The following is a 57,671-nucleotide window of genomic DNA, read 5'->3' as shown; positions in this document are numbered from 1 at the left end:
AAAGAGGGCGTTGTAGTCTGGCTGTCTGCCATCATCGGCGGCATGGCCCTGTGGATCATGGTCAATGACCGCCTGCCACATTGGAGCTTCCTCATCGTTGCGACCGTGATGTCCGCCCTGTTCTTCTTTGGCTGGCGGCTATTTGCCCGTAAATAAATACGCCCAGCCCATGGGAAAGACGCTTTCCCTAGGGCACACATCAGTCAAATTCAATCATCAGTTTTTGGCTTTGCGCTGTCCACCTCGCCCCTTGTAGGGGTGATCGGCTCAAAATAACATTTCAACCTAATAGTACGGGAAAGCTTTTAGTGAATAATTGCCCGTATCCGAACACAGAATTTCAAAATCGGATACCGCTCAATTATCCCTACAAGAAGTTGAAAGGCTCCCGTAGTGAAAGCTGCAACCCGTAACTATCTAGCGCTTGTGGCCTCAGGGGTTCTCATCACTGCCGCTTCCCCTGTCGCCGGCGCTATCGATTCTGTCGAATCGGCTCCACCGATTGAAGAGAATTCAGACCTTCCAGAATCCTCTTTTATTGACGAGGCACTTAAAAGCTCAGGACCCGCTGAAGATTCACAAGAGGCGGCATCAATGGCCGAAGAAGCCTCCAAACTCCCTCCCCTTTCATCAGGGCTGTTGGGTTCAGGTGACCATATTGGAGACCAATACACTGCTTTCTATCATGATCCGGTAGACCTCGATTCCTCGGAGCCAGGACAGCTCTTCCGATCAGAATCTGTGCGCAACCCCAAAAATCCACTTGGCATCAGCAACGTCGGCCCCTATAAGGCAGACCGCATACTCTATTCTTCCACCAACCGTTCTGGAGAAAAGATCCAAGTAAGCGGGATGGTCATTGAGCCCAAGGCCGAGTGGGGCGGAGAAGGCCCACGCCCTGTCGTAGCATTTGCGCCGGGAACCCAAGGTTTAGCGGACCGCTGTGCCGCATCTCGTAAAATTGCAGACGGGGTAGGAGACTACGAGCAGTTCTATTTCCATCAGTACCTTAAGAAGGGCTATGCCGTAGTACTCACCGACTACGAGGGCCTTGGCACCCCTGGCATGCACACGTACATGGATCGTGCATCCCAAGGCCATACGGTCCTCGATAGCATTCGAGCTGCGCAGCAACTGGATGGCTGGGACATTAACGAATCCAACCCAGTATTCATCAATGGCTATTCCCAAGGCGGAGGAGCCGCTGCCGCTGCCGCCGAGCTATATGACGACTATGCTCCGGAGCTCAACATCAAGCTTGCGACTATTGGTGCTGCCCCAACAGATCTAACGTTGTTGCCTTCTGCCCTCGATGGATCATTGTATTTCCTCTTCGAGGCGTATGCCCTTTTGGGACTAAGCAACTCCTATGGCGAGGATCTGTACTCGCATCTCAATGACAGGGGCACACGAAAGCTACAGGATGCGACGAATACCTGCACCATGGGGCTTCTTAAAACCGCCGACACTACCGTGGAGCGGATCAGCAACGATGGCAGGAACGTGCAGGACTTTATTGACAGCGAGCCTTTCAAATCGATACTGGCAGAGCAGCATATTGGCTACGATGCACCCGCTATTCCAGTCGTCATCACGCATGGCCGCGGTGACGACGTTATTCCGTTTTCTACCGCTGAAAAGCTCGTCGATGAATGGACTGAGCGCGGCACCGATGTCACTTTCATCCCCAATAACGCCCACACTCACCCGACCGGTACCATCCCGCACATCATCGAATCAGTAAAAGCGATCGACGCCACCCTACAGCACGAGAAGGGAAGCCAGTAAATACTTGCTCTCCCCCTACACCATGTAAAAAGGCTCCGAGGCAAACAAGCCTCGAAGCCTTAAATATGTGCGAAATATTCTCAGCTTAGAACGGCACGTTGATTGGCACGCCCGCTGCGAACTGGTTGTACGCCCAGTAAGCGTAGCCAATGATCTCACCAATCAGGTCGAGAGCGTAGAGCAAATTAAACAAGGGATTCTCCTTCAGCTGTCACGAAACTCTTATTTAGGTATCGCGACGCCGTAGCACCGCGTTACATCGGCGCAATATTGTGCTTTTTGGGCAGGTCATGCGCCGACTTCGTAGCCAATTGCCGCAGCGCCTGGCGCAGGGCAATGCGCGATTGATTCGGCTGAATCATGGCATCGAGGTAGCCGCGTTCCGCCGCAACGTAGGGTGCCGTCATGGTCTCATCGTAGAAGTCCATGAACATCTTCTTGGTCATCTCGCGCTGCTCTGGGGTCTCGGCGGCCTCGAGCTGCTTGCCCGCGATCATGACCACGGCGGCGGCCGCGCCCATGACGGCGATCTGCGCGGTAGGCCACGCCAAGTTAATATCGCCGCTTAAGTTCTTCGACCCCATGACGGCATAGGCGCCACCGTAGGCCTTGCGCACGATGAGCGAGACCTTCGGCACGGTCGCTTCCACGACCGCGAAGGCAAACTTCGCGCCGCGGTGAATCAGACCCACCTTCTCCTGCTCTACGCCCGGCAGGTAGCCCGGCGTATCGACGACGAAGACGAGCGGGATATTATAGGCATCGCAGATGCGGATAAAGCGCGCGCCCTTATCTGCGGCATCGGCATCGATGCAGCCGGCCAAGTGCATCGGGTTATTGGCCACAAAGCCCGCCGTTTTGCCGTCGATGCGGCCAAAGGCGGTGATCATATTCGGCGCGAAATTTTCTTGGATTTCGATGAGCTCATCGTCATCGCCGAGCTGAGTGAGCAGATCCATCATGTCGTAGCCAGCATTGGTGTCATCCGGCATGAAGGAATTCAGATCCTCGTCCTCGGTGATTTCGGCATCAGAAGGCGCGGGGAAGGTCGGCGACTCATCAAAGCAGGTCAGCGGCAGGTGATCCAAAATATCGCGCACCATGTCAAAGGCGTCTTCCTCAGAATCCACCACGGCAGAGACGTTGCCGTTCAGCTCCTGCTGTCGGGCACCGCCGAGTTCAGCGGAGGTGACGTCTTCACCGGTAACCTCACGGATGACGTTGGGGCCGGTGACATACATTTCCGCTTCCTCATCCACAGCGATGACAAAGTCAGTGGTCACCGGCGCGTAGACCGCGCCACCGGCGGATTTACCCATCATGATGGAAATCTGCGGGCTGCGGCCAGAAAGCGGCAGCTGACGGCGGGCGATTTCGGAGTACATGGCCAGCGAGGTCACAGCGTCTTGGATGCGGGCGCCACCGGAATCTTGGATGCCGATGACCGGGCAGCCAATCTTGATGGCCATATCCATGATCTCGGTGACCTTCTTGCCAAAGGTCACGCCCACGGAACCGCCGTAGACCGTCTTATCGTGGGCATAAATGCACACAGGCCGGCCGGATACGCGGCCATAACCTGTAACCACACCATCGGAATAGATGGCCTCCGGGTCACCCGGGGTCTTGCCCAAGGAACCGGTTTCCACAAAGGAACCTTCATCCAAGAGCTCGTTGATGCGCTGGCGAGGGGTGGTACGGCCTGCCTCGTCGCGGCGTGTGCGGGAACGCTCGCTGCCTGGATCTTGCGCCTCTTCTAGGCGTTTGCGCAGGTCGGCGAGTTTCTCAGCGGTTGTTTGCTTGGCCGCCACGTATCTTCTCCTCGATCCAATCGTTCATATGCTTGCCCACGATGCCAATGGCTGGCTCGTCCGGCACTGCCAAGTGATCGCCGGGCAGCTGCACAATATCTAGATCCTTAACGATAACGCCCCAGCCGCCATCCGGATCAATCTCAGCGTAGCGCGGCTCCAGCTCGATCGCACCGTCATGCATCCGCTCGGAGCGGAAAAGCAGCACGGGAACGCTGACATCGGCCCAGCGGTGGAAATCGATCTTGGCCAAAATCTGGTTATCCACGAAGGACGCGCGCTGGTGCTCCAGGACGCCGGCGGATAGGCCGTGTTCGGAGGCATCCGTAGTGGCCAAGAATTCCGCCAGCATGGTCATCAAGGCATCCTCGCCCATGGTTTCCAGCATCTCGTACGGCGGCTCGAAGTCTAGGCCGTAGGTCTTCTTGGCAAAGGCAGCGTAGCGCTCCCACCGGGCGCGGGTTTCTTCCGGCGTATCCGGTGCCGGGTGGGAGGGCTGCGTGGTATCGAGCAAGGAAATGAAGGCGACCTCGGCGCTCTCTTCCCCGCGCTTGCTGCGCTCTTCCAGCTGGTAGGCCACCTCATAGGCCAAGGCGCCACCAAAGGACCAACCGCCCAGGACGACCTTGCGGCCGCGCGCATAGCGAACGATGTCCTCGATATAAGCAGCGGCTCGCTCCTCTAAGGAGCCTTCAATCCTTTCGACTCCGTAGACGGCGACATCCGCTGGCAGCCTGCGGGTCAGCGGCTGATAGACCACCGTGGTTCCACCGGCCGGGTGGAACATGAATACGGCTGGCCCATCGGCCTCGCGCAGGACGCGAATATTGCCTTCAACCTCGGTCTCAAGGCCCTCGCGGACTAGGTCAGACAAGGTTTCCAGCGCCTCGGCATCGAGGACCTGCTGCGCGGTGACATCGATGTGGGCGCGCTCGCGCAAACGCTCGGCAATCTGTGCTGCCACTTCCTCGGAGATTTCCGGAAGCGGCGAGGTCACGCCCGCCGGGGCCTTGCCGGTAATGCTTGCCCACGTGCCAAAGACCATGCGTTCAGAGGCATCGCGCGGGGCGACGCCCACGCCCTGCTCCGAGTCTTGGGTGGTCTCGTCTGCTGCGGGTGCCGCGGACTCGGTAGTCGACGCAGCATCGGCACTGTTCTCACTGTTATCAATGCGGCCGCCGGCAACGGCTTCCTCAACCATGGTGATGACGTCTGCCAAGGAGGCATCGCGAAGCGCCTGCACCTGCAGCGGTGGAATCTGGAAGTCATTTTCCACGCGGTTTTTAATGCGCATGCCCATCAGGGAATCGAGGCCCAGGTCAATCAGCGGCAGCTCGCGCGGCAGATCCGAGACGTCATATCCCATGGATTCGGACACGATAAGCGCCAGGCGGTCCTCGACGGTTTCTTGGCGCGGATCCCAGCGCACCGCGTCTACATTCGCGTCATCGGCAGTCGGCTCCGGGGCGGCGCTGCCCTCTGGCACCGCTGCGACCCCGGGGATCGCACCCGCGCCCAAGTCCAAGCCGGAGGCAAAACCTTCCGCCAAGAACTCCGTCCGGGTGTCCTGCACGCTGTAGACGGCGATGGACATGCCGCCGATGGACGTGGTGACCACGGTGGTTATTTCCCCGTACGGAGGGAGATCGCGGTGTTCCTCCGCGGCCACGATGTGCGCCCCAGGCTGCACCGCTTCTGCGGCGGCCTCCACGATGGCCAGCGTGGACGGGGCCTGATCCGCGTTGGTGGAAAAGGCCACCTTGCCCTCCGGCAGGTTCACGCGAGTACCGGGCAAGCCGGAAACCCCGGCCGAGGGCCGCGCGTTGGTCCAGAAGCGCTGGCGGTTGAACTGGGTATACGGCGCTTCTGCCTGCGCGCCCGAGCCCAATGCGGCGGCGAAATTCACCGGGGTTCCGGTTACGTAGAGCTTGCTCAATAGATCCAACAAGGACTCGGTGGGCTCCACCTTGCGCTTTAGGCTATACAGCAATTGCGCATCGGCCTTGCCCACGGCAAACGCGGTAGACATCAGCCCCATGAGCGCCACCGGGTTCGGCGAAATCTCCACCAACTGGGTGTGCCCTGCAGCAAAGGCCTGTTCCGTAGCGTCCTGCAGATACACCGGGTAGCGGGTCATGCGCAGCCAGTAATCCTCATCGTGGACGGTGGTGCCGGGGCGGTAGACCTCACCCTTATCCACGGAGGAAAAGAGGGTCGTATGCAGCGGGCGGGCCTCCATGCCGGCGATGGCAGCTTCGAGCTCGCCCAAGATCGGGTCGACGGCGGAGGTATGTCCCGCGGCCTTCACGTTGAGCGCGCGGGCAAATTTTCCTTCCCCGTCGAGTTTCTCCACCAGATCCAGCACCGCCTGGCGGGGACCGCCCACGGTGGTCATGCCGGGCCCGGTATAGACGGCTGGCTCGATGGCTGCATCGAGGGCGGCGATGTCCTCGGCGGATAGCTCGACGACGGCCATGGCTCCTTGCTCGGCCTCGCTTAGCGATGCCTCTCCCTCGCCCATCAAGCGCGCGCGGTGGCAGGCAATAATCATCGCATCCCGCGCGGAAATGCCACCTGCGGCATAGGCCGCGGCGATTTCACCCATGGACATGCCTATAACGCCCGCCGGGCGCACGCCGAAGGAGGCCAATAGGTCCGTCAGCGCGATCTGGATGGCGGTGATGGCAACCTGCGCCGTTTCCGTGTCATAGGTTTGGGAATCATCTTCAACGATGTCCAGGATGGACCAGCCCGACTCGAAATCCACGATGTCATCGAGTTCTTTCAGCCGCGCGCTAAACAGCGGCGACAGGGCGATCATGTCCTTCGCCATCTTGCGGTGCTGGGAACCAAAGCCGGAATACACGAAGACCGGACCTTGCACCTGCGGGGAATCCGCCGCGGCGATGCCGACAGACACCTTGCCCTCGGCCACCTGGCGCAGGCGCTTAATGGCCTCGTCAGTGGAGCTGGCCATGACAACGGCGCGCGAGCGCGAGTGGTTGCGGCGCGCGATCGTGCGCGCGACATCTGCTAGGTCTGGTTGTTCTGCCTCGAGGAAATCCGCGAGCAGGCCCGCCGCACGCGCGCGGCGGGAAGGTAAGAGGCCGGAGACCGGCAGCGCCACCGTGTCGGTGGATAGCTGCGGCTCGGTGGTACGCGGGGTGCCTTGGTAATCCGTCAAGACGACGTGGGCATTCGTGCCGCCAAAGCCAAAGCCCGATACGCCGGCCACCTTTTTCCCGGAGTATTCCGGCCACTCGCGCGGGTCTTCAACGACCTCGAGGCGCTCGGCCACGAAATCGATATAGCGGTTCGGACCAGCGTAATTGATATTCGCCGGGATAATATCGTGCCGCATGGCCTCGATGACTTTGATGAGGCCCACGACGCCCGCGGCGGATTCGGAGTGGCCAATATTGGTCTTGGCAGAGCCCAAGAGCACGGGCGATTCGATGCCGCGCCCAGCGCCCAGCACGCGGCCGAGCGCGCTGGCCTCGATGGGATCGCCCAAGATGGTGCCCGTACCGTGGGCCTCCACATAATCCACGTCCTCGGGCGCCACGCCCGCATCCGCGTAGGCGCGGCGCAGCACGTCTTCTTGCGCTTCTGGGTTAGGCGCAGTCAGGCCATTCGAGTGGCCATCAGAATTGACGGCAGAGCCCTTGAGGACGGCTAGGATTTCATCGCCATCATCCTCCGCGTCCTGTAGGCGCTTGAGCACCAGCACGCCGGCGGCATCGGCACGCACGATGCCATCGGCGTCATCAGAAAAAGCATGAATGGCGCTGGTAGGAGAGGTCACGCCGAGCTCCGAAAAGGCGGTGGAGGCGTGCGGGGCGGCCAAGATATTCACGCCACCCGCCAGCGCTACATCGGCCGCACCGGTGCGCAGATCCTTGATCGCATGATCGACTGCAACCAAGGAAGACGAGCAGGCCGTGTCCACATTGATGGACGGGCCGCGGAAATCCAGGGCATAGGAAATGCGGTTGGCAACGATTGCCGAGGAATTACCCGTGAGTGCATAAGGGTGCATCTCCGTGGGATCGGCGGTAATCAGCATGCCGTAATCATTATTGGTCGAGCCCATGTACACCCCCGTGTGCGTGCCGCGCAGCTCATTGGCGGGAAGGCCCGCGTTCTCCAGCGCGTGCCATACCAACTCAAGCAGGATGCGCTGCTGCGGATCCATGTTTGCGGCCTCCAGCGGCGATAGGCCGAAAACCTCCGCGTCAAAGGATGCAATATCGTCGATATAACCGCCGTCGGTATTGTGCTGCGCGATCTTCTCGCTCATTACCGGATCCGCGCTGTACTCAGACCACCGCCCCACCGGCAGCGGCCCAGTGCCCGCGCGCGATTCAGCGAGCATGGTCCAAAATTCCGGCACATCTTTAGCGCCTGGGAAACGTCCGGACAAGCCGATAACCGCAATATCAGTACCCTGTGCAGCGCGAGCTGTGCGCTGCACGCGCGGTGCATCGTCGTGCCGCCCCGCGGGCCCATTAAGCAAGCGATTGGCTAGAAGTTCAATCGTGGGGTACTCATACGCCACCGTCGCATCGAGCTGCGTGCCTAAAAGATTTTCTAATTCACCCGACAGCACTACGGCATCTCGAGAGGAAAGACCATAGTTTTCCAGGGGGGTGGAATCTAAAATCTCTGCGGCCGCTACGCCCGTGGCCTGGGATACCCAGTCACGCAGCCATGCACGAAGTTGCTCGATGGTCATAAACCGTCTTTCCTAGTGGGGTTAATAGAACGACAAATACCTATATCGCTCTATTTTGTCACCTTGTTAACTCAACGTCCGAATCCAGCTTTAGGCTTGGTAGTCCTTCTTTGCCACGCGGCGGGCAATCTTATGCGAGGAGGTGCGCTTAATTTCTCCTGGCGCCTTCCACACGATATCGCTCGGGGTAATGCCGTGATTCTTCGTCACGGCCGTGCGAATCGCCTCGCCGGCGGCAGCGTCGCCGGACGGATCCGCATCATCGGCGCGCTCCACCAAGAGAACCAAGGACTCTGAGTTTTCGCCCTCTACGGCAAAGGCGGCGACGGAATCTGGGCGCACGTGCGCCGATGCGTCCTGCACGGTGCCTTCAATATCTTGCGGGTAGTGATTGCGCCCGGCGATGACGATGAGATCCTTAAGCCGCCCGGTGATATACAGTTCGCCTTCGATGATGGTGGCGAGATCACCGGTGGCCATCCACCAATCATCCTCCGGCAGGCCATCCTGGATGCGCTCGTCCAGAGTATTGCGGAAGGTAGCCGCGGTTTCTTCCGGGCGGTTGAGGTAGCCCGTTGCCATATTTTGTCCATGCACCCAGATTTCACCGATGGTGCCCTCTGGGACCTCGGCCTTAGTTTCAGGATCCACGATGGCCAGGTGCTGGAACGAGACGCCCTGGCCATTCGAGGCAAAAGCAACCGTTGCAGCGGACTTTTCTTCAATAACAGCGTGCCCGTCCGCCAACTTTTCGCGGTTGAAATGGGAAATGACGGGGCGCTTTTCATCCTGTGCGGTAGCGACGATGAGGGTTGCCTCCGCCAAACCGTAGGACGGACGCAGCACCGAGCGGTCAACGCTAAAAGTGTCTAAGAACTTCTGTACCGCTGGTTCCGTCACCGGCTCAGAACCAATGAGGATGCCATCAACGTTGGAGAAATCCGCGTCCTTGCCGTAGCGCGCGGCCAATTCCAAGGCGAAATTGGGCACGGCGGTATAGGTATTCTTCTCTTTACCCGGCTGGCAGCTGATGCGCTCAACCCACCGGTTGGGGTGTTGGATGAAATCGCGCGGGGTCATCATGTCCAATTCGATGCCCAAAATAGTGGTGAATAGCGCCAAGATGATGCCCATATCGTGGTGCATCGGCAGCCACGAGACCACGCGCGGTGGGAACTGCAGGTTCACCGCCCGGAAGATCTGCAGCACATTCACCAAAATCGCGCGATTGCTCAGTTCTACACCAGCAGGGGTGCGCGTTGAACCAGAGGTGTACTGCAGGAAGGCGGTGGACTCCACGCCCGCGCCAGCGACCGGCTTCCACGACGCCGCCAAGGAATCAGGCAGCGCATTGATGGAGATGACGCGCGGGCGCTCCCGCTCGGTGGAGAAGTAGCTGCGCACCGCCGCGGCCGATACGCGATTGGTCAACACGATAGGGGGCTCGCAGTCAGCAAAGACCGCCTTGAGGTGATCCGCGTGCCCCGGCTCATTCGGATCATAGAGCGGAATCGGGGTCATTCCCGCATACATCGCACCTAAGAAACCAAAGAGGTATTCGGGAGAGTTGCCTGCCAGAATGGCCACGCGGGTTCCCGGTTCTGCAACCTGTTTTAGGCGCGCTGCCACCACTTTGATCCGGGTATTGACCTCCTGGCGGCTGAGCTCACGGGCGGTGTCTTCCTCACCGTATAGCCACTGGCGGATTACAACCTGCGAGGTATCCGTCTCTGCCTGGTAGAGGTTCTCGGCCAAGCCCGCCAAGGTGAGCTCTGCCGGGAGGGCTATATTGCCCTCGGTGTCAAAGAACTTCCCCATGAGTTGCTGTATATCCATCGATTCTCCTTTGGTAAATGGTTTTGTCTTAAAAAATATCGATGTTATAGCGCCTCACATTACACGGCGTCAATGACGCCGTGTGCCCAGTCCACAACCCACTGGTTCGCAGTAGTCCCATCAATCACGCCGTCGTTGCTGGCGTATTGCGCGTGCACCCCATTGGCCCCGATCAAATCCTTGGCGCGTTCCAAACCATTGCCCACGCCGGTGGGCGCATCACACACGGTGTCATTGGGGGCACAGATCTGGAAGGTTCTATCCGCGAGCTCTCCGAAGCCGTGCGGGCGCGCGCCGCGCATGGTAGCCCCAGGCACGATGGGCTGAACGAGGCCGGAGACGGGCTCCAAGGCAATCTCGGCACCAATTCCGCCGAGCTCGTGGCCCGGATTTTGGCCCACGCCGTTTTCACGCCGGCCATCTGCAATCAGCGCCACGCCCGCGATATTTTCTGCGGGGATTACACCTTCGCCACCGCCAATGTCATCGGCCACATCGCCGGCGATCACCGCACCTTGGGAAAAACCACTCAAAATGAACTTAGTCTGTGGGCAGCTATCATGCATGCCGCGCAGCTCTTCATTCATCTTCGCGGTGCCCTCATCACGGGAATCGTCGTAGCTCATTTCCTCCTGCGCATTGATATTTTTAAATTGCGCAGTATAAGGAAGGGTCCACACCTTTACATCATCCCCGTAAGCCTCCTGCAACGGCTGCGTAATAGACAGCATGAACGAGCGCGGATTAGCAGAAGGGTTGAGGGGATCATCGTCGGCAGCCGATTCCCAGGTACCTGGCGCGGAGATGAACTCCGCACTCGGGCACCAATCCGGCTGGGATTCCTCCGGTGGCTGCCCGGATTCTGGCCCCTCGGGGGAGCTAGGCCCCGCCGAGTCCGAGCTCGTGAGGTAATGCGCAGCCCCCGCGCCGATAACGACGAGGAGAGCGAGGACGGCAACGACGGTTATGATTTTTCGCATGAACTAGTTGTACCCGGAAAACCTCAAAGAAAGCTAGCAAAGAGCTGAACGTGCGTTGTCCTGGAGAAGCTTGGTGAGCTCCTCATAATCCATGTCAGAGCGTTGCTGTTCAATCAGTTGCCCAGCTACCGCAGGAATAGTGATGCCATTGTCACCGCAGGCCCCTTGACCGGCGCCGAGGAGCTGATCTTCTACCCCATCGACATTCACGCCGGCATCCTTCAACGAATCCAAGTACGCAGCCTCTTCCTTGGGCAGCTGCGCGGAGGGGATCTCTGAAATCTCGCGCGCACCGCGATCCTCTGGGGAGTTCGCTGAACGAGACCCATTCGTCGGCTCCGCGGATTCCTTGGATTCGGATGGCTCCTGCGAGGAGGAAGCGCTGCTGGATGCGGACTCGCTACTACTCGTGGTCGATTCTTCGGAGGTTTTTTCGCGCGACAGCGGCGCCACCGAGGTGTCATTGCCGGAGTCACTATCCACGGTGGCAGAGTCACACCCTGCCAATCCGAGGCATAAGACCGCTCCTACGAGGGCTAATTTACGCATGCTTACTTCTTTTCAGTCTGTACGCGGCCCATGACTTCACTGATCGTCCCGTGCTGGAACTCCTGCTTCAATCCACCAGCGGCGATTTCGGAGTAATCAGAAGTGGGCCAGCCAAACTCGCCTTGCTCCCAGCCCTTCTTACCCCATTCATCCATAATGGCGCCCTTCAAAATGTAGTGCGCGCCGGATTCTGGGGACCAGTAGATGGAGCCATGTTCAAACTCCTGGAAGAAGCCGCCCTCTACCTTCTTCTCACCGTCCGTGGGGAAGCCCAGTGGGGAGTCAGCGCCACCCATGTCCTTGTACTTTTTGCCAATGGCACCAAAGGAGACCTGGTTCTTGCCGTCCGGGTTGCGGGTCAGAATGCCACCTTGGAATTCCTGGACAAGGCCATCGCCCACCTTCTTTACCGGGCCGGTCGGGAACTTCAGATCGCCGCCTTCGTAGCCCTTCTCGCCCCACTTCTTGTACATGTCACCGGTAATTTCCCAGGCGCCGGTCTCTGGGCTCCAGTAAATGGAACCGTGTTCAAAACGCACGAGGCGTCCCTTGCCATCCATCGTCTTAGTTTCACCGGACTTAGGGAAGCCCAACCAGGAGGTGGGGCCACCGATTTCCGCATAGCGGGCGCCGATGCGGCCGTACAGGGCGTGCGCACCATTCTCCGGGGACCAGTACGCCGTACCGGTTTCGAAGTCTTGTGCCTTGCCCTTACCGGCAACATCATATTCGTTATTCAGGCAGGAACCGAGTATGCCTTCTTTGGTGGCCTTGGCGATATCGCCTTCGGTATTACAATCCGCACCGCGGTCAGCCTTGTCAAGGTCGAGGGCATCAGCAATGTGCGGCCATGCATTTTGCATCTCAAATTGCCAGTATTCCCAGCTGTGCACGCCGGAGGGCCGGAATTCCACTACTGGTTCCACATTGGCGCGCTTCGCGTAATCCACGAAGGTCTGGGTGGACATCCGAGAGATAACTTCCAGCCCCATGCCGGCCAGACTTGCCTGTCCCTTGGCCACCGAGTCTTCCTGGCCAAAGTCGTCCTTGCCGTTACCAGCAGAGACATAGACCTGCATGTCCTTGAGGTTTTCGATGCCCAGCTTCGGATCGTGGTCGATCCAATCCTGCGAGCCCGGCTCGCCCCACATCTTGCGGGAATCGTAGCCGCCAGCATCGCGCTGCGCAGCCATGATGGCCTGTGGCATGCCACGGGTAGTCATATCGAGGTAGCCGGAGAACGAACCCACGAAATCAAACAAGTGCGGGTTACGCTCCGCCAAGTTGACCGCTGCGGTACCGCCCATGGACAGCCCAGTCACCGCGCGCTTCTGGTTGGAGCGGTATTCATGATCCAAAATTGGGACCAATTCCTTGGTAAGGAAAGTCTCCCACTTGTAGTTCTTCCCTGCATCCGGCTGCTGCCAATCGGAGTAGAAGGAAGATTCGCCACCCACCGGCATGATGAGGTTGACGTTGCGATCCGCATACTGGTTGAGGATATTGGTCTCAATGGTCCAGCCGGACTCGTCATCGCGGGCGCGCAGGCCATCAAGTGCCCATACCTCTGGGAACTTCTTCTCCGGCTGCGAATACCAGTCGCGCGCGAGCTGGATCTGCACCTTCTGCTCGTGATCCGGCATGGCTGCGGACTGGATATAAACCATCAGGTGACGGTTGGACAGGTACTCCACACGGTTGATCTTTACGCCATCCGGCAGCCCCTCCACCTGTGGGTATTCGGTCTCCACTGGGGTACGGGCCGGCGGATCCTTAGGCGCAAAGTGATCAGACAGGCTGCTGCCGTTGCCTGGCTGAGCGGAGCTCATGTCACCAAGAGAGCTTTGGGCGGTGGCGTTGGGCAGCAGGGCAAGTCCAACGGCAATGGCGGTCGGCATGGCTGCTACCGCGAGCCCCTTACGGACCTTGCCCGGGGAAGTGTTTTTGCGCATAGGTAAACGTCCTTGAAGATTTACCGCGGCCGCATTCCGAAGGTTCCCCTCCTCCGGACTGCTACCTGCGGCGTGAGCTGTCTATTGTGCGCTTAAGTTTAAGTTGAACTTGAAGCTTTGGAAAGGCTGACACGCCGTGCAAAGTTATATCACCATTTATCTCGATGCAGAGGCTGTCCCCCGGAATCACCCAATAAGCAAATCTCCCAGCTTAACTACAGACTGGACTCTCACCAAGAAACCACTAAGATAACCACAGCATGCACAAAGGTGCACCCTGTAAACATCCCCTACCCAAGGCGAAAGATATGAAAAACATAAAGACCAAAATCACCGCCGGACTCATCGCCCTCACCACAAGCCTCACCATGGCCCAGACTGCAAATGCGGACCAAGGCAAGGAAATGGTCACCTTCGGCGATTCCTTCACCGCCAACGGCGGCGCACCAGGAGACCGAGGAGCAACCTCCCCATACAAGCGCCCCTTCCACCCCTGCTTCAACGACAAGCACAACTGGGCGCACCAAACCGCCAACAACCTCGACCACAACCTCGCCGACTACTCCTGCAACGGAACCAGCGTCTGGGTCAACCAACACGTCGACGACGCCATCAAACAAGGCAACATCGGCCACGACACCAAAGAAGTAGTATTCATGTACGGCGGCCTCCAACAAGGCACCTACTTCGACGCCCTAGCCAACGCCACCCTCCCCGACGTTCCCAAAGCCTCCACCTACCGCGGACTACTAGACTTCCAATTCAACAAAATCCGCAAAGCCGCACCCAACGCCCGCATCACCATGGTCAACTACGTCCCAATGACCGTCAACGACACCCTGTGCGTAGTCAACCACGACCAGCTGCAGCTCCCAGTAACTATCCCGGGCGCAACAACCGCAGAAGACGAATTCAACCGCGAAATCGGACGCGCAGCACACGACCTCGGAGTCAACTTCATCAACCTCCACGACCAAGCAAAGACCCACGACCCCTGCCAACCAGACACCAACCAACGATGGGCCACACTCGTGCAGACCCCAACCGCCCCATCCGTCATGCCACTACACCCAACAGACGTAGGACACGACGGAATGACCCAAATCATCACCCGAGAACTCCAAAACCACTAACCAAAGCACGAACCCGCAACACCACCGAAAGCGCCATGAACTAGTCCCCAAGAGTTGGACTGATTCGCTTCTAGGTGGCTAGGGGCGCAAGGGCCTGATTCCGATATTACATCGGGGTCAGGCCCTTAAGTCATTGTTGGGTGCGTTCGGTGTTGTACCACTGGATGTAATCTTCGATCGCCTGGGTGAACTCCTCGACGGTGTTGAAGTCTTCTCCGTGGTATATCTCGCTTTTCAGGTGACCGAAAGCGTTCTCTATTACTGCGTTGTCGTAGCAGTTGGCTGTACGCGACATCGACTGAACGCCGCCGTTGTCGTGGATCAATGTCCGCCAGGTTGAATGCTGGTATTGGAAGCCTTCATCTGTATTTTTCAGCTAGGCATTTTCGGCCGGCAACAGTTCGTTTTTGCGACGCTGTTTGTCTCCTTCAGTAAGCCCCTCCGGCTTGGTGCCCCTGCCCTGTTCGAAACGCTCCACCCTTTGCTCGCGCTGCGTTTCACTTAGCGAACTTCATAGTCCCAAAGAAAAATGCTCCCCACTAGTTGGTAGCTGATTTCTCAGTCCAACTACTGGGGAGCAGTTCAAACGGCGCGGGGATAGTCCGTTAGTGAGCCTTACCAGGCATTCAAAGCGTTGAGAACGCGTGGCTTGGAAGCATTGAGCTGGTAGTCCCATTGGTACCAGTTATGCAAGCCCTCGGCCGGGTAGCTCACCGTTGGGTTCAGACCCTGCAGTCGAGCGGCGCCTTCCCAAGCGCGGGTGGTCAGCTGAGAACCAACCTCCAGTGCGACACCCGGTGCTTGGAACTTCGGTGGGAGGGTTTCCTTATCCAATTGACCCGGCATACCGGATGCGGCTGAAATATAAACATCGGTACCACCATCGCGCAGCTGCGGAATCAGCATGAGCGGGTCATTCTGGAAACGCCTTGGGTTAAATAGGGAACCGTACATGGCGTTGACATTGAACCCGCCTACATCCAGCATGGCCAAACGAAGGACAGTCTGGGCACCTGGAACCGTCATAGTCAAGTAACCAGAGTAGGACAGTACCTGCTTGAACTGGTCAGTGTGCTTAGCAGCCAAAGTCATGGCGGAACCGGCACCCATGGAGAGGCCAGCGATCGCATTGTTGTTGCGGGCCACGCCAAAGTTCTGCTCGAGGTAGGCAGGAAGCTCCTGGGTAAGGAAGGTCTCCCACTTGTAGTTAACCGGATCGTTCGGATCATACTTGCCCGGTGCCTGCCAGTCGGCATAGAAAGAAGACTCGCCACCTGCCGGCATCACGAGGGTGAGGTTGCTGTCCGAGTAGGTCTTTGCGGCATTAACCTCGCTATGCGGGCTAACCCAGCCGCTGGTTGCGTAGGTAGCGCGCATGCCATCCAATAGGTAGAAACCAGCGTTGCCGCCATTCTTTGCGGGCTGGATCTGTACCGGGATATTACGGTTCATGGACGGGGACCAGACATCACAGCGCTGAACCCAAAATCCAACTGGGTCCCATTCACAGGTGCCAGTATTATCCGGACGCAGCCAATCGCGGTTTCCCGCGTGTGCCTGCTGCGTGCCGCCTGCCACTACGGCGAGGCCAAGCGCTACGGCCACCGCCATGATGACCGATAGGACGCGTCCCCTCAAAGATGCAGTCATCTTTCTCCTCCACAAAGTACTCAATTATTGTTCTTTGGCTTTATCGCTGGGAACCTGTGAATCGTTAACACCCCTCAGCGAAAACCTCACTGAAAGGCAGTGTAGTTCACTCACAGGCTTTTTGCCTCATTATCAACCATCATTGCAGGTAATCCCCCGGATCGGAGGAAAAGGTTAGGGTTCTTCCCTCTGTCAGGGAAAATTTAATATTTTCTAAGAATCGGCCCCAGGTTAGCGGTTGCCTATAGGTGGCAAAGAGTTTCTGGAAATTGGCATCATTAAGCGCAGTGCGTGCTTGCCACGCGGAATCTTTATCCTGCCCCAGCAATAGGGAGTCAATATCCACTGCAGAATCGGCAATCTGCCACGCCACACCAAGGCTCTTATCATGGCCAATGCGCCCGCCCTCGATGCGGGGCTGGCGCGCTGCTAGGGGATTACTGAGCCCAATTTCATCGAGCACGCGCACCTCAAGCGGGGCATTCATAGAAGTAAGACCGAGGTTAACAAAATACACAGTGGGAGGATCGGAGCGTTCCGGATCCGCGGGCACCGTCGTCCACGATGGTTGGCCCCCTTCCTTGCTATAGCGGAAGGTCATGGCATCGCCGGCTGCCAAGTCCTGCACCGCTTTTTCGTAGTCATTCATCACATCCATACCCAGGAAATCCTCGGCCCGGCGAGGTGGTTCCTGCCGGTTGGTGATATCGGTCCAATAGTCCCGCTCATCCACAACAGTAAGCTTCCCCGCGTACGCAGCGCGGTCTACCGGGTGGCCATGCACGACAATAACGAGAGCCCACACCGCAGAGAATACGGCAGCCCACCAGGTTCGTAGATTAACTACGAAGATGGGCAGGAGCGCAGCAAAAAGCGGAAGCAGCAACATGCGTCCATGCATAAAATCGCCGCCCACGTGCACAACATACAGGGCATGCAAAAGCGCAGCGCCCAGGAAGATATAAACCACAGTCTGCAGCGAGCGCAGCGCCGGCGGGCGAAAATTGGCGTTCCATAGCGCCGCCACTGCCAGCACGATGAGTGGGAGGTACAGCGCGTAGGGCGCCATAAAGTCACCCAGATACGCAAACCCTTTGCCCCACGCGGAACCGGCCGCGGATTTCGCAACGGCGGTATGAGGCGTAAGCAGGCCGTAGTAGCCCATGCGGAAGACTTGATACCCCAGGGGCAGGGGCAAGGCGGCAGCGATAACCTTCCACGAACGCGTGCTCACTATGAGTACAACGCCAACCAAGCCGCCATACAGGGCGAGCTCAGGGCGAATGAGCCAGGACAGCCCCGCCCAGAATGCCAACCCATACACGAGAGGCTCGGGCGGCAATTCTTGTCGCGGTCGCGCCCATGAAATCAGCATCCACCACAAGACGGCCAAGTAGAAAAGACACAGGCTCCATTCCAAGCCGGAGGTAAAAAAGTCCCGTGCCGGTGGCAGGGCCAGATACACCAAGGCACCAGCGGGAAGAACAATTCCCTTGTGCATGCTTGCCGATGCCCACGTGCCCACCACCATCGCCGCAACCGCCAGGATAAGCCCGAGGTAGATGGCGATCGTTTCGAGCTCAGCACCGCTTACCCACCGCGCCACAAAGATGAGGTATTGCCAGACCGTGGAGGTATTGGCCTCGACGCGCTCGCCCACATTGAACACAGGCCCGTTGCCGGCCTCTAAGTTGCGGACGGTGCGCAGGACGATGAGTCCATCATCGGCGATCCAGCGGCGGGCAAAGCCACCCCACAAAGAAAAAACACCGATAATAAGAACCGAGGCGGGTACGCTCCAACGTACGATTCTCTTGTTACCGGTGTTAACCACGTCGGGTGAGTATATCAGTTCCCTCAAGATCTTCTAGTTCAACACGTCTATGCCACCGCTGCTTAGACCAATGGCATGATGTAGACGGCCATGGCGATGCAGGCCAGCCAAGCGATGGCGAGGATCTGCAGGGTGCGGTCCCCCAACGCGATTTCTTCCGGCGCCCCGCCCTGGCCGCGGTCCACATCGGCGGCATAGCGCAGGATGGCGATGGTAAACGGCACCATGGAAATCTGGTACCAGACGCCACCAGAGGTTGCGGCATTAGCCAGCTCAAAGCCCCACAGAGAATAGAAGACCACCACGGCGGTGGCCGCTAGCGTCCAGACAAAGCGCAGGTAGGTCGGCGTATAGCCCTGCAAGGATTTGCGGATCTTCGCGCCGGTCTTTTCCACCAGCAGGATTTCGGCATAGCGCTTACCGGAGGCCATAAAGAGCGAACCAAAGGCAGCGACCAGCAAGAACCACTGCGAAAGCTCAATATCGGCGGCCACGCCGCCGGCCATGGTGCGCAGCATGAATCCGGAGGACACCAGCGCAATATCGATGACTGGTATATGCTTCCAACCAAAGCAATAGCCAAGCTGCAGGGCAATATAAACCGCCATGACGATGGCTAGCTCTGATCCCGCGGTGGCCAAGAAGGACAGCCCGATGGACAGGGCAACGAGCACCACGGCCATGACATAGGCCACCTTGATGGGCAGCACGCCCGAGGCGATTGGGCGGAAGCGCTTGGTCGGGTGCTCTTGGTCCTCGCGCCAATCCTTGGCGTCATTGATCAGATAGATGGAAGAAGCGCCGAGGCAGAAGACGATGAATGCCAGGAGGACATCGACAAGCACGCGCCCGTGAAAGAGCGAGTCCGCACCGGCCGCGGCGGGCGCGGCCAGTACGAGGATGTTTTTTACCCACTGCTTCGGGCGCAGGGCCTTGACCATGCCATCGGCCAAATTTTTCGGCGGCTTGCGCTTACGGCCGGTATCGACGCCGGACGTATGCGGCTCCGAATGGAGAAAGTGCTGGTTGCCGTCCTCACTCATGCGTCTTTCCCTTCGTCATTGCCCGCGCGGTGGCAGCGCCAATGGCTGCACCCGCGACGGTATCGGTTGGATAGTGCACCCCGAGCACCATACGCGATGCCATCATCACCGGCACTCCCACAAGCGGCGCCTTGGAACCCGTCAAGCGGGATAGGCCCACCAAGAAGGCGGTGGTGGAGGTGGCATGCGAGGACGGGAAGGATAGGCGCGAGGGAGTCTTGACCCCAACGCGCACGTAGGAATAATCGGGCCGCTTGCGCCGCACGATTCGCTTGAGAACCACGCTTGCCGCATGCGCGGTAAACGCCGCGGCACCAATCCGAATCCACTCCTCACGGCGCTGCTTGTCCAAGCCGGCCCCTAGGGCCGCGCTGCCCATCCAGCCTAGGGCGTGCTCGCCCAAGTGGCTTAAACCGCGGGCGGCGGGCAGCACTCCCGGCACGTCAAAGGCAGCGTTCTGGATGGACTCTAGGACGCGGGATTCTGCGATAGAAAGCTTATTGGGCATCAAAAACCTTCTTCCAGGAGGACCGCGCGGTCAATTCCGGCAACGCGGCGCGGTATTGCGCGCGCAAGTCATCGAAGTTTTCTTCAATTTCCTTCAGCAGGCTGCGGGTGTCGACGATGAGTTCCTTGGCCAAATCGCGGTCACGCTTGCGGAAGGCCACGCCCGTGCCACCCGCCGTGGATACGGTGGCGGAATCAAGACGGGAGAGGGTGAACCAACGCGCTTCTTCTGGGGTGAGGTTCAACTGCGGTGCCGCGTGGTGCGCTGGGTCCTCCTTGCTTAGCAGGTGCTTAAGACCCTTTGCCGCCCACGGCAGCTTCTTGACCTTGGCCAAGCGCCCGCCCACATTGCGGGTGGGAACGCCCGGCGCGCCGGTCGGCGCCGGCAACTGATCTGCAGATTCGATGATGACCGCATCCGAGTAGTTCTTGCGGATCTCCGCAATGCGCGGCAGCGAGGTATCCAAGATATCGAAGAGGTGATCCGGCCCCGCCAGGAAGTCCTTCATGGCCTCGATTTGGATGGCCATGGTGGAGTATTCCATGCACATGGTGTGCTTGAGCGTGGACTTAAAGATGGACTTGGTAATGCCGGATACCGCGCCATCGTGGTACAGCGAAGCCACAATCAAGCGGTTGCGCAGGTGGAAATAGGCCTGCCAGTCAATGGCATCGTCCTTATCCGCCCAGGCCATGTGCCAGATGGCCGCGCCCGGCCAGGTCACCGTGGGGAAGCCATTGCGGGCTGCGCGCAGGGAGTACTCGGTATCGTCCCACTTGATAAACAGCGGCAGTGGTTGACCGTTAGTCTCTGCCACCACGCGCGGGAACAGGCACATCCACCAGCCGTTATATTCCACGTCTACGCGGCGGTGCAGCGCGCGAGAATCGTACTTCTTTGGATCCACATGGGTTTCTGGCGTGCCGATGGCGCGCAGCGGGTACTTGGCAAAGTCGTGGTCGTACACGGCGTGCGGCGCGGCACCCCACATGAAATCGGAACGATTGACCTGCTCACCGGTGGTGCGCAGCTGGGAACGCTCCTGCAGGTTGAGCATCTGCCCGCCGACGATGATCGGCTTTTCCGCATAGCGCGCGGCCTGCACCGCGCGCAGCACGGAGTCCGGTTCGATGGCGATGTCATCGTCCATGTACAAGATGAAGGGCGAATCCGTGTTCTCCAGCGCCTCATACATGATGCGGGAATAGCCGCCGGAACCGCCAAGGTTGCCCTGGCGGAATTCGCGGAAGCGATCGCCAAAGTGCGCTACCGCCTCGTCGTAGCCGGGCTCATCGGCCGGGTGCTGGTTGCCTTGGTCCGGCATGAGGACGAAGTCGATGATCTCGTCTACCACCGGGTCCTCGGCCAGTGCCTTGAGCGCTGCCACGGCATCGGTCGGGCGGTTAAAGGTGGGGATGCCAACCGCCACGCGCTTGTCCTGCGCCGGCTGCTCGGTGCCGTCCGGCAAAAGCTGTGGGCCGGGGGCGTGGGGGGAGCACCAGGCGGCGTCGGCAAGCGTGGTTTCCTGCTCGGCGGTGATATCGAACCACAGCCAGCCGCCGTCCTCGAAGTTCTTAAGCGGCAGCTCGAACTCATGGTGGCCGGTGCCTACCAGGTGGTTGGCCACGGAAATGCGCTGACCATCCTGCTTGGAGCGGTAGAGGGAAATATTTGCTTGACCCTCAATGTCTAGGCTGAGGATTACGGAACGCAGCTGGGACCAGCGGCGCCAGTAGGAGGCTGGGAAGGCGTTGAAGTAGGTTTCAAAAGATGCTTCCTCGCCGGCCGGGATGGTGACGGAGGTGCGGTTAAACCAGCTGAGGCGTTCGCGGTTTTGCTCGGCCTCGATGAGGTAGAGCATGCGTACGTCAAAGGGTTCGCCGCGCTTGGGCAGCAAGATTCGCTGCAGGGGCTCATAGGCCGAGGTGTTGTTGGCAGTCACGATTGCTTCGATTCTCCAAACGATTTAAACAGTAGTCAGCGACCTAGCGTAGTTGCTTTCGCGCGACTGCTCGGGTTTACACGCGGACAATAAAAGAAGGGCCGAGGAATTCCTCCTCGGCCCAGGGCTTATGGCGCCTACCTTATGCGCTCACGCGCTCGGTTACCGGGTCGATGCCCAGCTTGTTCAGCATGTAGTAGACGCGGGCTTCTAGGTCATCGGCAAGCTCGCGGGCCTGCTCAACGGTCTCAGCCGGGGCAATGTCCCAGATCTTGATGTCCTTGCCGGCCTCATCGCGCTCGACCTCGCGGCCCAGGTACACGATGTAGTCCGGCATGGCCACGGTCCGCACCTCTTCGAGGTACTTCTTGGGAGCCTGGCCCATGCCGCGCTCGCTCATAACGTGGGCCAGGTGGTCATTGCCGTCATTTTCCGGGTGGGCTGCGGCGGTGTCGACGTAAAGCGCCTCCCCCGCGTGCTTCTTGGTAAGGTCCGCTGCGGCCTTGGCCAGGGCGTGGTTATTGCCCGCGGCGAAGCGAACGTGGATGCGGTGGGCACCGAAGAACTCGCGCACCTCGCGCTCTACCAGCACGGGGATGAATTCCACGAGCTCGGCGTTGGCGGTGTGCTTGGCGATGACCTCGTCCAACTTCGCATCGATTTCAGCACGGGTATATCCGTGACCGTACTTGGTATGTAGGTCATGCCGGAGGGTTTCAAACTGGTTCATTGTTATCCCCTTTCCTGGATTCTTTCCCCGTTTGCTTTTTGTTAACTTAAAGTTAACCTTACAGCGCGGTGTGACATCCGTCAATTGATTGGTCATAACCCAATAGTTAGACCTCCCGTGGAGCAAGTTACGCGTGGGGCGCACTGGGCTATAGACTCTGCCTTTGATGATCCTGCTCATTGATAATTACGACTCGTACACGTTTAACCTCGCGCACCTCATCGCAGAGGTCTCTGGAACCGAGCCACTCGTCGTTCCCGCGGGCGAGGCCGCCGGCATCCCAGAGCGCGTGCGCGCCGGCGAGTTCAGCCACGTGGTTATCTCCCCTGGTCCGGGAACCCCGGAGGAAGACAACGACTTTGGCACGTCCCGGCGCGTTATCGAGGCGGCCGCCACAGCGCGAATTCCCCTGCTTGGCGTCTGCCTCGGCCATCAGGGTCTGGCGATGCTCGCCGGTGCCCGCATACGCCGCGCGCCCGAACCGCGCCACGGCTTCGTATCCACCATCAGCCACTCCGGCGAGGGACTTTTCGCCACCATCCCGCAGGACTTTCAGGCGGTGCGCTACCACTCCCTGCACATTGAGCCCACCCCCGGCATCACCGTGCACGCCCGCAGCGAGGACGGCACCGTCCAGGCCCTCAAGGTCGATGGCCTGCCGCATTGGGGCGTGCAATTCCACCCCGAATCGGTGCTGACACAACATGGCGCGACCCTGCTGCGCAATTTCCTCGGCGGTTTTCGCCTCCTCCACCGCGAGGTCCCCGGCGCGATTGACTGCCCCAGCGTCTTCGCGGCGCTGCAGGCAGACGGCACCGATGCCTTCTTCCTCGACTCCGCCGACGCGCGCGGGTGCTATAGCATTCTTGGCGATGCCACCGGTCCGCTTAGCAGATCCTTTCGCTACCGGCTTGGCGATGCCCCCGATATCCTCACCACCCTCGAGCGCGAGCTATCCACGCAGGTCTTTGACGCGCCGGATTTGCCGTTTACCGGCGGGGTGGTCGGTTTCCTCGGCTACGAATGCGCGCAGCTTACCCTGCCCATCCAGCTGCGCCACCGCTCGCCGTATCCCGATGCCTACTTCATCCGGCCGCAGTCCTTCCTTATCTACGACCACCACCGGCAAGTGGCATACCTGTGCTGCCTCGACGGCGAAGGCGCACAAGGCCTGCTCGACCGGTTGGAGGCAGCCCTGAAAGGCGGGCAGGTGGGAAACGAGGGGGCATCGGCAAGCGCGGGCGCCTGGCGCACCACCGACTACCTTGACCGAATCCAGCGCGCCCAAGAGCTCTTGCACGCTGGGGAAAGCTACGAGGTATGCCTGACCGATACCTATACCGCGCAGGCCACCGGCGATATTTATGCTGCGCTGCGCCGGCACAACCCGGCACCGTACGCGGCGCATCTGGTCTTCGACGGCGTGGAAATCTGCAGCGCCTCGCCCGAGCGCTTCCTTAGCGTGCGCGATAACCGCGTCGAGGCCAAGCCCATCAAGGGCACCATTCCAGCCCACCAGGACCCCGCGCTGCTTCGCGATGACCCCAAAACCCGCGCCGAGAACCTCATGATCGTGGACCTTTTGCGCAACGATTTATCCCGCGTGTGCGAACCCGGCACCGTGCGCGTTCCGGGGTTGATGAACGTGGAAAGCTACGCCACCGTGCACCAGCTCGTCTCCACGATCACCGGCCAATTGCGCCCCGGCGCCACCGCGCTCGACGCCATCCGCGCCGCCTTCCCGCCCGGTTCTATGACCGGCGCGCCGAAGCTGCGCACCTGCGAGATTATCGATGCCCTCGAGGCAGGACCCCGCGGCGTCTATTCCGGCATCGTGGGCTACCTCGGGTATTCCGGCGAGGCTGATTTCAGCGTGGTCATCCGCACCGCGGTGCGCGCGGGTTCCGAGGTCACCGTCGGCGCCGGCGGGGCCATCGTCCTCGATTCCGATCCCGCAGCCGAGCTGGCCGAAAGAAACCTCAAGGCCCAATCGGTCCTCGGGGCGTGGTCATGAGTTCCTATATCTGGCGCGACGGCGCCTTCATCCCCTGCACCCCACCGGCTGACCCCTGCACCGTGGCCGATTCTTGGCGGCATTCGCAAGGCCGCACGCACGGTCTCCACCTGCACTTGGAGCGCTTCGAATCCGCCGCCGGGACCTTGCCCGTAAGCTTCGTCCCCGCCATGCTGGAGCTCCTTTCAGATGGCGAGCTTTTCCCCCGCATCGCCCTCATGGCCGGCGAGCTTTACCTCGATATCCGGCCTGCCCCGGCTCCGCGCGCCCACACGCGCCTTACTTATACACAGGCCCCCGATCCCCGCGTGCAGCCTCTAGTTAAAGGCCCGGACTTGCCCGCCCTGGCTGCTTACCGCAGCCAGTATCAGGTAAGCGGCACCGATGACACCGCGATTGTCGATGCCCACGGTGCCATCGCAGAAACCACCACCGGCGCGCTCATCGCCTGGGACGGCGACACGCTCCTGCTTCCTACCGGCGTGCGCCTGCCCAGCGTGACCCTGCGCCAAGTCCTGCACCGCTGCAATGACTTGGGACTTTCCACCGCGCAGCACCCATTGACCCCGGCACTCGCTGCGGAATGTCCCCTGTGGTTTATCAACTCACTGCATGGAATTAGCCCCGTCAGCTCCATACACACACCACACGACACCATCACTCCACCGCCGCACCCGGAGGCCGCAATCTGGCAAAACTGGTGGTGGCAGGGTTTTAGCCCCGCGGGTGCAGGCGAACACTACACATAACACTCAACACAACACTGCACATGTTGAGTGTTGTGTTGAGTGTTCGTGTTGAGTGTTGGGTGTTCAGGCGCCCACCTACCTCACCAAGCGATACCTCTGTTTAGGGCTGCGCAAAGGCTCCGTACGCTCGATCCTTCCACTATCTACCAATTGGTTCAGGATTCTGCGCACCCCACCAACAGAAATCCCGGCGGCCGCCGCCAACTCACGGCTATTCGCAGACTGATGCTGAGCCAAATACTCCAGAATCCGTTCACTAGAACCGCCGTGTATAGACGCACTCCGCTCTGGCAAAGTCATTTCACGCCGTTCAAAAGTTAGCTTAAACGTGGTCAACGAATCCGTCGGCTTCGGCGGAGGAAGAAGTGTCTTTTGCAGCTGGTCAAGAATCTCAATGTAGCCAGTTCCACGATTTTCCGCCACGTACCCAGACCCGCCGGAGATAGCCGTTACCTCCAATAGCTGAGACAGGTGCTGATTCCTCGCACTTGTCATGCCCGGATCCCCAAGGTTATTGACGTTCACCATCCCAAAAAGGCCACCCGGATTAATGATTTCTAGGCGGTCAGCGTACATATCAACCTGAACCTGTGTCCCTCTAGCCTGGGGAGAATAGTCCCTGTGCATGAGCGCATTAGCAACTGCTTCCCTGACTGCTACTGGCGGATAATCCGGCAGGTCTTCTCGGAACGCCCCGTCGACGACGCCACCTACCCGCATATTTTTCTCAACCGCGAAAACCACCGCTGGCACCAATTCCGGAATCGGGCCTACAAAACTCGCGTTATCAACAAATCTTTGGCCTTTGGTCGACGTCTTATCCGTTCCCACATAAGCAGTAAAAGTTACATTGAGCCGCGGGAAAAATTCTTGCGGATAAATGCCAGCTGCTAATAAGCCAGCCAAGGTTGGATGAACATCCCCATCATCTCCCACGCCGGTGAGATGCAGGGCTTTCAATGCCCTTTCATCAGAGAACTTGCCAAAGATCCCTGGCCGCAGGCTGCGTTCGCGCTCTAGGATTTGCTGGACGATGTCCCGATCGAGGTCTGCAATAGTAGCCGCCTCCACGACCTCCAGATCCCACGAGGGCTGCATCTTATTTTCTTCGAGACGATCGATTTCATAGGGCTTCAATAACCGGTCTTCATCGTGCTCGCGAATGTAGCTGCCGTTGTATTTAGATTGCGCAGTAACCCAGCATGGTTTATCAAAGGGTGCAAGCTCTGGAATTTCCGCAACTACTACCGGCGCGCCATCGACAGCACCAATTTCCACATCGGCACGGACAGCAGGGGTCAATTTCTCCGCGCAGGCCTCCACGAATGCTTTGGCTATGGGCTCGGCTTGGAAGCCTTCGACGGGAAGAAACCCTGAGTCCTCATCGAGACCAAAGATGATCGTTCCGCCTTTTCCGTTGGCAAAAGCAGACACCGACCGCGTTATCTTCTTGGGAAGGCCTCCGCCAGCTGCTTTTACTTCGACCATGCTGGTGTCTTTGCCTATGGCACGCAGATTGTGAACAATCCGCTCAATTTCTTCTAGGTCCATCGCTTCCCCGCTTGCCTCTCACCTTCAGCCGAGCATTACACATAACACTACACAAACACTCAACACAACACTGCACATGTTGAGTGTTGTGTTGAGTGTTGGGTGTTCACGCCGCGCTTCCCTTTGGCTCCGGCAGATCGCGGCCTTTAGCCTTGGCCTCGCAGCGCACGCTTTAATTCGCTGCCAATAATGGTGCGCGCAATCAGTGCATCCGAAATGATCCCGCCCATCTGGACGAACGGATGGACTTGGCCCTTAAATTCGATAGAGCTCACTACATTTCCCGCATTGAGCATCCGCCCAACGTAGTCACTTACTTCAGAGACCAACGGATCAAGTTCACCGGTAATCACCGTCGCTGGAGGCAGCCCCGCCAGATCGCCATTCCTGCCGGGAGACATACGGATATCCGTGCGGTCTGCAGCGCCAGCATAAGAATCATAAAAATAGTTAAGGCGCCGCCTGGTGAGGTAATAGCCATCGCTAAAATCCGAATGGGATTGCGTGTCAAAGGTGGATAAATCCATGACGGGGTAAATCAGCACCTGATGAGCCAGCTGATCGCGCAGTTCTTGTGCGATCACCGCTGCGATATTGCCGCCCGCGCTGTCTCCGCCCACGGCAACGCGCGTTGGATCGATGCCGATCCCCAATTCTCCTTGTAGCACCCCGTCTACTACTGCACGGCAATCATCTAGTGGCGCCGGGAAAGGGTGCTCCGGTGCACGGCGATAGTGCACGCTGATACAGATGATTCCCGCTTCTGCGGCAATGTCCCGCACGGTTGTATCCGTGGTCTCTAAATCCCCCAGCACCCAGCCGCCGCCGTGGAAGAAGATGAAGGCAGGCGCTGCTGGGGCATCGGCAAGCGCGGGCGCCTGTGGCACATAAACCCGCACCGTGACACCGCGCACCGAGGTCTCGTACACGGAAACCATCGGGGTTTTCTTGCCCCAAGCCGCTGCCGTCTTCTGCTGGGCGGCGCGGTTTTCTTCAGGAGTACGCGTGTCCAGCTGTGGGGCATCCCTGTTCAGGTCGAGGAATTTTTGGGCTTCGGGCTGAATAAACACCATAAAAATACTTTCCAGTGCTGCATCTATTGGGCAATGCAAGCACTCATAATCGCGGGGTTAAGTAGCGGAAAGGCCCGCCGGGTGTTCCGGCAGGCCTTCTTTGCTTGCTGCTTTTTCTTATCGGGAATGCGCGTTGCGCGGCTGCGCAGTTTCAAATGCTCCTGGAGCCGCTCCGGGGACATCTTCCACATGCTGCGGTCCGCGTGCCCGGGCTTGGTGTATTTCTTGCGTTGAGCCATGCCGTCACCTCCTAACCTGTGAGGTGACTAAGCATAGCGTGCCCAGGGCAGATTAGCAGCTCTTAGTGTCCGCGCTCTTGCTCGATGGCCTTGCCCTCGTTCCAGAAGGGCACGAGCTTGTTATCGAATAGGGACAGCGCGGCGCCGATGGCCATGTGCATATCCAAGTACTGATAGGTGCCCAAGCGGCCGCCGAATAACACCTTGTTTTCCTTGGCTTCTTGGGCGGCTAGTTTGCGGTACGCCTCCAGCTTGGAGCGATCCTCCGGGGTATTGATGGGGTAATACGGCTCATCGCCCTTATCGGCAAAGCGCGAGTACTCCTTCATGATGACCGTCTTATCGGAGGGGTAACGGTCCTTGCGCTCTGGGTGGAAGTGGCGGAACTCGTGGATGCGGGTGAAGTCCACATCGGCATCGTTGTAGTTCATCACCGGGGTGCCTTGGAAGTCGCCAGTATCGAGCACTTCGAGGTCGAAATCCAGGGTGCGCCAGCCGAGCTCGCCTTCGGCGAAGTCAAAGTAGCGGTCCAGCGGGCCGGTGTAGATTACGGGAGCATCCGGGGAATCGGCGCGCAGATCCTCGCGAACATCGAACCAATCGGTATCCAGGCGGACCTCGATGTTTTCATGATCCGCCATGTTTTCTAACCACGCCGCATAGCCATCGACGGGCAGGCCTTCGTAGGTGTCGTTGAAGTAGCGGTTATTGAAGGTGTAGCGCACCGGCAGGCGGGTGATATTGCTGGCCGGCAGTTCCTTGGGGTCGGTCTGCCACTGCTTGGCGGTGTAGTCGCGGATGAACGCCTCATAGAGCGGGCGTCCGATAAGCGCGATGGCCTTTTCTTCCAGGTTTTTGGCCTCATCCGCAGAGAATTCGCCGGCCTGGTCTTTGATCAGTTCGCGGGCCTCATCGGGCGAGTAGTACCGGCCGAAGAATTGGTTGATAAGCCCCAGCCCCATGGGGAATTGGTAGGCGGTGCCATCGTGCATGGCAAAGACGCGGTGCTGGTAGTCGGTGAAATCGGTGAACTGGTTGCAGTACTCCCACACGCGCTTATTGGAGGTGTGGAAGAGGTGCGCGCCGTATTTGTGCACTTCAATTCCGGTGGTGGGTTCCGCCTCGGAATAGGCATTGCCGCCCAGGTGCTCGCGGCGCTCGACGATGAGCACCTTCTTTCCCAGCTGGCTAGCGGCCCTTTCCGCAACGGTCAGGCCAAAGAATCCGGAACCAACAACGATGAGGTCATAAGAAGTCATGGCTTCCACTTTATTGCACTCCAGAGGGGAACACGGGTCATCGGCGTGTCGCAACAAGATTCACAGTTGTCACACTCGTAGCATCACTATCAACTGTTAACTTTTGGCAACCGTTTTTACAGCTACATCGGCACCTAACTCAACCCAGGGAGAATAGAGTGAAGCAACGACGTCGACTAGTCCCCACGAGGTCACCGTGGTCCACACCCGTCATCGCGACGGTTTCCTCCATTGCCCTCGTCATGGCGGCCGCATTCGGCGGCCAGCAGGTCCTTAAAACCCAGGACTCCGGTTCTGGCGGACCTATCGAGGTGAAAAACGCCTCTGAAAGCTTTAGCAACGCCGACTCCGTCGTCGTTGATGACCCCGCCGTGGCAGCGCAAGGCGATGGCGAGGGCCCACGTGCCGTCAAGCACTTCCACCGCGACGAGACATTCAACATGTTCGCCGTGACCTGGGAGGGCAAGCGCGACGTGCACTCCTTCGTCCGCTCCAAGCAGGAGGACGGCTCCTGGAGCGAATGGTTCGATATGGATGCCATGAACTACGGCGATGGCAAGAACGGTACCGAGCTTATTTACGTAGGCGATACCAACGATGTGCAGGTATCCATGGCCAATGTAGACCTAGTAACCGGTTCCAACCTGGATGACGATGCTGAGTTGCCCGATAAAGCAGCCGGCGCTGCGGATGCCAACCGCGCCGCCTCGCAGCCTTCTAACGTCGGCGATATCGCCCCTGTAGCTGATGAAAACAACACCGACCGCACCACCGTGTCGGACCTGGATGCCGTCTTTATGGACGGCAATGCCCAAGAAGGCCAAGCCATCGAACCTACTGCCGCCACCGATGGCATGCCCAAGGTAGTGTCCCGCTCTGGGTGGGGCGCCGATGAATCCAAGCGCTGCCAACAGCCCACCTACGATGACGGCATCAAGGCGATGACGCTGCACCACACCGCGGGCTCCAATAACTACACCCCGGCACAGGCTGCCGCACAGGTTCGCGCTGCCTACGAGTACCACGCCCAGAATCTGGGCTGGTGCGATATTGGATACAACGTGCTCGTGGATAAGTTCGGTACCATCTACGAGGGCCGCTACGGCGGGCTGGACAAGGCCGTCCAGGGCGCACACGTTGGTGGCTTCAACTCCCATAACTGGGGTATTTCCATGATTGGTAACTACGAAATTGAGGAACCATCACAGAAGATGCTGAACTCGGTGGCAGAAATTGCCGGGTGGAAGGCAGCAATTTCCGGCATCGATCCCACGGGCACCGCTACCCTGACCTCTGGCGGCTTTGGCGGCTCCCGCTTTCCAGCCGGTGCGCAGGCAACCGTGCCTGCCTTCAGCGGTCACAATGATTTCCACTACACCCAGTGCCCTGGTCGCTACACCGTGCAGCACTGGGACGAGATCCGCAAGAACACCAAAAAGAAGTACGACGCTGTTAAGGCTGGCGGTAACTCCGCAGCAATGAACTGGGATAAGAAGTCGCCATCGAGTGGCGGCGATCAGTCCACCTCGGGAGATACCACCTCTTCCATCGCTGGTGTCGATGTTCCAGTATCGACCATCCAAGCCTTGGCTGGCATCGCCGCCACCGTGTTCGGCGTCTTGGTTGCCAATGACCGCGTAGCGCAGCCGGATGCCGATAAGAAGGTTGCGGGTGAGCTTACCGTCGGCGAGATTCCGAAGATCGTCAACAAGGTTGTGCAGCTTTCTAATAACGAAGGCCTCAAGGAATCCTGGACCTCCGTCCTGAACGCCTTTGGCCCAGTCTTGGGTCTCGCCGTTGGCGGACCTGACACCACCGATTCCGGCAAGATCATGTACCAGCTCTTCAAAAACGGTGTGGTCCTCTCCTCCGAGGACTCTGGGGCAAAGGCCCTGACCGGAGAGATTGCCAAGAAGTGGGCAGAAGGCGATAACGCTTCCAAACTCGGACTGCCCACCACAAACGAGATGAAAGACGGCAAGGAAATCCGCGTCCAGTTCCAGGGCGGCGAGATTGTCTACAACATGGATACCGAAAAGGTAGACATCTACACCGACTAGCCTCCCCGTGGAGTGGGAGTTAGAACCAGCGCTCCAAAACCTTTGCCACGCCCGCCTGGTGGTTGGCCACGGTGACCGCATCAGCGGCCGCCTTCACCGCCGGGAGGGCGTTTTCCATTGCCACCCCACAGCCGGCCCACGTGAGCATCTCAATATCGTTGGGCATATCGCCAAAGGCAATGGTTTCTTCCTGCGCTATCCCATGCTGCTTGGCCAACCACTCCACGCCGCGGCGCTTGGTGACGTTGGGGGCCGCGACCTCGAGCACGCCCTCCTGCATGGAGTAGGTGATATGCGCCAGCTCCGGATCAATATGAGGCGCAATCAAGTCATAGAGTTCTGGCGCGGAATAATCCGTATTCCGGATAAGCAGCTTGACCACTGGCCGTGCCACCAGCTCGCCCACGCTGACGACGCCGAAGCCTTCAAAGAGGGCATTTTCGGAGTAGTGCGGGTCGACGACGAAGAGCTCCTCGGGGGCATTGGCAAGCGAGCCACCCGCCCGCTCTGCACCAAAGCCAACCGTGCCAAGGACGCGCAGCGCTACCGTCACCACCTCTTCTAGCGCGTCTGGATAAAGCTCCCGCGCGGATAGCACGCGGTCTTCCGCGGAATCATAGAGCACCGCCCCATTTGAGGTCACACATACCGGGAGCACCGTGAGCTGCTCCAGCACCGGCTCTATCCAGCGAAAGGGCCTGCCGGTGGATAACGCAAAATAAGCACCCTGCTGCACCGCCCGCGCCACTGCGTCGCGGTTGCGACGCGGGACGCGATGATTGCGGTCCAACAGGGTGCCGTCAATATCGCTCGCGATGAGCCGAGGGGCCCGGGTAGGGAAAGTATCCATACCCGCGAGTTTACTTCAGGACTTAGAAGTCCATCTCATCCTCATCGGAGTCTTCCCAGTTCAAGGAACGCTTGATAGCGCGCTTCCATTCACCGTAGAGGTAATCCACCTCTTCTTGTTCCATCTTGGGCTTGAATACGGTGAGGTCACCGCGCTGGGTATCCAAGATGCTGAGGTCTTCCCAGAAGCCATTGTCCAAGCCGGCAGCAACAGCGGCGCCGGTTGCGGTGGTCTCAATGTTCTTCGGGCGGTGTACCTCCACACCCAAGATGTCAGCCTGGAACTGCATGAGCAGCTCGTTGGTGGTCATGCCGCCATCCACGCGCAGCTCGGTAATTTCCACGCCGGAGTCCGCCACCATGGCATCTGCCACGTCGCGGGTCTGGTAAGCGGTTGCCTCGAGGACAGCGCGGGCCAGGTGTCCACGGTTGGCAAAGCGGGTCAGGCCCACAATGACGCCGCGGGCATCGGGACGCCAGTGCGGGGCGAAGAGACCGGAGAACGCCGGAACAATGTAAACGCCGCCGTTGTCCTTGGTCTCCCGTGCCAAGTTCTCGATGGCAGAAGAATTAGGGATGAGCTGCAGGTTATCGCGCAGCCACTGCACCAAGGAGCCACCCATGGATACGGAGCCTTCCAGCGCGTACACGGGGCGCTCGCCCTCGCGCTGGAAGCAAACGGTGGTCAACAGGCCGTTATCGGAGAACTTCGGGGTGGTACCGGTGTTCAGCAGCAGGAAGAGGCCGGTGCCGTAGGTGTTCTTGGCCGAACCTGCACGGAAGCAGCCTTGGCCGAACATAGCGGACTGCTGGTCCCCCAGGATGGCGCGAATAGGTACGCCGGCGAGGGAACCGCGCTCCCGAACGGTGCGGAAATCACCCAGGGACGGGCGAATCTCCGGCAGCATGGACATAGGAATGCCCATTTCCTTGCACAGCTCTTCGTCCCACTCCAGCTTTTCGATGTCCATGAGGAGCGTACGCGAAGCGTTGGTCACGTCCGTTGCGTGCAGCGCTTCCATGTCGCCGTCGCCCTCGGCACCGCCGGTAAGGTTCCACAGCAGCCAAGAGTCAATGGTTCCGAAGAGCAGGTCGCCCTTTTCGGCGCGCTCGCGGACGCCATCGACATTGTCGAGGATCCACTTAACCTTCGGGCCGGCAGGGTAGGAGTTGATCAGCAGGCCGGTGCGGCGGCGCCACTTATCCGGGCCCTCTTCACCAGCCAGTTCCTTACAGATAGCGGAGGTGCGGGTGTCCTGCCAGACGATGGCGTTGTAGACGGGCTCGCCAGTGTTCTTATCCCACACAACTGTGGTTTCGCGCTGGTTGGTGATACCGACGGAGTCGATATCTTCTACTGTTATATCGCCATTGGCCAAAGCCTCCCCCACGGCGCGGCGAGTGTTGCTCCAGATCTCCTGCGGGTCGTGTTCTACCCAACCCTTTTCTGGGAAGATCTGCTCGTGCTCGAGCTGGCCCACGGAAATCTGATCGCCATCGTGGTTGAAGATGATGCAGCGGGTTGACGTGGTTCCCTGGTCAATAGCTGCGACGTATTTCTTATCACTCATGTGTCTAATTTCTCCTGTATAGGGTTGGATTAAAGCGCAATGGACAGTAGACCAACGGCGACGGCCGAAAGCAGCGGGCCAACAATCGGCACCCAAGCATAGCCCCAATTAGCGCTGCCCTTGTCCTTAATGGGCAGGACGAAGGCGTACATCAAGCGTGGACCCAAGTCACGGACCGGGTTGATGGCGTATCCCGTAGGCGTACCCAGGGACAGGCCAACGGCGACAACAACGAATGCCACACCGAAGTAGCTCAGCGGTCCCAGCTCGCCGCCGGCAGGGCCGAAGGCGATGAACATCAACAATACGGTGGTGGCGATGAACTCAGTTACCGTATTCCATCCATTGTGTGGGTGAGCGGGGGCAGTGAAGAAGATGCCCGCGGTTTCAGAATTGGCACCGGTGACATTGCCCTCTTCGTCGTAGTTATTCGCATCGAAGAGCTGCTTGAATGCGGCCCAGGCCAAGAAGGCACCGAACATAGCACCCAGGATTTGGCCCAGCACGTAGAACGGAACCAAGTTCCATTCGAGCGAACCATTGAGCGCGAGCATGAGCGTTACCGCAGGGTTCAAGTGACCGCCGGTTGGGTCAGCGACGCTGGCGCCGACGAAGACACCCATGCCCCAACCCAAGGCAATAACAATCCAGTCGGAGCCACGGGCGCCCGAAGTGCGGAGGTTTACCAGCGCACACACGCCGTTACCAAGAAGCATCAGCAGCGTGGTGCCGATAAACTCCCACAAAAATGCGTCAGATCCAGCCATTAGCGCCTCCCCTTATCCTTGAGTCTCGGTCGGACGAGCGGAGCCAGCGCGGACCAGAATGTCGTTAGCTTCGCGGTCAGTTACAGCTGCCTCGGCAGCCAGCTCGGCCTCGGTGTGCTTGGTGAAGGTATCCACCTCGAGCTGCTTGTCTTCCTCGCTCCAATCCAGCAGCGGAGCAACGAAGTCCGCAACAGCGGGAGCTGCGTTGACGCCACGGTCACCGAACTCGATGGCAACGCGGAGGCGACGGGTCAAGATATCGTCCAAGTGCAGTGCACCCTCGTGGGTGACGGCGTAGCGCACCTCAGCCCAGAGGTAGGACTCTGCGCCAGGAACGGGCTCGAGCAAGGACTCGTCATCCTGCGCAGGAGCCAGAACCTCGCCCAAAAGCGAACCGTAGCGGCCGAGCAGGTGCTCGATGAAGTCCTCACTCAGGTTGTAGCGGCGGGCCAAGGTAGGAATCTGGTTGGCCAGTGCGTGGTAGCCGGCAGCGCCCAGAATCGGGGTGTGCTCGGTGATGGACTCCGGCACCTTGCCGCCGAGTTCCTTCACGGCTAGGTCAACGGCATCCTTACCGATGACGCGGTAGGTGGTGTACTTACCACCGGCAACGGAAACCATGCCTGGGGCCACGCGAGCCACGGCGTGGTTGCGGGACAGGTTGGTGGTGGAATCGGACTTACCGGACAGCAACGGGCGCAGGCCAGAGTAGACACCGACGATGTCATCGCGGGTGATCTGGCGACGCACGCGCTGGTTGACCTCATTCAGGATGTAGTCAATATCTGCCTTGGTGGGGGCGGGATCCGGAAGGGATAGACCCTTCTCCCAGTCGGTATCGGTGGTACCGATGATCCAGTAATCGCCCCATGGAATGACGAAGAGGACGGACTTTTCGGTCACGAAGCACAGTGCTGCTTCTGCATCCAGGGCATCCTTTGGCACGACGATGTGCACGCCCTTGGAAGCGTGGACGGTGAACTTGCCTTCCACACCGGCCAGCTCCTGGATCTTGTCGTTCCAAACACCGGTGGCGTTGATGAAGACCTTACCGCGCACGGTGGTCTCGCGGCCGGTGGCGGTATCACGGACCTTAGCGCCAACGACGCGGCCGCCGCGGTCCTTGTCAAAGCCGATAACCTCGGTATTGGTGCGCACATCGGCGCCGTACTCGGCGGCGCTGCGCAACACGGTCATCGTGTGGCGGGCATCGTCCACCAGGGTGTCGTAGTAGCGCACACCGCCGACGATGGCGTCTTCCTTCAGGCCAGGGGTGACCTTAAGGGCGCCCTTGCGGGTGAGGTGCTTTTGCATCGGCACGCTCTTTGCACCGCCCATGAGGTCATAAAGGGTAAAGCCGCCGAACATCATGACGCGCTCCCATACGTGGTGGGTGAGCGGGAAGATGAACTTCAGCGGCTTAACTAGATGGGGAGCCAACGTGGACATGTTGAGCTCGCGCTCCTTTAGGGACTCTGCCACGAGGCGGAAGTCAAACATCGCAAGGTAGCGCAGGCCACCATGGAACATCTTGGAAGAGCGAGAAGAGGTACCAGCGGCGAAGTCGCGGGTCTCCAGCACTGCGGTCTTCAAACCGCGGGTTGCTGCATCCAGTGCCGCGCCGGCACCTACGGAGCCACCACCGATGATGACGACGTCGTAGTCCTCATCCGCGTAGCCGTTCCACACATTTTCAAAATATTCGGGGTTAAAGGATTGGTTGCTTTGCTGGGTCATTAGAGACCGCATCTCCTTCCTTGGTGCTCATGTGTGCTTGCTCCGACAAACGATGAATGAGATGGCGTAAGCACAGCTAAAAGCAAGTTTTGGATGATTCATGATGGCGACTATTGCGCTCTAAAAAGTAGAGCCAATATCTCCTATCTCCTATGCTAGAGGTCACCGGGTAAACATTCACTAGAGGTTTCTCACACGTAACTTCCGGCCCCGTAAGCAGTCAATTTCCACCCTTTGCTTAGCTCCCCAAAAAGAAAAACACCCCCTCGCGGGGGTGGCAACGCCAACGTTTGCACACGGCTAATCTTTTTGTAGCCGGGCCATCGCTTCCAAAACCTCAGACATACCTGCGCGCTCGGCGGAATACGTCACAGCCTGCGCATCCTTGACCACCTCGATGGGCGCGGTCTCTAGAGCAACGACCGGGATGTGATTCAAAAATTCTTCATCCCCTGGTTCATTACCAAAGACCAAAGTCTCGCTCGGCTTGGCTTCCAAATCATCTAGGATGCAGTCCACGCCGGCGGCCGCCGTGGCCGAGGTAACCTTCATCGCCTCCTTATCCACGAGCGGCTTTTCGGCCTGCTCATCAAGCTGGATATGCCACACCGCCTGCGGGACATCGAGATCCGCATCGCACGACACCGCGATGAGCACCTCCGCCGCGGGGTAGATGCCTTCTAGCGCCGCCTTCAACCGCGGGGTCAGGGCATCGTCTTCCCAGTTCAGCGTGCTTTGATGCGCCACTACTACGCGCGGGATGTCAGAAAACTGGGCCTTGAGCCGGTGCGGCAGGCGAGAAACGATCAGGCGCGACTGTGTCGCCGCGGCGAGCAATCCTTGCTCTACCACGGATCCTTCCCAGATCTCCTTGCTGCTTGCGGCAATAGAGGCCTGGGCCTGCGCCACGTCGGACTTCAATTGCGCCATGACATCGGCGACCTTATCCTTGCCTTCATCCAAGCCACGGGTCGCCTCTTCCACCACGGCATTGAGATTGGTTTTGACCCACTCCAAGGTATCGGCCGCGATATGCTTCTTTTCCTGGGGCTCGTCGCCAACGTGTTCTTCCTGGCCTTCCTTACCTTTGGCAGAGGCCATGTGGTTGCGCACGAGTTCAACGGTGGAAACGGAAACGCGTTCTTTGAGCCCTACCAAATCATCGCGCAAACGACGCACCCGGTGCCGCTCCGTTTCTACCTCCGCATCGCGAGCTTCGGCCTCTTCCAGGGTCGGGGCAGAACCGCCCTTGCGCGCGGGAACCCAATATTCGCCGGCGGGCATGGGGCCGAACTCCGCCTCGTAATCCTCCCAAAGTCCCTCTAGGGCCTCCTGCATGCGCCGTCGGATTTCAGCTGTATCGGCTTCTGGGTCCCCAGTGGGGTAATACGGCTCGAGCGCGGAAATAAAGACCGGAGTCTTGGTGCGTCCCAAATTCTTCTTGTGGCCCTTTGTCCACAGGCGCTGCGAACCAAACATCACTTGCGGGACAACCGGCACGCCCGCCTCAAAAGCGATGCGAGATGCGCCGGTTTTCATGCTGCGGATTTCAAAGCTGCGGGAAATCGTGCCCTCCGAAAAGACACCGACGAGCTCGCCGGCTTCGGCAAGCTCTACCGCCTTGCGCAAGGACTCTTTGCCATCGATGCGGTCTACCGGCACGTGCCCCATGGCGCGCAGCAGGGCACCCACGCCTGGCGCGCTAAAGATGCTGGCCTTAGCCAGAAAGCGCACCAGCCGTTTTTTACGATAGGCAATGAACGCGCCGAACAGAAAATCCATGTACCCGGTGTGATTGCACACCAGGACGGCACCGCCGTCATCGGGAATATTCTCTTCCCCCGACAGGCGCATCTGCAGGCCTTGGGCCAAGGTGAGGCCGCGCCCAATGTGGGTGATCTGGCGGTACAAGAAATTCGTCGCAGCGTTCATGGTGCTCCTTTAGCTTTGCTCCGCAGGCTACTGCGGCGTGAGAACATCCTTGCCCACGAATGGGCGCAAGGCCTCTGGAACAACGACGGAACCATCGGCTTGTTGGTGATTTTCCAAAATCGCCACGATCCAGCGGGTGGTGGCCAATGTGCCATTCAAGGTGGCGGCTACCTGCGTCTTCCCGTTCTCGTCGCGGTAGCGAGTGGATAGGCGGCGGGCCTGGAAGGTGGTGCAATTGGAGGTAGAGGTTAGCTCACGGTAGGTGCCTTGGGTTGGCACCCACGCCTCATTATCGAATTTGCGGGCCGCCGAAGAGCCCAAGTCACCGCCGGCGATATCGATGGTGCGGTACGGCAATTCCATCGCAGCCAGCATTTCCTTTTCCATATCGAGGAGCTTTTGGTGCATTTCCTCTGCGTCTTCCGGCTTGCAGTAGACAAACATCTCTAGCTTGTCGAATTGGTGCACGCGCAGGATGCCGCGGGTGTCCTTGCCGTGGGAACCGGCCTCTCGGCGGAAGCAGGAGGACCAGCCGGCGTACTGCAGGGGACCATTGGATAGATCGATGATCTCATCCTTGTGGTAGCCAGCAAGGGCTACCTCGGAGGTGCCCACGAGGTAGCGATCATCGGCTGGCAGGTAGTAGATCTCATCGGAGTGCTGGCCCAAAAAGCCCGTGCCGGCCATGATCTCTGGGCGCACCAGAACCGGCGGAATCATCAGCTGGAAGCCGGCTTCCCGTGCCTTTTGTGCAGCCAACATCAGCATGCCCAGCTGCAGGAATGCGCCATCGCCGGTGAGGTAGTAGAAGCGGGCACCGCCGACCTTCGCACCGCGCTTGACGTCAATGAGCCCCAGGGATTCGCCGAGTTCAAGGTGGTCCTTGGGCTCGAAATCGAACTGCGGGATCTCGCCTACCTCTTCAACGAGGACGAAGTCATCCTCGCCGCCGGCGGGCGCACCTTCGACGACGTTATCGATCTTGTACTGCAGCTCTTCCACCGTGGCCTCAGCCGCGGACCGAGCCTCTTCAGCCTCTTTGACCTTGGCTTTCAGCTCATCTGCGCCTTCCAGCAACGCCGGGCGCTCTTCCGGGGAGGCCTGACCAATCTTCTTGCCCAGGGATTTCTGCTGGGAACGCACCTCGTCTGCCTTCTGGATGGCAGAGCGACGCTTCTCATCGGCTGCGAGGAGCTGATCCACGAGCGAGGGGTCTTCCCCACGGGTGACCTGGGAGGCGCGGACAACGTCTGGGTTTTCACGGAGTAGCTTGAGATCAATCACGGAACTGATTCTAGCGCACTGCCATTGCCTTGCCGTGGTAATAACCAGCGAATTATTATGGAATCATGTCCTCCCTAGAATTGCCGGCCCGCGAAATCAGCGATGGCCCCACTCCCAAGCACGCCCAATTGCACGATATTCTGGAGGAATTATGTAATACCACCTTCAAACCCGGTGATATCCTCCCCGGTGAGAGGCTCCTAGAGGAAACCTACGGCGTCTCCCGCATTACGGTGCGCCGGGCCATCGGGGATCTCGTTGCCGCCGGTAAATTGCGCCGCGTGCGCGGTAAAGGCACCTTCGTTGCCCCCAACCCCTTGGTATCGCGCCTTCACCTGGCCTCTTTTTCCGATGAAATGAGTGCCCAGGACGTGGTGGCTTCCTCCAAGATCCTGAATAGCGGCCGCGCTAGCGCACCGGAGGCGGCCACCCAATTCTTTGGCACCCCTGCCACAGAGGAACAAATTCATTTGCGCAGGCTGCGCTTGGGCGATGGCGAGCCTTATTCCATCGATGACGGCTGGTACAACTCCGCTTTTGCGCCGAGCCTGCTGGAAAATGACACCTATAACTCTGTGTACTCGATTTTGGATAAGACATTTGGCGTCCCCATCACGGACGCGGACCAGACCGTCTCCGCTATTGCCGCCAATGAGGAGATTGCGCCGCTTCTCGATGTCCCCGTGGGTTCCCCACTGCTGCACATCGTGCGTTGCTCGCGCTCGGGGGATAAGCCCGTGGAATGGTGTTCCTCGGTCTACCGCACTGATAGGTACCACCTGAATACCCGCGTTTCCCGGGATACCTCAATCTAGAAAAGACCCTGCTTAAGGGGTAAGATAATGGGCCTTATGAAGAAATCACCTGCGTGGCGTTCCGCTGTGGCCGTCCAGATTGCCTTGATCTCAGCAATCGCGGCGGCCGTTTTCATGGGTATCTACGGCATTGTCAGCAACCACGGCTCCAACGGGGCCGATAATACGGCCTCTTCCGAGCAGTCCGCTGAGGGCGGTGCGGGTGGCTCGGGATCCTCCGATCCGAAGACGGAGCCTTTTACCTCCGCTTCCGCTGGGTCCTGCGTGACGTGGGATATCAACGAGGATGGCTCTGCCGCTTCCTTCAAAGAGGTGGAATGCTCGGAGCAGCACCGCTTTGAGGTCTCTACCGTGGAGGATCTCAGCGTCTACCCCACCAGCGAATTCGGCCCAGATGCCTCGCGGCCCGCGCTTACCCGCCAGCACCAGCTGCGCGATGAGCTCTGCGAATCCGCCACAGTGAGCTACCTGCACAGCAAGTGGGATCCGCACGGCAAATACGATATTGCCTCCATTTTGCCGCCGGAATCCGCGTGGGATAACGGTGACCGCACCCTGCTGTGCGGCCTACAGACCACCGATGATCACGGCGTGCCGCAATTGACCACCGGCAACGTCGAGGCCTCCGAGCAGGCCAATCTGGCTAAGCCGGGCGAGTGCTTGGCCATCGATGATCAGCAGGTACCGCACGTCGTGGACTGCGGCCAGCCACACCAGCTGGAGACGGTATCCGTCATCGACTTGGGCAAGAAATTCCCCGACGCGTACCCGGACGGCAAGGAGATGGATAAATTCCTCTCGGATACCTGCACGGCCGCCGCTGAGGATTACTTGGGCGGGGAAGAGCAGCTCTACCAATCCACGCTGCAACCGTTCTGGGGCACCGTATCGGAAGAGTCCTGGAATGGTGGCACCAAGTCCGTGAACTGCTCACTCGTCCACGCCCGCGATGATGGCGGCTTCTCCTCCATCACTGGTACCGCCACCGGTGGCCGCCAGGCGCTCTCCATCGATGGCAACCCGCCGGAGGAGCGCCCTGAGCGCAACCCGATTCGCGATGATAAGCCGGCGCCGTAAATGTATTCCGTCTCGGAAGAGCGCTTCGAGGAGATGGTCAATGACGCCCTCGATCAGGTGCCCGATGAATTCGTGCGCAAGATGCGCAACCTAGTGATCCTGGTGGAAGAGGAAAACCCCGATAATCCCACCTTGCTGGGGCTCTATGAAGGCGTCGCTTTGCCTCGGCGCACATTTGACCACACCGGGTATTTGCCCGATGCGATCTTCATCTATCGCAGCACGCTGCAGCGCTGGGCCACGTCAGAAGAAGACCTGGCCGAGCAGGTCAAGGTCACGGTCTTCCACGAGCTAGGCCATTACTTTGGCATGGAAGAACACGAACTGCACCAGCTGGGCTGGGGTTAGAGCTCAATATCGGCCCAGCGGGTAAGCGTCCACTCGCCAAATTTCTTGCCGCGCGGTTCCATCACGGTAAAGCGGCAATTGGGCATATAACCGGTATAGGCAAAGTCCGCGTCCGCCCCGGTGGCGTGCTTCGTCACCACCCGGATGGCGGCGCCGTGACTGACGAGGATGACATCGCGGTCATCGGCAAGCTGCGCCGCAATCTCTTCCAATGCGGGCTGGAAACGCGAAAGCACGTCCTGGAGCCGCTCGCCACCTTCCATGGCGGCCTGGCTATCGCCGTAACACCAGCCGCGCATGGCCGTATCGTGGCTGCGGTGGGCGGCCTCGCTGGCATCGAGCTCCCAATCGCCGGCGAAAATCTCCTGCACATTCGGGATGACATCGATGGGAATGGAAAAGCGCGGCAGGTTCCGCTCCTGTTCAAAGGCGCGCGCCGCCAAGGTGGCGGTCTGCTGCGCCCGCAGCGCAATAGAGCACTTGAAGTCGACCTCGCGATCACCCACGAACCCCGCTAGCTCCCGGCCCACCTCCGTGGCCTGGTTGCGCCCCAGATCCGTAAGCTCCGCGCCCGGCGGCCGGGTATCCAGCAGCCGGGATACGTTGGAATGGGTTTGGCCATGGCGCAGCAGGATGATTCTTCCAGTCATGCGTCCAGATTATTGACCCCTGCGCGCCCTCGCCACCCAGGCATCCGCCTCAGCCAGGTCCCGCGGCGGGTGGCCGGCGGGCGTCGCGGTGGGCCAGGAGCCCAAAAAGCGCAGTTCCTCCGCCCGCAACCACACCGCGCGCAGGGCCTCAGCAACCGGCTGGTCATCGATATGCCCAATCAGGTCCACATAGAAGCGGTAGGTACCAAAGGTCTGGCGAGTCGGCCGCGACTCAATCCGGGAAAGATCCACCCCACGGTGGGCAAAGTCTTGCAAGGCCCCCACCAGGGTTCCCGGCTGGTTGGGCAGGGTGAAAATGACGCTGGTGCGATCCTGGCCGGTGCGTGCGGTCGGGCGACCCGGCAGGCCTACCAACACAAAACGGGTAGCCGCGCCCTGCACGTCGGCCACGCCGCTCGCCTTGGTTTCTAGGCCGAAAAGTTCTGCCGCCCGCGCTGGCGCCGCCGCCGCGTCGACCTCCCCGCGCGCTACGGCCTGAGCCGCCGCCGCATTCGAGCTCGCCGGCACGAATTCCACGCCCGGCGCGTTCTCTGCCACCCAGCCGCGGATTTGTTGGAAGGCCACCGGGTGCGTGCTCAGGCGCGTGATGTCTTTCGTTCCCGGCCGGGTCATGATGCTGAAGGTCACGGGGATATCTACCTCGCGGTAAATCTGTACGGGATCGCCTTCTACCAACGCGTCAAAGGTCGTCGTCACCGCCCCGTCCACGGAGTTTTCGATGGCGACGCAGGCATAATCGGCCTGCCCGGCGCGCACGGCCGCCACCGCCGCTGAAGGCGAGTCCACCGGTAGGGTCTCCACGGTCTCCCCGCGCGCTTCCCACTCCGCGGCAAATTTGTGCACGGCGGCCTCCGTGAACGTACCGGCGGGGCCTAAGAAAGCGATGGTTGTAGTCATGCCCGTCACCTTAGCCCACTAGACTGGTGCGCCATGGACTTTTCCATAGAACGATTCCGCGCCGATGTGCAGGGCATGGGCCCCACAGAGCACGGTTTTACCTACCTGGATCTGCAGCGCACCCCCGCCCGCACCGGTCGACTGTGCGGGTGGGTCCTATCTGCAAAGGATCTCAACGATGTCGCGGGCATGCCCACCACCTTGGGCAATGCCAAGCGCACGTACTATCCCGCGGTCAGCGAGCCGTTCATCGCGACATTGGAAAAGCAGGGCGCGGTATTCATTGGCAAGTCCTCCACCCCGGAGTTGGGCTTGCGCGTCGATACCGAGCCGGTGGATCTTCCCCACCCCGATAATCCCCTTTATCCAGGACGCACCCCGGGCGGTTCTTCTGGCGGCGCGGCCGTCCAGGTAGCCCGCGGCCTCGTGCGCGCGGCGCAGGCCAGCGATGGCGGCGGTTCCATTCGCGTTCCCGCGGCGGCCTGCGGGGTCGTGGGCTTTAAGCCTGCGGGCAGCAACCTGGGCGCGGAGGGGTTTATCACCCGCACTGTGGCCGATAATGCCTTCCTGCACGGCCACCGCATGATCACCCCGCGCGCCCGCATTGGGCTGTTGCTTGAGCCCCTTTTTGCCGCGACTCGGGTGGAGGCCCACCACCTGCGGGCGGCACGCGAGGCCGCGGATCGCCTGCGCGCTGCGGGGTTCGAGGTGGTCCCCATTGCGCCTTATCCGCAGGCGGGGGCCACGTTTGCGCACTTCCGCGAGATCTTTACCTCCCGGTTTGTGGGGCTGCCGCAGGCAGAGGGCTACGCGGCTTGGGTGGCCCAGCAAGGCGCTACCGTATCCGCCGCAGAGCTGAACGCGGCGCAGCGCCATGTCCGCCACCTCCCGGAGCTCCTAGCGCAGCAATGGCGGGTCGATGCCATTATCACGCCCATGCTCACCGCGGATCCCCCGCCGCGGGGGCATTTCCTGTCCCTTCCGCACGCGGAGAATTTCGACGCCCAAACGCGCTGGTCCCCATGGGCCTCGCTGTTTAATATGGCCCAATTGCCCGCCATCTCTGTACCTTGGGCCATCCCCGCGCACCCGCCCGTCGGCGTGCATGTGGGAGGCATTACGCTTTCCGATGCCCAACTTTTAGGCCTCGCCCACATCCTGCACCCATGACCAAGAAACTACGCGCCGAGCTGCTCATCGTCCTCACCCTGACCTTTGGTATTTCCGGGGTCAGGGCGGTGTTGCGGCTTATCAATTCGCTGGCTGCTCCACAGGCGCTCAATGAGCAATCCGTCACGCTCAACTCCAGCCAATCCAGCCTGGCATGGGTGGATTTGGGACTGCAATTGTGCTCGGCGGCGGTCCTTTTTGCCTATGGTGCGCTGGTGATTTTCCTGCTGGCACAAGACCACATTAAACCGGCCGCCTACCGTGCCTCTGATTGGTTGCACGGCGCGGGACTCGCCGCGCTCATCGGCATCCCGGGCCTAGTTTTGTATTTCGCCGCGATGCAGTTTGGCTGGAGCAAAGAGGTCATCCCCGGTGACTTCGACAATGCGTGGTTAGAGATTCCGGTGTCCCTCATCAAGGCCGCCGCAAATGCCTTTGCGGAAGAGACCGTGGTGGTCATGTGGCTGATGACGAGGCTGCGCCAGGCGCGCTGGTCGCTGCCGGCTGCCTTGGCAGCTAGCTCCATCCTGCGCGGTTCATATCACCTGTACCAGGGGGTATCGGCCGGCTTTGGCAATATCATCATGGGCGTAATCTACGGCTACTACTATCACCGCACAGGCCGCGTGTGGCCGCTTGTCATCGCGCACTTTCTTATCGATGCGATCGCTTTCCTCGCCTATTCCTTCGGCCTTTCTGTGCTTTAATAGTGGCGTGCTCGCGAGGAAAGCGGGGGAATTGGCCGGCGCCTTGTAAGGTATAGCGCATGACTGAATCAGGACGAGATCCGCATCGGGAGGCGCGCCGCGCTGGCGATAGCTCATCCAGTGAGTTCGTCCTTGGGGCCGATGGCCGTCCCCTCAAGGACCGCTACGGTCGGCCCATCCGCCGCCGGCCGCGCACGAATCGTGCCGAGCCGCAGCAGCACATCCCGCGCCAGGAAACCCCTACCCGCTACCCCAGCCAGTACCGGGCCCAGCAGTGTTCCGCGCAGCAACCACCACAGCGGCCACAACAGCCACAGCAACGGCCGCCACAGCGATCGCAGCCGCAATCGCCGCAGCAGCTGCAACAGCGCTACCAACCACAACAAGCGCAGCAACCGCCCCGCCGCCACTCTAAACCGCATAGCCGCCGGAAAAAGACCAATCCGGTCAAGCGGTTCTTTGGGTGCGTCGGCATCTTTGTCCTCTTCGTCGTGGTCTGCAGCCTCATCTTCGCGCTGTGGGCCGATACGCGCCTGACCCGCGTGGATGCCCTCCCGGATGAGCAGGTGGCCAATACCTCCGGCACCAATTGGCTGTTGGTGGGATCCGATTCCCGCCAGGGCCTGTCCGAAGAGGATCAACAAGCCCTCGGCACCGGTGGCGATGTGGGCGAGGGCCGCACCGATACCATCATGCTCCTGCATATCCCACGCTCCGGCCGAGCCCAACTGGTCTCCATTCCGCGCGATAGCTACGTGGAAGTACCCGGCTTCGGCATGGATAAGATCAACGCCGCTTTTGCCTACGGCGGGCCAAAGCTCTTAGCACAAACCGTGGAGGGCAATACTGGCCTGCACATTGATCACTATGCCGAAATCAGCATGGGTGGTTTGGCCAATGTGGTCGATTCCGTCGGCGGCGTTGATATCTGCGTTGCAGAGCCCATCAATGACCCCCTGGCGGGCATCGATCTGCAGGAAGGCTGCCAGAAGCTAGAGGGCAGCGATGCGCTGGGTTATGTGCGCACCCGCGCCACCGCAATGGGCGATCTCGACCGCGTGCAGCGCCAGCGCGAATTCTTTGCCGCGCTCCTAGATAAGATCACTTCCCCGGCCACGCTGATTAACCCCTTCCGGTCGATTTCCCTGATTAACCACACCGCCTCCTCCTTCATCGTGGGCGATGGCGACCACGTATGGCACCTGGCCCGCGTGGCGCTTGCGATGGGCTCCGGCGTAGATACGGAAACCGTTCCCATTGGCGGGTTCCAGGACACCGTCGTGGGCAATGTCGTGCTCTGGGACGATGAAGGCGCCCAACAACTCTGGGACTCCATGAAATAGGCCTGAACTCAATCTTCGTATCGGAAAAACGTTATTGAGAAACCAGCAAGTGTGGTTGCTATGAAGAATTCAAGGAGAATTCTCCACTCCACAGGATCCATAGAGAACATCCTAATTATGCCAAGGATGAAGGCTATTGCGCCGGCGGCTGCGAAAGCCCAGGCTATGCGCCGAGGCCCTGAGTTTTTCTTGTTCATGCCTTAACTCGTCCTAGCTAGATTGCGAAGAAAACGGCCCTTTCCTCCTCGTACTGTAGGGAAAGGGCCGCTTTGGTGTGGTTCGTTTAGCGCAACGTCACCTGGCGGGACTTGATGTTTTCTAGCTGCTTGCGCTCTTCTGCATTCAATTGCGCGTCATTGGAGATTTCTTCTTCCAAGGCCTTATCTACGCCCGCGAGCTTGTCCTCATAAGAGGAATAATCAACCTCGGGCTGCACGTCAAAGACGGGAGCAATAAGGCCGTGAGTACGGAATACTCCGGCAAACTTGGTGTCCTCGCCCAAGTTCAGCTCGCCGCGCGCGGCGACTCGCGCCAGGGCATTGAGGAACGCGGCCTCATCGTCGTTCGGGCGCACCCAGCGCACGTGCGCTTTGCCGCCGCCGGCATTGGCCCAAAAGGCTGTGCCGGTAATGTCCTTGCCCACCTGGTGGGATTCGATGACCGAGTCATTGGCGGCGCGCATGGACTGCGATACCTCGGGGGTGACCTGTGCGCCTTCCGGGATCCACCAGCTGAAGTCCTGGTGGACTTCGATGTCGAGGGTAGTTGCGGCATCGATAAGCTCACTAAGCTCCGGCTGCGAGCCATCGGCCGCGGTTGATTCCAGGGTCGAGCCTGGCTCGTTGTTCTTGACCCAGTTCAGAGCGAAAGCCAGATCCCGGCCGGGGTTGTGGGTGTGAGACTGCACCTGGAGTGCCACAAAAGCATCGCCGCCGAATTCCTCATCGCGGATCAGCGCCGCGGTGGCGCCCGGAAGGACAGTGGAGACGTAGACGTTCCTATCGCAGCCCTTCACGTCGAGCTTCGCAAAAGCAGAAGGCACAAACTCTTGCATGGCAACGAGGGAAGCCTCCGCTGCGAGGCCGCTATAGGGGCGCGGGTCTTTTTCCAAGGCGGCGCGCTCTTTGGCGCGGGCAGCAAGCTTCGCCTGACGGCGGGACATGCCCTCAGGCAGGTCTTCTTGTTTCTTTTTCTTCTTGGCCATGCCTCCAAGATACCTGCTTTCTACAGCTCAATAGCGCGCAGGGCCACCTCCGGCTGGTTGGTAGCAAGCATGTCCACGCCATTGGACCAAGCCCACTTCATGTCCTCCGGCTTATCAACGGTCCACATATACGTGGGCAAGCCCTGCGCACCGATAATCGCCGCCTGCATCTTAGCGCGCAGCAGGGAAACCCCCAGGGCGCTCGGCCGCGACCACATGAAATCCGAGCGATTAAAATGGCGTTCCCAATCTCGGCGCAGGTAAATGCGGTCAATATGCGGTGCCAAAATCTTCATGCGCCGGATGGCTTTGTGGGAAAAGGAAATAACGTGAATGCGCGGATCTTCATCGAGCCCAGCGGCGCGCAGTCGTTCCATGACCCGCTTTTCCAAGGCGCTACCTTGCCCGGAGGGGTGCTTGGTTTCAATATAAAGGTGGTGGGGCTTGTCCCCCAGCATGGCCAGGAGGTCATCGAGAAGCATCATGCACTGCCCCTTGCCGATGTCGACCTCACTCAAATCCTGCCAGTCCATCGCCGAAACCCGCCCGGCGCGCCCCGTCGTTCGCTCCAAGGTGGGATCGTGCTGGACTACCACCCTGCCATCGCGGCTTAACCGCACATCGCATTCCACGCCATGGATGGGAAGCTCCATGGCCTTTTCAAAAGCTAAGGGGGATAGCTCCGGGTATTTTCCGGAATATCCCCTATGCGCGACGATGTGCACTAGCCAAAGAACTTTTCTTTGATGTCATTGAGCGTCTTTGCAGAAGCGTCGAAGCGCTCCTTCTCGTGCTCGTTGAGCTGCAGCTCTACCGGGCGAACGATGCCGGTGCGGTTCACGATAGCCGCGGTACCGATGTAGAGGTCTTCCACGCCGTACTCGCCCTGCAGGTAGGCCGAGACGGGAAGCGCCACGTCCTGGTTTTGGATGATCGCAGCGGTAATGCGCGCCAGCCCCATGCCGATGCCATAGGAGGTCGATCCCTTTGCATCGATAATGGAGTAGGCGGCGTCGCGGGTTTCTTCAAAGATCTTTTCAATGCGCTCGGCGTATTCCGGATCCTTTTCCAGCTTCTGCGAAAGCGGGACACCGGCGATATTCGCGGTGGAGACGGCGGGCAGCTCAGAATCGCCGTGCTCACCAATGATGTAGGCGTGCACGGACTTCGGGGCCACGCCTTCCAATTCACCCAGCATGTAGCGGAAGCGCGCGGAGTCCAAAATCGTACCGGAGCCGATGACCCGCTTGTGGTCAAAGCCGGAGGCCTTCCATACCGCATACGTCAGGATATCGACCGGGTTGGTGGCGACCAAGAAAATGCCGTCGAAGTCATTAGCGATGACATCTCCGACGATGCTGTTCATGATTTTGACGTTCTTATCCACCAAGTCAAGGCGGGTTTCGCCGGGCTTTTGGGCGGCGCCGGCGCAGATGACGACCATGTCAGCGTCCGCACAATCTTCGTAGGTGCCCTTGGTGACGCGGGTACGCTGTGGCGACCAAACCACACCGTGGTTGAGGTCCATGACATTGCCTTCCAGCTTCCGCTCATCGATGTCGATGATGGCCAGGTGGTCGACGATGCTCTGGTTGACCAGTGCGTAGGCGTAAGCGACTCCCACGTCACCCGCGCCAATGAGAACGACTTTATTTCCTACATGCTTTGCCATAACCCTATTGTGCAACGCCCGGCGGGGTTTTGCATGCGTAATGTTTCACACTGCGCAACGAGGTACGTTCTGGGATAATGGGCAACCATGAAACGCGCCTTCAGCCGCGCTGCACTAATTTCTCTTGGCGTAGTCGCGGATCTCACGCCCGTCGTCCGCATGACCAGCCGGCAGACGTTGCCACCCCATATGTCGGCCGGAATCTTAGGCGCAGAGCTGGCCACGTGGGCCGCGGTATCGCCGTCCCTGCTGCCCCGCCCGTGGTGGGTAACGGCGGCCAATGTATCTATCGGGCAGGCCATCGGGCACCTCGGGGCGGCATCGACGAGTTTCGTGCTCAACCGGCTGGGCAAGCGCCCGCAAGACCGCTTAGGCCCGCAGCACCGCCAGATTTTGCACTTAGCTATTGGCGCCGGCACCGCCTTCAATGCGGCGATCTCTCTGCGCAACCAGGAAAAGCAGGCGGGTCTGGTCAATAAACAACTGGTTCGCGGTCCGGCTACCGCGGCCATCGGCCTAGCCGCCGGCACCGCCGGATACGGCGCGCTGCTACTGGTAGGCGAGGCGGCACAACTGACCGTGACCAAATTATCGCGCCAATTGGGCCGTTGGGTTCCAGCACTCGTGGCCTGGCCGGTCGTCACCGCCGGGCTCACCGTGGCCGCGGTGGGGCTATCTGATCGCGTGGTATTCCGGCGCTGGATCCGTTCGCTCTCCCACAAGGCACAGCGCCTGAATAAGCAAATCTTTCCCGGCACGTCCATGCCCTGGGAGCCGGAGCGCTCCGGTAGCCCGTGGTCGCTTGAACCTTGGTCCGCGTTAGGGCAACAGGGGCGGCGCTTTGTCTCCAACGGCCCGCGCGCCCGCGATATTCGCACCATCACCGGCGCTCCCGCCAAAGAACCCATCCGCATTTATGCCGGCTATATCCCCGGGCGTTCCTTTGCCCAGGCGGCGAAGAAGGTGCGCTCAGAATTGCAGCGCACCGGCGCGCTGCGCCGGGACACCATCGTCATTCAGATGCCCGCGGGATCCGGGTGGATTAATAACTGGAGCGCGAGCTCCTATGAGTTTTTGACCGCCGGTGACTGCGTCACCGTCACCATGCAGTATTCCTACCTGCCCTCGGTTTTTGCCTACCTCGTGGATAAAAACGCGCCCAAGCGCGCTGCGGCCGAGCTCATTTCCGTGGTGCAAGAAGAAATTGACAAGCTCCCAGAAGAAGACCGCCCGCGGCTCTACCTTGCGGGGGAATCCCTGGGTGCCTACGCCATTATGGATAACTTCCAGAACAAGGAAGAACTCCTGGCTGCCTGCAGCGGCGCGGTCTTTTCTGGCCCGCCGCGGATGACGCGCTTTACCCAGCGCCTGCGCCGCGATATCGGCTCGCTCGAGCGGCTTCCCGTCATCGATGGCGGGAAACACGTCCGCTTTGTCGCCCAACCGGAGCACTCGCGCCACGATGCCTTTGGCAACGATTTTCCTTCCAGCTGGCGCCGGCCCCGCGTGCTCATCGCCCAGCATGCCTCCGATGCCATCGTGTGGTGGGACCTGAACCTGATGTTCCGCCGCCCCACCTGGATGCACGAACCCCAGCCGGAAACGCTGCGGGCGGATACGCTCCGCCACCTGCGCTGGGCGCCATTTATTACTTGGTGGCAAATTGGACTAGACCAGATCAACTCCCTGAACGTCCCAGGCGGCCACGGGCATAACTACTTTCAGGAAATGCTCGGGTACTGGGACGAGGTCCTAGGCTCCCAATCGCGCCTGAACCTCACTTCAAAGTTAGCCGGCAAAATCGCCGGATTTATCCGGCTCGACGCCTAATCGCACTTCACACCGGTGCTGTGGTGCGGGCAGTGCCCATTCGGCACCTTGTGCAGGTACTGCTGGTGCTCGTCCTCAGCCAGGTAGTACTCGCCAGAGTCCGTATCAGCTAAGCGTTTTACTTCCGTCGTGGTCTCCCCAAAACCAAATTCTTTGAGCTTATCCGCGTAGCTATCCACGATTTCCTGGATTTCCTCCCGCTCTTCTTCGGTGCGGGGATAAAACGCGGAGCGGTACTGCGTACCCACGTCATTTCCTTGGCGGAAGCCCTGCGTCGGATCGTGGGCTTCCAGTGCCTTCACCACGAGCTCGCGCAAGGAGATCTTCTCCGGGTTATAGGTGACCTCGACGGTTTCTGCATGGTTGGTTTGCCCGCGGCAGACCTCATAATACGTGGGATTCGGAGTCGTGCCACCGGCGTAGCCAACCGAGGTGGACTCGACGCCATCGGTCTCCCAAAACATCTTCTCCGCGCCCCAGAAACAGCCCAGGGCAATCAAGATCGATTTCTGGCCGTCCTTCCACGGACCGGTAATTGGGGTATTTAGCACCGCGTGCGGGGCTGGGTCCAAGACCGGCTCGCTGCGGCCCGGCAAGGCATCTTCCGCAGCCACCATCTTCGGCTCTGGTTTAAACATCCACATCAGGTAAAGCTCCTTTCTCCATTTCCCTTAATAACGTTGTACTGGGAAAATAGATTCCCGGGCCACCAAATATTCGCGGTAATTGCAGATTTCAAATTAATCATGGCGAAATCTTTCGATCGTGCCTATCATCGGGACACGTACCCGAAGAAAGGATTACACAAATGACTGTTTACGAACTTCCTGACCTCCCATACGCATACGACGCACTGGAGCCACACATCTCCGCAGAGATTATGGAGCTCCACCACGACAAGCACCACGCAACCTACGTGAAGGGTGCTAACGCTGCCCTCGAGGCACTGGAAGAAGAGCGCAACGGCGAGGCTAACCCAGACCGTATCCGCGCCCTGTCCAAGAACTTGGCATTCAACCTGGGTGGCCACACCAACCACTCCATCTTCTGGAAGAACCTGTCCCCGAACGGTGGCGGCCAGCCCACCGGTGAGCTGGCAGAGGCTATCGACCGCGACTTCGGTTCCTTCGAGAAGTTCCAGGCACACTTCGCTGGTGCTGCTACCTCCCTCCAGGGTTCTGGCTGGGCAGTGCTGGGTTACGACCACATCGCTGACCGCCTGATCATCGAGCAGCTCACCGACCAGCAGGGCAACGTTTCCGTTGACTTCACCCCGCTGCTCATGCTCGATATGTGGGAGCACGCTTACTACCTGCAGTACAAGAACGTGAAGGGCGACTACGTCAAGGCCGCTTGGAACGTCTTCAACTGGGATGACGTTGCAGAGCGTTTCGCTGCAGCTAAGAAGTAACTTATAACTTAGTTACTTTCTGCTGCCTTTCCTTACTGGAAGGGCGGCATTTTTATGCTTGCACTAACCCCATCAAGGGTGTGGCGCAATTTACACCGCCGCCTGTGAAGAGAATGCTGGTATGCATGACCAGAAACCGGCGCGCCACCATCGCCATGCTCCTATTGGGCTTGGCGGTGTTTTCTAGCCTCTATACCACCCAAGCAATTTTGCCCACGTTGGTAACGGATATGGGCATCTCGCACACGGAGGCGGCCATGACCGTTTCGGCCGCCACAGGAGCGTTAGCCATCTGCGTGGTTCCAGCGTCCATTCTTTCTGAGCGCTATGGGCGCGGGCGCATCCTCCTCATTTCCGCCATCGCCGCCACTATCTTGGGCCTCATGGTGCCCCTGGCCCAAGAGGGCTGGCAGCTCATTGCCCTGCGCGGGCTGCAGGGCGCGATGTTGTCTGGAGCACCGGCGACGGCGATAGCCTGGTTATCGGAAGAGCTCGAGGATCACGCTTTGCCTAAGGCGATGGGCCTTTATATCGCCGGCAATTCCGTGGGCGGGCTCACCGGCCGCATCATTCCCGCGGGCCTCGTGGAGTTTTCCTCGTGGCGCTGGGCTCTGCTCGGCTCCGCCGTGGTGTCCCTGGCCTTTGCCATTACCTGCTGGATCCTCCTGCCCGCCCAGCAAAACTTTCACCCCAAGGAAATTCACTTCCGCTCGGAGCTGAGTGCAGTCTTTGGGCACTGGGCAAATAAGGATCTCGCCACGCTATTTATCGTTGCCTTTTTATCCATGGGCACCTTCGTGTCCATGTATAACTTCCTCACCTTCCGCCTAACCGGGGATTTCGGCCTATCGCCGGCACTGGCCGGTTTTACCTTCCTGTTTTATCTCTCCGGCACGTGGTCCTCGGCCCGGGCGGGCACGCTGGTCGCGCGCATTGGGCACGGAAAGACGATGGTGGGTTCCGCCGCGCTCTTTACCGTGGGCATTATCCTCTGCGCCGGCAACCTAGCCATGACGCTAATCGGCATGGTGTGCCTGACCGTCGGTTTCTTCGCGGTCCACTCCACCGCGTCTGGCTGGGTGGGGCAACTAGCCACCCACGACCGTGCCGAGGCGTCCTCGATGTACGTTTTCTGCTACTACCTGGGCTCTTCCATCGTGGGCGCGTTGGCAGGCGTGCTTTTCGATGCGCTCACCTGGCACCAATTCATCGCTTGCTTCACCGCCTTTGCGCTCGCGCTCACGGCATTGACTTGGACCAAGGTTAAATCCGACTAAACTCGGTTTTATGCCTCAAGATAAGTGGTCGAGCCGCACCTGGCACCGCAAAGCCTCACGCCCCGTGTCCATCTGGATGATGGTATTCATCGTGGTGGGCGCAGCGCACATATTCGTGCCCAATTATCGCTGGGTACTTATCCACCTCTTCACGTTGGGCCTGGTCACCAACAGCATCGTGGTGTGGTCACAACACCTGACGGAGAAATTCGTGCAACAAAAATTGCCGGATTCCTCCCGCCCTAAACAGCTCGCGCGCATCTACATCCTCAATATCGGCATCATCATCGCCGTGGCGGGCCAAATTCTCGTGCAGTTCTGGGCCCACCACTGGATACTGACCCAAATCGGCGCCACGCTCATCGCGCTTGCCGTTTTGTGGCACGCGGTGTCCCTCTTTACCCAGTGGCGAACAGCTAAAGATAAGCGCTTCCGCCCGGTTGTCGGCGCCTATGTGCTATCCGCGCTGTGCCTGCCGGTCGGTGCGGTCTTCGGCGCAATCCTGGCCATCCACCCGGGTGATCCACAGTTGCTCTTGGCCCATATCGCCGCCAATATCGGCGGTTTCATCGGCCTTGCCGCAGCAGGTTCTTTGACCATCCTCTTTCCCACCATCTGGCGCACGCAGGGCACCAATGAACGCATGTCCTCCTCGTTCCTACTGCTTACCCTGGGCGTGGTGGCAACGACCATTGGCGCGTTTCTGAACTTCCCACAGCTCGGGCTGATTATCTATTGCATCGGTTGGATCCTGAGCCTGCACCAGTGGCTTGGCAATGTCATCGACGTCGCCCGCGCACCGCGCGATCGCGTTAACTTTGCCTCCGTTTCGGTGCTGATGGCCGCACTCTGGCTGGTGCTATCCCTGGCGTACTACACCACACAGCACTTCCTCGTTGCGGAACCAGGGCTTCCCACCCTCGGCCTCGTCGTGGGGTTTGCGGCGCAGCTGCTCATCGGAGTCATGAGCTATCTCCTTCCCACCACCATGGGCGGTGGCCCCGGCGCGGTCCGCGCGGGGCTTCAGGAGCTAGATCGGTGGGGCCTGTTGCGCGCCACATTCGTCAATGGCGGGCTGCTTATCTGGATGGGCACGGATATCTCCGTGCTCAAGGTGGTGGCCTCGCTGCTATGCATCGGCTCTTTGGCGGTCTACCCCATATTCATCGCCCGCGCGGTCAAGGCCCAAAAGCAGGTGTTGATGAAAAAGGCGGAGGGTCCCGCGCCGAAAACCACCGCGGACTGGAACCAAATCTATATCGGCATCGCCATCCTGGCGGTGATCTACGCCCTATTCGCGGCGCTCTAGAGCTCTGGGGTCCCCGGCGCGCCGGCGGTCATCCACTCCCGCACTATCCGGGTGGCGTGCACATCGCCGGCGTTATAGTCCAAGAGGCGCTGCCGGACGCTCATGTCGCCCGCTAGGGCCTCCCGGCGCGCGTTCACGGACTCCTCGCCATCAAAGTCCTCGTCCGGCCACCGGAATCCCGCCACTGGGGCCACCACTTTGAGCCCCAGCCCAAAGGGCCCCGCGAAGGATCTCTTCACGTAGGCAAACATATCCACCCACTCTGGGGAAGAGATAAAGTCTTCTACTTCCCGTTCATCCACCTCCCGGAAGCGCTGCGCGGAGCGGCGCATCCAGTGATTCTCACCGTGGGCGGAATAGCAATAAGCGGCAAAGGTCTTGCCCTCCGCATGCGCTGTATCGCGCAGCTGCATCAACCACCGCCAAAATTCGGCGAAGTTCTCCGCCTCGGCGCGCGCGCCCAGCGGCTCCCACGTCACGAAGGGGTAATACTCCCCCTCGAACCACGCGCCCCAGAGGTAGGCGCCCTGGTCCATATAGGCTTCCATGTCTACATCCACCTCAACGTCCGCGCGCGGCACCGAAGTATCCCCGCGGCGCAACAGCGTCTGCCCAGAGCGCCACGCGGCAGCGAGGCGGGAGGGCTCGCCCACATTGGCATCGATAAGCGCCTGCACCGTGGTAATCCCGCGCTCGCGGAAGGGGCGGGCGCGATCGCCCGGTAAGAAAAGGGAAATATCGTCCGCCGCCACCAGCTCTTGCTCGCACAAGGGCCAGAACCTGCAGCTCGCACACTCTTTGACCCGCACCGGCGCGGTGGGCAGCGGCTTATCCCAGGCGCGCTGCACATCAAACTTCGCTGTCTCCGTAAAAAAGGCCTGTTGGCGATCCTGACCAATGGCCCCGCCCCGCCCGGAATTCAGGCCCATGTCCTCTAAGGCCTCGGCGGCTAGCGCCAAACGATAACCATCGACGGCATGGTGGCGGGGCTTATACGGAACCTCCATGGGCTCGCTCAACCCAAGGCGGTGGGTGGGCACGGCAAGCGTAGTTTTCTTTGGGTCCTTGCGCGCAACGCGGTGGTTGCTCACAATAATGGGGGTATAAGAACCCGCCTCCCGCAGCAGTAATTCCACGTGCACTTTCCACTTTTCGGTGGCAAAGACCGCATTGGTGATGTGGGTATAGCCGGAGGCAATGGCCTCCAGCGTGGCCATGGCGCGTTCCCAATCATCGCCTTCTAAATCGATGCGCCGGAAACGGCCAGGGGCTTTGCGCGGGAATAACTCCATGACCGCGTCCACTGCGGCGCTGTGGCGCTCGGCCCGAGCAATCGAGGATCGGGTACGCGGAATCTCCGGGTGGGCGCGCCGCTGCACCAAGCGATAGCGGCACCCAACGAGATCCGAAGCTACAACGACATCCTCCACACCGGGTGAGCTTAATAGAACAGCAAGGTAATGTTGAATCCAGACTCGATCGAACGTAAGGGAAAATAATGAGTATCCTCAAGAAATTGAAAAAGGCTCGCCAGGAAGCACGCGCGCAGGCCAAAGCGGCGAAGGCGCGCGCCAAGGCTGAGGTAAAGGCCCAGTCGAAGGATCGTCGCCGCCAACAAAAGCTCCTTGCCAAGCAAGAAAAGCATCTTCTTAAGACCGAAGAAAAGGGTCTCAAAAAGCGCCGTAAACACGAACAGAAAATGGCGGAAAAAGAACTGGAAAAGTTGCGCGAGGGCCACTTTAATGCCGGCAAGGTCAAGCGCTATGCCGGCGCACTGCGCACCGCCGCCCCGCTTTTGCTTCCCCTCGTTTATCGCGCATTTGTGGGCCTTAAGTCCGAAAAAGAAAAGCGCAAGGCCCACAAGGCGGGCGTAAGTTCTGCAGAAATGGCCTCCTTTTCCGGCTACGGCGCGCCGCTCAAGGCCCGCACCGCCGGCATCCGTAATTCCCTCAAGGACGTAGATCTGCCCGCCGGCTTCAAGCGGGACGTGCGCGAGCGCCTCGAAGAGGTTGATGCCGCGATCGATAACGCCGAATTCATGACGGAGCAGCAGCGCCGCCGCGCGCATAAGACCATTAGCGGAGAGATCGATTCCGTTACCGCGGAGATTCAACAGCGCCTGGGCGAATAATTTCTCCTCCGCCTCCCATCGCCGTTCACCTTTCTTTAAGGTAGCGGCGATATTTTTATACGTAAGCGCCAATAAGTAAATTTTTATTGTCTATTAATTTCTACACTGGTAGAATTCATTTAAAGTTAATTCAGATTCCGAATTCCGGTATTAGGTATGACGCGCGACGCTATTTAGTACCGGTAGGGCGGTATCGAGTACCGACCGGTGCGGATATCGGGTACCGGGGGTAG

Annotated in this window: 47 protein-coding genes and 1 pseudogene (1 of these 48 running past the window's edge); 17 read left to right on the top strand and 31 right to left on the bottom strand. The window is 59.6% G+C overall.

Annotated elements, in window-relative coordinates; translation table 11 throughout:
- Both QP908_RS09040 and lipS1 read left to right on the top strand, forming a co-directional pair.
- On the top strand, nucleotides 1-156 hold the end of the coding sequence (locus QP908_RS09040) for a DUF3054 domain-containing protein (RefSeq protein ID WP_284772119.1). It extends 183 nt beyond the left edge of the window; only the last 156 of its 339 coding nucleotides appear in the window; the start codon falls outside the window, past its left edge; the stop codon is at nucleotides 154-156.
- Between the two features lie 237 nt (nucleotides 157-393).
- A complete protein-coding gene (gene lipS1 / locus QP908_RS09035) occupies nucleotides 394-1,788 on the top strand; it encodes a triacylglycerol lipase LipS1 (RefSeq protein WP_284772118.1) in 1,395 nt (464 codons plus the stop codon).
- 254 nt (nucleotides 1,789-2,042) lie between these two features.
- Here the strand turns inward: lipS1 and QP908_RS09030 are convergent, their stop codons facing one another.
- The 6 genes from QP908_RS09030 to QP908_RS09005 all read right to left on the bottom strand — a co-directional run bounded on the left by QP908_RS09030 (nucleotide 2,043) and on the right by QP908_RS09005 (nucleotide 13,651).
- The gene (locus tag QP908_RS09030; protein WP_284772117.1) at nucleotides 2,043-3,599 is read right to left on the bottom strand and encodes an acyl-CoA carboxylase subunit beta; all 1,557 of its coding nucleotides are present in this window, start codon (nucleotides 3,597-3,599) and stop codon (nucleotides 2,043-2,045) included.
- Nucleotides 3,574-8,334: a type I polyketide synthase gene (locus QP908_RS09025; protein WP_284772116.1), complete on the bottom strand. Its 4,761-nt coding sequence runs from the start codon at nucleotides 8,332-8,334 to the stop codon at nucleotides 3,574-3,576. Before QP908_RS09025 ends, QP908_RS09030 begins: the two co-directional genes overlap by 26 nt.
- A gap of 90 nt (nucleotides 8,335-8,424) precedes the next feature.
- Nucleotides 8,425-10,170, bottom strand: a complete 1,746-nt coding sequence (locus tag QP908_RS09020; RefSeq protein ID WP_284772115.1) for a FadD32-like long-chain-fatty-acid--AMP ligase — start codon at nucleotides 10,168-10,170, stop codon at nucleotides 8,425-8,427.
- Between the two features lie 59 nt (nucleotides 10,171-10,229).
- Nucleotides 10,230-11,150, bottom strand: a complete 921-nt coding sequence (locus tag QP908_RS09015) for a cutinase family protein (protein WP_239269290.1) — start codon at nucleotides 11,148-11,150, stop codon at nucleotides 10,230-10,232.
- A 33-nt stretch (nucleotides 11,151-11,183) separates the two neighbouring features.
- Nucleotides 11,184-11,699, bottom strand: coding sequence for a DUF732 domain-containing protein (locus tag QP908_RS09010; protein ID WP_239269291.1), 516 nt, complete (start codon nucleotides 11,697-11,699; stop codon nucleotides 11,184-11,186).
- Nucleotides 11,700-11,701: 2 nt separating this feature from the next.
- Nucleotides 11,702-13,651 (bottom strand): alpha/beta hydrolase-fold protein, encoded by a 1,950-nt coding sequence (locus tag QP908_RS09005; RefSeq protein WP_239269292.1) that lies wholly within the window; start codon nucleotides 13,649-13,651, stop codon nucleotides 11,702-11,704.
- A 308-nt stretch (nucleotides 13,652-13,959) separates the two neighbouring features.
- Between QP908_RS09005 and QP908_RS09000 the strand changes: the two genes are divergently transcribed.
- A complete protein-coding gene (locus QP908_RS09000; RefSeq protein ID WP_239269293.1) occupies nucleotides 13,960-14,784 on the top strand; it encodes a GDSL-type esterase/lipase family protein in 825 nt (274 codons plus the stop codon).
- 130 nt (nucleotides 14,785-14,914) lie between these two features.
- Here QP908_RS09000 and QP908_RS08995 read toward each other — a convergent pair.
- The 7 genes and pseudogenes from QP908_RS08995 to QP908_RS08965 form a co-directional block, all read right to left on the bottom strand.
- A pseudogene (locus QP908_RS08995) lies at nucleotides 14,915-15,160 on the bottom strand (transposase); the annotation flags it as partial.
- Nucleotides 15,161-15,399: 239 nt separating this feature from the next.
- Entirely contained in the window at nucleotides 15,400-16,434 is a 1,035-nt protein-coding gene (locus QP908_RS08990; RefSeq protein WP_284772114.1) for an alpha/beta hydrolase, read from the bottom strand.
- A 139-nt stretch (nucleotides 16,435-16,573) separates the two neighbouring features.
- Entirely contained in the window at nucleotides 16,574-18,268 is a 1,695-nt protein-coding gene (locus tag QP908_RS08985; RefSeq protein WP_284772113.1) for an arabinofuranosyltransferase AftB family protein, read from the bottom strand.
- A 62-nt stretch (nucleotides 18,269-18,330) separates the two neighbouring features.
- Entirely contained in the window at nucleotides 18,331-19,311 is a 981-nt protein-coding gene (locus tag QP908_RS08980) for a decaprenyl-phosphate phosphoribosyltransferase (protein WP_284772112.1), read from the bottom strand.
- Entirely contained in the window at nucleotides 19,304-19,819 is a 516-nt protein-coding gene (locus QP908_RS08975; RefSeq protein ID WP_284772111.1) for a phosphatase PAP2 family protein, read from the bottom strand. Before QP908_RS08975 ends, QP908_RS08980 begins: the two co-directional genes overlap by 8 nt.
- The gene (locus QP908_RS08970) at nucleotides 19,809-21,761 is read right to left on the bottom strand and encodes a glycosyltransferase (RefSeq protein WP_284772110.1); all 1,953 of its coding nucleotides are present in this window, start codon (nucleotides 21,759-21,761) and stop codon (nucleotides 19,809-19,811) included. The genes QP908_RS08975 and QP908_RS08970 overlap by 11 nt, the downstream gene beginning before the upstream one ends.
- A 142-nt stretch (nucleotides 21,762-21,903) precedes the next feature.
- Nucleotides 21,904-22,491, bottom strand: a complete 588-nt coding sequence (locus tag QP908_RS08965; RefSeq protein WP_284772109.1) for a three-helix bundle dimerization domain-containing protein — start codon at nucleotides 22,489-22,491, stop codon at nucleotides 21,904-21,906.
- A gap of 166 nt (nucleotides 22,492-22,657) precedes the next feature.
- Here QP908_RS08965 and QP908_RS08960 point away from each other — a divergent pair, with 166 nt between their 5' ends.
- Nucleotides 22,658-24,505, top strand: a complete 1,848-nt coding sequence (locus tag QP908_RS08960) for a chorismate-binding protein (protein WP_239269299.1) — start codon at nucleotides 22,658-22,660, stop codon at nucleotides 24,503-24,505.
- Nucleotides 24,502-25,254, top strand: a complete 753-nt coding sequence (locus tag QP908_RS08955; protein WP_239269300.1) for an aminotransferase class IV — start codon at nucleotides 24,502-24,504, stop codon at nucleotides 25,252-25,254. Before QP908_RS08960 ends, QP908_RS08955 begins: the two co-directional genes overlap by 4 nt.
- A gap of 75 nt (nucleotides 25,255-25,329) precedes the next feature.
- Here the strand turns inward: QP908_RS08955 and QP908_RS08950 are convergent, their stop codons facing one another.
- From QP908_RS08950 to glf, 4 genes are all read right to left on the bottom strand, one after another.
- Entirely contained in the window at nucleotides 25,330-26,805 is a 1,476-nt protein-coding gene (locus QP908_RS08950; RefSeq protein ID WP_239269301.1) for an ATP-binding protein, read from the bottom strand.
- Nucleotides 26,806-26,951: 146 nt separating this feature from the next.
- The gene (locus QP908_RS08945) at nucleotides 26,952-27,878 is read right to left on the bottom strand and encodes an alpha/beta hydrolase (protein WP_239269302.1); all 927 of its coding nucleotides are present in this window, start codon (nucleotides 27,876-27,878) and stop codon (nucleotides 26,952-26,954) included.
- Between the two features lie 23 nt (nucleotides 27,879-27,901).
- Nucleotides 27,902-28,117, bottom strand: a complete 216-nt coding sequence (locus QP908_RS08940) for a hypothetical protein (RefSeq protein ID WP_239269303.1) — start codon at nucleotides 28,115-28,117, stop codon at nucleotides 27,902-27,904.
- Between the two features lie 62 nt (nucleotides 28,118-28,179).
- On the bottom strand, nucleotides 28,180-29,376 hold the full coding sequence (gene glf / locus QP908_RS08935; protein WP_239269304.1) for a UDP-galactopyranose mutase: 1,197 nt from the start codon (nucleotides 29,374-29,376) through the stop codon (nucleotides 28,180-28,182).
- A 158-nt stretch (nucleotides 29,377-29,534) separates the two neighbouring features.
- Between glf and QP908_RS08930 the strand changes: the two genes are divergently transcribed.
- Nucleotides 29,535-31,436 carry an N-acetylmuramoyl-L-alanine amidase gene (locus tag QP908_RS08930; RefSeq protein WP_239269305.1) on the top strand — a complete coding sequence of 634 codons (1,902 nt, stop codon included), beginning with the start codon at nucleotides 29,535-29,537 and terminating at the stop codon, nucleotides 31,434-31,436.
- A gap of 19 nt (nucleotides 31,437-31,455) precedes the next feature.
- On the opposite strand, the gene QP908_RS08925 is transcribed toward QP908_RS08930, so the two are convergent.
- The 6 genes from QP908_RS08925 to serS form a co-directional block, all read right to left on the bottom strand.
- Entirely contained in the window at nucleotides 31,456-32,286 is an 831-nt protein-coding gene (locus QP908_RS08925) for an HAD family hydrolase (RefSeq protein WP_239269306.1), read from the bottom strand.
- Between the two features lie 22 nt (nucleotides 32,287-32,308).
- Nucleotides 32,309-33,856 (bottom strand): glycerol kinase GlpK, encoded by a 1,548-nt coding sequence (gene glpK, locus QP908_RS08920; RefSeq protein WP_239269307.1) that lies wholly within the window; start codon nucleotides 33,854-33,856, stop codon nucleotides 32,309-32,311.
- A gap of 29 nt (nucleotides 33,857-33,885) precedes the next feature.
- Nucleotides 33,886-34,623, bottom strand: a complete 738-nt coding sequence (locus tag QP908_RS08915; protein ID WP_284772108.1) for an MIP/aquaporin family protein — start codon at nucleotides 34,621-34,623, stop codon at nucleotides 33,886-33,888.
- Nucleotides 34,624-34,635: 12 nt separating this feature from the next.
- Nucleotides 34,636-36,360, bottom strand: coding sequence for a glycerol-3-phosphate dehydrogenase/oxidase (locus QP908_RS08910; RefSeq protein ID WP_284772107.1), 1,725 nt, complete (start codon nucleotides 36,358-36,360; stop codon nucleotides 34,636-34,638).
- A 300-nt stretch (nucleotides 36,361-36,660) separates the two neighbouring features.
- Nucleotides 36,661-38,292: a lysophospholipid acyltransferase family protein gene (locus QP908_RS08905; protein ID WP_239269310.1), complete on the bottom strand. Its 1,632-nt coding sequence runs from the start codon at nucleotides 38,290-38,292 to the stop codon at nucleotides 36,661-36,663.
- Nucleotides 38,293-38,319: 27 nt separating this feature from the next.
- On the bottom strand, nucleotides 38,320-39,576 hold the full coding sequence (serS, locus tag QP908_RS08900; RefSeq protein ID WP_239269311.1) for a serine--tRNA ligase: 1,257 nt from the start codon (nucleotides 39,574-39,576) through the stop codon (nucleotides 38,320-38,322).
- 65 nt (nucleotides 39,577-39,641) lie between these two features.
- Between serS and QP908_RS08895 the strand changes: the two genes are divergently transcribed.
- From QP908_RS08895 to QP908_RS08885, 3 genes are read left to right on the top strand one after another with little or no spacing between them, the layout of a single operon-like run.
- Nucleotides 39,642-40,391, top strand: coding sequence for a GntR family transcriptional regulator (locus QP908_RS08895; RefSeq protein ID WP_239269312.1), 750 nt, complete (start codon nucleotides 39,642-39,644; stop codon nucleotides 40,389-40,391).
- A 27-nt stretch (nucleotides 40,392-40,418) separates the two neighbouring features.
- The gene (locus tag QP908_RS08890; protein ID WP_239269313.1) at nucleotides 40,419-41,468 is read left to right on the top strand and encodes a septum formation family protein; all 1,050 of its coding nucleotides are present in this window, start codon (nucleotides 40,419-40,421) and stop codon (nucleotides 41,466-41,468) included.
- Nucleotides 41,469-41,816, top strand: coding sequence for a metallopeptidase family protein (locus tag QP908_RS08885; RefSeq protein ID WP_239269314.1), 348 nt, complete (start codon nucleotides 41,469-41,471; stop codon nucleotides 41,814-41,816). It abuts the gene before it with no gap.
- Here QP908_RS08885 and QP908_RS08880 read toward each other — a convergent pair.
- The gene (locus QP908_RS08880; RefSeq protein ID WP_239269315.1) at nucleotides 41,813-42,466 is read right to left on the bottom strand and encodes a histidine phosphatase family protein; all 654 of its coding nucleotides are present in this window, start codon (nucleotides 42,464-42,466) and stop codon (nucleotides 41,813-41,815) included. The genes QP908_RS08885 and QP908_RS08880 overlap by 4 nt on opposite strands.
- A 9-nt stretch (nucleotides 42,467-42,475) precedes the next feature.
- Entirely contained in the window at nucleotides 42,476-43,384 is a 909-nt protein-coding gene (pheA, locus tag QP908_RS08875) for a prephenate dehydratase (RefSeq protein ID WP_284772106.1), read from the bottom strand.
- Between the two features lie 33 nt (nucleotides 43,385-43,417).
- Between pheA and QP908_RS08870 the strand changes: the two genes are divergently transcribed.
- Genes QP908_RS08870 through QP908_RS08860 form a run of 3 tightly spaced genes read left to right on the top strand, consistent with a single transcriptional unit; the run spans nucleotide 43,418 to nucleotide 46,604 of the window.
- Nucleotides 43,418-44,554 carry an amidase gene (locus tag QP908_RS08870; RefSeq protein ID WP_284772105.1) on the top strand — a complete coding sequence of 379 codons (1,137 nt, stop codon included), beginning with the start codon at nucleotides 43,418-43,420 and terminating at the stop codon, nucleotides 44,552-44,554.
- Nucleotides 44,551-45,261, top strand: coding sequence for a CPBP family intramembrane glutamic endopeptidase (locus QP908_RS08865; protein ID WP_284772104.1), 711 nt, complete (start codon nucleotides 44,551-44,553; stop codon nucleotides 45,259-45,261). Before QP908_RS08870 ends, QP908_RS08865 begins: the two co-directional genes overlap by 4 nt.
- A 59-nt stretch (nucleotides 45,262-45,320) precedes the next feature.
- The gene (locus QP908_RS08860) at nucleotides 45,321-46,604 is read left to right on the top strand and encodes an LCP family protein (RefSeq protein ID WP_284772103.1); all 1,284 of its coding nucleotides are present in this window, start codon (nucleotides 45,321-45,323) and stop codon (nucleotides 46,602-46,604) included.
- Between the two features lie 8 nt (nucleotides 46,605-46,612).
- On the opposite strand, the gene QP908_RS08855 is transcribed toward QP908_RS08860, so the two are convergent.
- The 4 genes from QP908_RS08855 to QP908_RS08840 all read right to left on the bottom strand — a co-directional run bounded on the left by QP908_RS08855 (nucleotide 46,613) and on the right by QP908_RS08840 (nucleotide 49,480).
- Nucleotides 46,613-46,801 carry a hypothetical protein gene (locus QP908_RS08855; RefSeq protein WP_284772102.1) on the bottom strand — a complete coding sequence of 63 codons (189 nt, stop codon included), beginning with the start codon at nucleotides 46,799-46,801 and terminating at the stop codon, nucleotides 46,613-46,615.
- 86 nt (nucleotides 46,802-46,887) lie between these two features.
- Complete coding sequence (locus tag QP908_RS08850) at nucleotides 46,888-47,808, bottom strand: DUF5926 family protein (RefSeq protein WP_005279695.1); 921 nt, start codon at nucleotides 47,806-47,808, stop codon at nucleotides 46,888-46,890.
- Nucleotides 47,809-47,828: 20 nt separating this feature from the next.
- On the bottom strand, nucleotides 47,829-48,533 hold the full coding sequence (locus tag QP908_RS08845; RefSeq protein WP_284772101.1) for a glycerophosphodiester phosphodiesterase family protein: 705 nt from the start codon (nucleotides 48,531-48,533) through the stop codon (nucleotides 47,829-47,831).
- Nucleotides 48,533-49,480, bottom strand: a complete 948-nt coding sequence (locus QP908_RS08840; protein ID WP_284772100.1) for an L-lactate dehydrogenase — start codon at nucleotides 49,478-49,480, stop codon at nucleotides 48,533-48,535. Before QP908_RS08840 ends, QP908_RS08845 begins: the two co-directional genes overlap by 1 nt.
- A gap of 87 nt (nucleotides 49,481-49,567) precedes the next feature.
- On the opposite strand from QP908_RS08840, the gene QP908_RS08835 reads away from it, so the two are divergent.
- Entirely contained in the window at nucleotides 49,568-51,310 is a 1,743-nt protein-coding gene (locus QP908_RS08835; protein WP_284772099.1) for an alpha/beta-hydrolase family protein, read from the top strand.
- On the opposite strand, the gene msrA is transcribed toward QP908_RS08835, so the two are convergent.
- Nucleotides 51,307-51,954: a peptide-methionine (S)-S-oxide reductase MsrA gene (gene msrA, locus QP908_RS08830; RefSeq protein WP_284772098.1), complete on the bottom strand. Its 648-nt coding sequence runs from the start codon at nucleotides 51,952-51,954 to the stop codon at nucleotides 51,307-51,309. The two genes, QP908_RS08835 and msrA, sit on opposite strands and share 4 nt — an antisense overlap.
- A 164-nt stretch (nucleotides 51,955-52,118) precedes the next feature.
- Here msrA and QP908_RS08825 point away from each other — a divergent pair, with 164 nt between their 5' ends.
- The 3 genes from QP908_RS08825 (at nucleotide 52,119) to QP908_RS08815 (ending at nucleotide 55,307) form a co-directional block, all read left to right on the top strand.
- Nucleotides 52,119-52,721, top strand: coding sequence for a superoxide dismutase (locus tag QP908_RS08825; RefSeq protein WP_284772097.1), 603 nt, complete (start codon nucleotides 52,119-52,121; stop codon nucleotides 52,719-52,721).
- Nucleotides 52,722-52,846: 125 nt separating this feature from the next.
- Nucleotides 52,847-53,998, top strand: a complete 1,152-nt coding sequence (locus QP908_RS08820) for an MFS transporter (protein WP_284772096.1) — start codon at nucleotides 52,847-52,849, stop codon at nucleotides 53,996-53,998.
- Between the two features lie 10 nt (nucleotides 53,999-54,008).
- A complete protein-coding gene (locus tag QP908_RS08815) occupies nucleotides 54,009-55,307 on the top strand; it encodes a copper oxidase (protein WP_284772095.1) in 1,299 nt (432 codons plus the stop codon).
- On the opposite strand, the gene QP908_RS08810 is transcribed toward QP908_RS08815, so the two are convergent.
- Nucleotides 55,304-56,737: a TM0106 family RecB-like putative nuclease gene (locus QP908_RS08810; protein WP_284772094.1), complete on the bottom strand. Its 1,434-nt coding sequence runs from the start codon at nucleotides 56,735-56,737 to the stop codon at nucleotides 55,304-55,306. The genes QP908_RS08815 and QP908_RS08810 overlap by 4 nt on opposite strands.
- A 68-nt stretch (nucleotides 56,738-56,805) precedes the next feature.
- Between QP908_RS08810 and QP908_RS08805 the strand changes: the two genes are divergently transcribed.
- Nucleotides 56,806-57,438 carry a DUF6474 family protein gene (locus tag QP908_RS08805; protein WP_023018162.1) on the top strand — a complete coding sequence of 211 codons (633 nt, stop codon included), beginning with the start codon at nucleotides 56,806-56,808 and terminating at the stop codon, nucleotides 57,436-57,438.
- Nucleotides 57,439-57,671: the final 233 nt, after the last annotated feature.

It is taken from the genome of Corynebacterium sp. MSK204 (assembly GCF_030229885.1).
In the GTDB taxonomy this organism is placed as follows: Bacteria; Actinomycetota; Actinomycetes; order Mycobacteriales; family Mycobacteriaceae; genus Corynebacterium.
Note: the sequence above shows the minus strand (reverse complement) of the source record. Positions and strands in the feature narration are given on the sequence as shown.

Bases quoted from the DNA above. Each gene is read 5' to 3' on its own strand.
- QP908_RS09025 (WP_284772116.1), bottom strand. From the start codon at position 8,334: ATGACCATCGAGCAACTTCGTGCATGGCTGCGTGACTGGGTATCCCAG.
- QP908_RS09020 (WP_284772115.1), bottom strand. From the start codon at position 10,170: ATGGATATACAGCAACTCATGGGGAAGTTCTTTGACACCGAGGGCAAT.
- QP908_RS09015 (WP_239269290.1), bottom strand. From the start codon at position 11,150: ATGCGAAAAATCATAACCGTCGTTGCCGTCCTCGCTCTCCTCGTCGTT.
- QP908_RS09010 (WP_239269291.1), bottom strand. From the start codon at position 11,699: ATGCGTAAATTAGCCCTCGTAGGAGCGGTCTTATGCCTCGGATTGGCA.
- QP908_RS09005 (WP_239269292.1), bottom strand. From the start codon at position 13,651: ATGCGCAAAAACACTTCCCCGGGCAAGGTCCGTAAGGGGCTCGCGGTA.
- QP908_RS09000 (WP_239269293.1), top strand. From the start codon at position 13,960: ATGAAAAACATAAAGACCAAAATCACCGCCGGACTCATCGCCCTCACC.
- QP908_RS08990 (WP_284772114.1), bottom strand. From the start codon at position 16,434: ATGACTGCATCTTTGAGGGGACGCGTCCTATCGGTCATCATGGCGGTG.
- QP908_RS08980 (WP_284772112.1), bottom strand. From the start codon at position 19,311: ATGAGTGAGGACGGCAACCAGCACTTTCTCCATTCGGAGCCGCATACG.
- QP908_RS08975 (WP_284772111.1), bottom strand. From the start codon at position 19,819: ATGCCCAATAAGCTTTCTATCGCAGAATCCCGCGTCCTAGAGTCCATC.
- QP908_RS08965 (WP_284772109.1), bottom strand. From the start codon at position 22,491: ATGAACCAGTTTGAAACCCTCCGGCATGACCTACATACCAAGTACGGT.
- QP908_RS08960 (WP_239269299.1), top strand. From the start codon at position 22,658: ATGATCCTGCTCATTGATAATTACGACTCGTACACGTTTAACCTCGCG.
- QP908_RS08955 (WP_239269300.1), top strand. From the start codon at position 24,502: ATGAGTTCCTATATCTGGCGCGACGGCGCCTTCATCCCCTGCACCCCA.
- QP908_RS08950 (WP_239269301.1), bottom strand. From the start codon at position 26,805: ATGGACCTAGAAGAAATTGAGCGGATTGTTCACAATCTGCGTGCCATA.
- QP908_RS08945 (WP_239269302.1), bottom strand. From the start codon at position 27,878: ATGGTGTTTATTCAGCCCGAAGCCCAAAAATTCCTCGACCTGAACAGG.
- QP908_RS08940 (WP_239269303.1), bottom strand. From the start codon at position 28,117: ATGGCTCAACGCAAGAAATACACCAAGCCCGGGCACGCGGACCGCAGC.
- glf (WP_239269304.1), bottom strand. From the start codon at position 29,376: ATGACTTCTTATGACCTCATCGTTGTTGGTTCCGGATTCTTTGGCCTG.
- QP908_RS08925 (WP_239269306.1), bottom strand. From the start codon at position 32,286: ATGGATACTTTCCCTACCCGGGCCCCTCGGCTCATCGCGAGCGATATT.
- glpK (WP_239269307.1), bottom strand. From the start codon at position 33,856: ATGAGTGATAAGAAATACGTCGCAGCTATTGACCAGGGAACCACGTCA.
- QP908_RS08915 (WP_284772108.1), bottom strand. From the start codon at position 34,623: ATGGCTGGATCTGACGCATTTTTGTGGGAGTTTATCGGCACCACGCTG.
- QP908_RS08910 (WP_284772107.1), bottom strand. From the start codon at position 36,360: ATGACCCAGCAAAGCAACCAATCCTTTAACCCCGAATATTTTGAAAAT.
- QP908_RS08905 (WP_239269310.1), bottom strand. From the start codon at position 38,292: ATGAACGCTGCGACGAATTTCTTGTACCGCCAGATCACCCACATTGGG.
- QP908_RS08895 (WP_239269312.1), top strand. From the start codon at position 39,642: ATGTCCTCCCTAGAATTGCCGGCCCGCGAAATCAGCGATGGCCCCACT.
- QP908_RS08890 (WP_239269313.1), top strand. From the start codon at position 40,419: ATGGGCCTTATGAAGAAATCACCTGCGTGGCGTTCCGCTGTGGCCGTC.
- QP908_RS08885 (WP_239269314.1), top strand. From the start codon at position 41,469: ATGTATTCCGTCTCGGAAGAGCGCTTCGAGGAGATGGTCAATGACGCC.
- QP908_RS08880 (WP_239269315.1), bottom strand. From the start codon at position 42,466: ATGACTGGAAGAATCATCCTGCTGCGCCATGGCCAAACCCATTCCAAC.
- pheA (WP_284772106.1), bottom strand. From the start codon at position 43,384: ATGACTACAACCATCGCTTTCTTAGGCCCCGCCGGTACGTTCACGGAG.
- QP908_RS08870 (WP_284772105.1), top strand. From the start codon at position 43,418: ATGGACTTTTCCATAGAACGATTCCGCGCCGATGTGCAGGGCATGGGC.
- QP908_RS08865 (WP_284772104.1), top strand. From the start codon at position 44,551: ATGACCAAGAAACTACGCGCCGAGCTGCTCATCGTCCTCACCCTGACC.
- QP908_RS08860 (WP_284772103.1), top strand. From the start codon at position 45,321: ATGACTGAATCAGGACGAGATCCGCATCGGGAGGCGCGCCGCGCTGGC.
- QP908_RS08855 (WP_284772102.1), bottom strand. From the start codon at position 46,801: ATGAACAAGAAAAACTCAGGGCCTCGGCGCATAGCCTGGGCTTTCGCA.
- QP908_RS08850 (WP_005279695.1), bottom strand. From the start codon at position 47,808: ATGGCCAAGAAGAAAAAGAAACAAGAAGACCTGCCTGAGGGCATGTCC.
- QP908_RS08840 (WP_284772100.1), bottom strand. From the start codon at position 49,480: ATGGCAAAGCATGTAGGAAATAAAGTCGTTCTCATTGGCGCGGGTGAC.
- QP908_RS08835 (WP_284772099.1), top strand. From the start codon at position 49,568: ATGAAACGCGCCTTCAGCCGCGCTGCACTAATTTCTCTTGGCGTAGTC.
- msrA (WP_284772098.1), bottom strand. From the start codon at position 51,954: ATGTGGATGTTTAAACCAGAGCCGAAGATGGTGGCTGCGGAAGATGCC.
- QP908_RS08825 (WP_284772097.1), top strand. From the start codon at position 52,119: ATGACTGTTTACGAACTTCCTGACCTCCCATACGCATACGACGCACTG.
- QP908_RS08820 (WP_284772096.1), top strand. From the start codon at position 52,847: ATGACCAGAAACCGGCGCGCCACCATCGCCATGCTCCTATTGGGCTTG.
- QP908_RS08815 (WP_284772095.1), top strand. From the start codon at position 54,009: ATGCCTCAAGATAAGTGGTCGAGCCGCACCTGGCACCGCAAAGCCTCA.
- QP908_RS08805 (WP_023018162.1), top strand. From the start codon at position 56,806: ATGAGTATCCTCAAGAAATTGAAAAAGGCTCGCCAGGAAGCACGCGCG.